Source organism: Cellulomonas sp. P22 (assembly GCF_044392165.1).
In genome coordinates, this window is the sequence record NZ_JBISBW010000007.1 from 345,285 (window position 1) to 399,216 (window position 53,932).

Consider the following 53,932-nt stretch of genomic DNA (forward strand, 5'->3'; position numbering starts at 1 on the left):
CACACCGCACCGCGGTCCGTGTGCCACCGGTCCAGCTCGTAGCCGTGCGCTGTGACCCACCACAGCAGCATGTCGCGGGTCTCCTGGAGATCGTCGAGCTCGCCCTCGTGCATGACCCACGCGTACATCCCCTCGGGCACCCAACCCGTGCGGACCGCGAACGGCACCTCTTCCACGTGCACGTTCTGGTGCCCGTCGACCGCGTCGAGCAGCATCGGCAGCGCGGCTGCCGCCACCGGGTACCCCACGTCGACCTGCAGCCGCGTCCCTGTGCCGACCACCAGGTAGCGGCGCAGCGGCGGCCCGCCCGGCAGGAACTCGTGCAGCCCGAACCACAGCCCGACCGCCTCGAGCAGCCGCGCGCCCTCCTGCTCGAGCGTGCTCGTCGTCACGTCCGCGCGGATCGCCGCGTAGGGCTGCTGCGCGCGGCGGACGCACTTCGGGTCCAGCACCATGCCGACCTCCCGTCAGCCGGGGGCTCCACCCTCCAGTCTCCGGCCGGGTGGGCGCCAGCACAACAGGCCTCCCGGCACCGGTCAGGGCCGGCTCACGTGCTCGCTGGTCAGGCCGTCGCGCCGCGTCAGCGCGGAGAGAGGCGCACGAACAGGGTGCGCTCGCCCACCGCACGCCACCGGGCGTCGGGCGTCGCCGAGGTGTCCTCGATCGCGGTGCCGAGGCCGACCGACCGGGAGATGCGCCGGGCCGTCACCGGGTGCTGCGGCGCGAACACGGCCATGACGTCGGCGGCCTCGTCGGGGGTGAGCACCGCGGCCCGGGCCGGGCGGACGTCGCGACCCACCTGGGTCGTCACGTCGGGGTGCACCTGCACGTTGCGGTACCAGTCGGTGCGCGGCCCGAAGCCCGCGACGACGATCAGGGCGCCCGTCGCAGGATCCCGGTCGACGACCTCGAGGAGCGCCTGCCGGGGCTGACCCGAGACCCGGCCGGTGTGCGTGAGCAGGACGTAGCGCTCACCGAGCATCCCGCCCAACCCGTGACGGTAGAGCCAGAGGGGCATCCGGTAGAACGACCGGCGCCACCCGGTCGGAGGGCTGGGCTGGGTAGAGGTCACAGGAACGAAGCGTACGCACGCCGCGGTCCAGATCAGTCGCGATACAGGTCAGGCGCGGTAACGATCAGGCGCGGTCCAGGTCCGTGCCGTCGGGCAGGGGGTCCTCGTCGCGCAGCCGGGGCTCGGTGCGCAGCTCGGGGTTGAAGCCCGCCTTGTCGGCGTAGAACTCGCGGACCTTGTCCATGTCGGCGCGCACGTCGCCCGTCATGCGCAGCGTCGGCCCCAGGCCCGAGGTCATCGTGGTGCGGTCCAGGTATCCGAGGGTGACGGGCAGCCCGGTGTCGAGCGCGATCCGGTGGAAGCCCGACTTCCAGTACGTGCCCTTGGAGCGCGTGCCCTCGGGCGTGACGACCAGGTAGAACAGCTCGCCCTTGCGCACCCGCTCGACGAGGTCGTCCACGAGACCGGCAGGGTTGCGGCGGTCCACGGGGATGCCGCCGAGCGCACGCATGACCCAGCCGAACGGTCCCGTGAACAGGGTGTGCTTGCCCAGGTAGCGCACGTTGAGCCCGTGGTGCCAGCACACCGCGAGCATGAAGACGAAGTCCCAGTTGGACGTGTGCGGGGCACCGATGAGGATGCCGGCACCCTCGTCGGGCAGCGACTGGGTCCGTAGCCGCCATCGGCTCAGGGTCCAGAACACGCGGGCCAGGGCACGGCGAAGTCTCATCGGCGCATCACACAGGGGATGGTAAGCACGGAACCTCGAAACGCCGGGGACGTGCGTCAGTCCGAGACTTCGGGACACCCCTCCATCGGGTCCATCGGGCCTGGTTCGTCACGCGGTTCGGGAGAACGTCACGCCGGCGACCTCGGGGCGCGGCCCTGTGCTCGAGCCCTCGACGCGCTCGACCGACGCCGTGGTCGACGAGTACACGTAGCGGCTCGCGCCGGGGCGCAGGTCCTGGGCCTCGACCCGGAAGTCGCTCCCGTCGACCCAGATGGTCACCGCCAGGTGCTCGCCCGGTGTCCATCCCCAGTCCGCGAGGTCGTCCGCGCTCGTGATCTCCCCGTCGTCGTCGAACATCAGCGCCGACTGCAGCGCCGTCGCGAGGTTGCGCACGCTCGACGCGGTCGACGCGTCGTACGCCGGGGCGAAGACCCCCGTCGGTGCCGCGAGCACCGAGTCGGGGGCCACCGCGAACACGCCGACGAGCGCGGCCAGACCGAACAACAGCGAACGTGCCCGCATCGTGCTCCCCGGTCGGCGCAAGGGTGGCGCGGACGCCCGCACCGACCGGTCGCCCTCGCGCCGGATCGGATGAATCTCGCATACCCGACATCGATGGGCGGAGTTATCTGGTGATTGACACCCAGATGGGCGTTTCTCTCACCCGATCGCCGTGGTCGAGTCCGGCGGTCGGAATCGTGGTCGTGGATCGGGTGCGCGGTGGGAAGGTGGGATCTCACGTCCTCCCCACCTCAGGCGTCTTCCTGGTGATGAACACCCACGAGCCTTTCGAACGCGTCGTCGCCGAGCACGGCGCACGCGTCCTGCGCGTGTGCCGAGCCGTGCTCGGTCCGGTCGACGCGGACGACGCGTGGTCCGAGACGTTCCTCGCCGCCCTGCAGGCCTACCCGGACCTGCCCGCCGGCGCGAACGTCGAGGCGTGGCTCGTGACGATCGCGCACCGCAAGGCCATCGACGTCACGCGCCGCCGGGCGCACCTCCCGGTCGCCGTCTCGCGGGTGCCCGAGCGGGCGTCTGGCGACCTGATGCCCGACGGCGACGGCGACGTGTGGCAGGCCGTGCGGGCGCTGCCCGACCGGCAGCGACGGTCCATCGCGTACCACTACCTCGGCGGGCTGCCCTTCGCGGACGTCGCCACGCTGCTCGGTGGCAGCACCGACGCGGCGAGACGGGCCGCGCACGACGGCATCAGGAAGCTCAGGGCGACCTACCCGGGCACGACCCAGGACGGAGCGGACCGATGAACGACACCACCCCCGGCACCGACACGACGCTGCCCCCGCAGCTCTTGCGGGACGACGACCCCGCTGCGCTCGAGGCGCTGCACCGCCGGCTGGCGGACGACGCGCACGACGCTGGCGTCCTCGACGTCGCCTACCGCACGCTCGACACCGCGGTGGGTCCGCTGCTGCTCGCCGCGACCGACGTCGGCCTGGTGCGCGTCGCGTTCGGCGTCCAGGACCACGACCAGGTGCTCGACGACCTGGCCCGGCGCATCAGCCCGCGCGTGCTGCGCGCCCCGCAGCGGCTCGACCGCGTCGCCCGGGAGATCGACGAGTACCTGGCCGGCGACCGCCGCGACTTCGACCTGCCGCTCGACCTGCGCCTGACGTCCGGGTTCCGCCGCGTCGTCGTCGAGCACCTGCCGCTCATCGGCTACGGCCGCACCGAGTCGTACACGCAGGTCGCGACCGCGGCGGGCAACCCCAAGGCCGTCCGGGCAGCCGGCACGGCGTGCGCGCTCAACCCGCTGCCGATCGTGGTGCCGTGCCACCGCGTGGTGCGCTCCGACGGGACGTTCGGCAACTACGCCGGCGGCACCGAGGCCAAGCGGACGCTGCTGCACCTGGAGGCGGGGGCGCTGCGCATTTGAGTCGCCTCCCTACGCTCTACGAGCCCCACATCAGGTCGGACGGCGTGTTCGGTGGGCAGTCCCGCAGCAGGTTGCTCGGTGTCGCCGGGAGCTGGTTGTAGGGGTTCCACCGGGCGGTGTCCCACGTACCGAGGAATGTCGCCTCGGCGGGGATCCCGGTGATGTCGTACCCGTGGTCGGCGAGGCAGGCGACGAGGGTGTCGGTGAGGTAGGTGTAGGCGATCTTCTTCTGCGCCTCGGTGATCCTGCTGTCGTCCTGCGCGGGGTCGGTGGGGTACTCGGCTGCGCACGTGTAGGCCGCGAGCCCGTAGGCCTCCTTCTGCCCGGCGGGAGTCTCCACCCGCCATCCCTGACCGTCCTCGGTCAGGGTCGCGGGGAACCCGGCGGCGGTCAGGCAGTCGATCTGGGTCTGCGCGGTGTCGGCCTGGCTCACGAGCCGGATGCGGTCGACCTGCGGTGGGTCTGTGACCGAGAAGGTGGCAGCGCGCTCTGCGAGCCAGACGTCGAGGTCAGCCTGATCTTGGGCCGACAGTGTCCGGTCGGTGGACGTCGTCGCCGCAGGGGTCGTGAGTCCCTCGGGGTCCGATCCCGCCGAGCACCCCGTCAGTGCACAGGCCCCGACCAGGACCACGCACGCCATTGCCGTTCCCAGCTTCATCGCTGCCCCTGCCCGATGGTCGCCGTCGCCACGGGAGCGACACGGGGCACAAGTTAGCAGCACCTCCCGCTCGCCACGCCGCCTCTGCGCTCCCGGACATGCACTGCAGGTCAGGGCGCGCCAGTCGCTGCCGCGGGCTTGCGGTAGACGCGGGCGCTGGTGAGCCGGCCGGTGCCGTCCTCCTCGCCCAGGGCGTCGAGCAGCGCGCGGATCTCGTCCTCGACCGTGAGGTAGCGCATGCCGGTGCGCAGGTCGCGGTCGTTGCGCAGGCGCACGATCAGCGGGAACACCGACAGCGCGTTCGTGTCGAACAGGCCCGTCGTGTAGACGAGCTGGACGCCGAGCGCCGACGCGACCCCGAGCTGCAGGTCGAGCAGGTAGCCGGCCGACGCGCGCCCGATGGGGTTGTCGAGGAACAGCACCCCGGCGTGGCGGCGCCCCGACATGCCCCGTTCGTTGGCCCGCAGCGCGGCCATGGTGCAGTACAGGACGATCGCGGCGGTGAGCAGCTGGCCGCCCGAGAACACGTGCGCGACGTCGGAGATCCGCACCCGCTCGGTGCGCAGCGACGCGTCGGGCTTGAGCATCTCGACGCGGACGCCCTGCGGCAGCGCCGCGTGCACACCCTGCAGCAGCAGGCTCATGCCGTCGCGCTTCCCGGGTCCCTTGCCGCGCTCCCGGGCCCCCGCGGCGGCGTCGATCACGCCGCCCAGCAGCTCGTCGAGCAGGGCAGGGTCGGGGTCAGAGAAGCGGATCCGCAGGAACCTCTGCCCGCCCCAGTCGCCCAGCGTCTCGGGCAGCGCGGAGACCTTCTCGGCGCTGCGCAGCGTCGCGAGGGCCACCTCGACGAGCCCGCGCAGGCGCGCGGTGAGCTGGGTGCGGTGCCGGTCGATCTGGGCCAGGTCGTCGCCGAGGGTGCGCAGGCGGGGGCGCAGGGCCTCCTCCCACTCGGCGGCGTGACCGGGCAGGTCGTCGAGGTCGACATCGCGCACCTGGCGCTGCACCAGCGAGTCGACCGCGTCGAAGCGCGGGCTCGCGGCGTACCGGCTGAGCGCCTTGGACGCGTCGCGCAGCTCGGCCGAGGCCTCGGTCAGGCGGGTGCGGGCGGTTGCGGCGTCGCGGAGCACCTGGTCGCAGCGTTCGCGTGCGAGGTGGTGGTCGCCCGCGAACGGCTCGGCGGCCTCCTCGTCGATGGCGTCGGGCCGGTGCTCGCGCACCCGCTCGGCGACCACGCCGTACACGTCGACGTCGCGCTGCAGCTCGGCGACCTGCTCGGCCGCGTCACGCAGGTGCCGCTGCGCCTCCTCGTGACGCTCGCCCGCGGCGGCCTCGTCGACCGCGGCGCGTGCGACCAGCCCGTCGCCGTGCTCGACGTCCTCGGGGGCGCCGTACGGCTCGAGCGGCCGGTCGTGGCGCGGGTAGCGCTGGTGGTCGGCGCGCAGCCGGCCGATCTCCTCGGCCTCCTCGCGCACGCGGGCCTCGAGCTCGCGGACCCGGGCCGTGGCCCGGCGACCTGCGGCGGCGCGCGCGGACGTGTCGCCGCCGTCCGGGGTCGCGAGCAGCGTCACCGCGAGCGCGCGGGTCGCGGGGGCCAGCCCCTCGACCGCGGCGCGAGCGTCGGACTCGAGCACCTCGGCGCGTTCCAGGTCGACCCGCAGGTCGGTGCCGACCTCGACCTTGGCGTAGGCGTCGACAGCGGCCCGGTAGGCGGCGCGCAGCGTCGGGACGTCCTCCGCGGGGGCGGTCCCGTCCGCGTGCACGGCCGAGCCGCCACCGGCGACCCCGGAGATCTCGGCGCGCGCGTCGTCCGCGTTGCGGGCCTGGGCGTGCCGGTCGCCGTGCGTCGCCTCGAGCTGCTCGCGCAGCACGGCGACCCGGCGGCGGGCGTCGGCGGCCGCGGCCTCGGCACGGTCGGCGTCCTCGCGCGCGGCCGCGAGCGCACGCGTCGAGGCGGCGAGGTGCTCGACGTCGCGTGCCAGGACCGTGATGCGGCTGGTCAGGCGGCGTGCGGCCTCCTGCTCGGCGCGCAGGGCGTCGAGGGTCTGTGCGATCTCGTGCGCGGCCTGCTCGGCCGCGTCGAGCTGCGCCTGTGCGGCGTGCGCGCGGGTGTCCGCCTCGGCCAGGGCGCGGGCCGTGGCGTCGGCGGCGTCGGCCAGGTCGTCCAGGGTGTCGGCGGGGTACGCCTCGCACCAGCGCTCGAGGCGCCCCGCGAGCGTGCGGTCGGCGTCGATCTGCGCGGCCAGCTCGTCGAGCCGGGCCATGCGCTGCTCGTGCACCTGCTCGAGGTGCTGGCGCTCGGCCTCGGCCAGGTCGTCGTCGTACATCGCCGGGTTGGGCGGCACGATCAGACCCAGGCCCGCGGGCTGCGGCACGTCGAGCTGCGCGAGCGTGGCCGTGCTGCCGACCACCACGACGCTGCGCGGCAGCAGCCGGGCGTCGGTGAGCACCTCGCGCGCGCGGTCGAGGTGCTGCGGTGCCAGCACGACCCCGTCGATGAGGTGCGGGTACGCCGCGAGCGCGCGCTGCTGGTCGGCCGCGGGCATCTGGGACAGGTGCTCCCAGCCGGCAGCGGACGGGATGCCCGCGCGCTCGAGCTCGTCCTTGACGGCCGCGACGTCGGCCGAGGGTGGCAGCAGGCCACCCGTGCCGAGGGCGTCGAGCACCCGGCGGTCGGCCGCGTCGGCCATCCGCAGGTGCATGCGCTCCTGGTCGGCAGCGGCGACCGCGGCCACCAGCCGCTCCTGGAGCGCCGCGACGTCGGCCGGCAGCCGCACGTCGGGCGACCCGAGCAGCGCCGCGAGCCGCTCCTCGCCCGCGAGCGCGGCGGTCTGCTCGGTCGCTGCGCGGTGCGCCGACACGGCGGCGGCGGCCGCGTACCGGGCCTCGCTGAGGGCCTGGTCGGCGGTGCGAGCGGCCTGCGCGGCCGCGACCCGCTCGTCGGAGGCCTGGCGCTGGCCGGACTCGGCCTCACGCACCCGGTCGGTCACGGCCCGCTCGGCCTGCTCGGCCTGGCGCACGGCCGCAGCCGGCTCCTGACCTGCCGCCAGGGCGCCGTCCTCGACGGCCGCGACGACAGCCGCCCGGGCGGCCTGGATGCGCTCGTCGAGCTCGTCGGCGCGGGCGCCGTGCGTACCCGCGGCCCGGCCGTGCGCGTCGGCCTCGGTGCTCACCGCGGCGATCTGCGCACGCAGGTCCTCGGCGCGTGCGTCGGCCGCCGTGACCAGCGCGTCGGCCGCCGCCGCCCGGGCCAGCAGGCCCTGCACGAGCCGGGTCGCCGCGGATTCGCGTGCCGCGAGCGCCGGGGCGGCCTTGCTCTCCTGGTCCCCCACGACCGCGCGCAGCGCCGCGGCCCGCTGCTGGGCCTCGCCGAGCGCGAGCAGCGCGTCGGTGACCCGCCACGCCTCGACGGTCGTGCGTGCCTCGTCGAGCTCGGCGTCGAGCTCGGCCGCACCCCGCTCGGCCTGCGCGAGCCGCAGCCCCGCGACCCGGCGACGCAGCTCGGCGACGACCTCCCGCAGGCGCCGGTGCTCGTGCTCGGCGGCCCGCTCGCGCTCCTGCGCCGTCTCGAAGCCGTCCCGCAGCAGCCCGACGCGCGCCTCCTCCTGGGCCAGCCGCGCGCGGATGCCCGCCGCGAACCGTCCCGCGGCCCGCGCGGCGTGCGCGTCGGCCGTCGCGGCCGTGCGGGCGGCCTCGGCGGCCCCGGCCAGCGGGGTCAGACGCTCGAGGGCACCCGCGACGAAGTCGTGCTCGGCGCCCAGCGCGTCGCGCTGCGAGAGCGTCGAGGCGTACCCGTCGAGCACGTCCGCGAGGCTGCGCGGGTCCTCCTCGTCGGTCACCGACGTGAGCAGCCAGTCGACGAACGCCTCGTCGCTCTTGAACGTGAACGCGTCGGCGGCCTCGCCCTCGCCCGCGTTCATGGTGCGCTGGTACGCGAACAGCTCGGAGTCCAGGCCCAGGGTGTTCAGGTGCTCGGTCCACACGCCGTGCGTCTGCTCCCACACGAGCCGCAGCGCCGGGTCGTCCTTGTGCGCGTCGGCCAGCCGGTCGCGGAAGCCCGCGAGCTCGACCAGGCGGCCGTCCTCGGTGAGCGGCAGCGTGTCGAGCGACAGCGCGGCGGTGGGACGGAACGAGTACCAGTTCTCGACCAGCCGGGTCGGGTCCGAGGACACCGCGTGCCCGCGCCACGCCGAGACCTTGCCCGTCACGACGACCTCACCGGTCACCGTGTGCTGCCACTCGAGGGCCACGTGCGCGACGTCGCCCGCGAGCACGAAGTTCTCGAGCGCACGCGAGTTCGTGGTCCCCACGACCTGCCGCTTGCCGGGCAGCATCACCGAGAAGATCAGCTTGATCAGCACCGACTTGCCGTTGCCGTTCTCGGCGAACAGCACCGACGCGGGCGACGGGCGACGCGGCGTGCGCCCGGAAGGGTCGTCGAAGAACGACGGCTGCGCGGGACCGGTCACGGGGGCGCCGACCCCCCGCAGGTCGATCGTGACGTCCTGGTAGCGCGCAGCCTTGGGACCGACGGAGTGCAGGCGCACCCGGGAGAGCTCGTACATGGGGTGCTGACCTCAGAGGGTGTCGGAGTGGACGGCGTGCAGCGTGCCGCCGGGGCTGGAGACCGTCACGACGCCCAGGTCGATCAGCTCGCGGAACGCGGCGTTGGCCGCGAGCTCACGGACCTGGACCTGGAACCGGGGCGTGGTCCGGTACGCGCCACCGTTCTCGTCGCTGCGCGTCACCAGGAACCCCTGCTCGGCGAGGAACCGGACCGCCTTGGCGACCATGCCGCGCGTGGTGTCCGATGCCGCCCGGCCGTCCTTGGTGCCGGCCGTCGCGGGGCGCCGCGCGTACGCACGCCAGGCCCGTTCGAGCTCGGGAGCCGTCTCGAGCGGGTCGTGGTTCTCCTCGGCCTGCGCCGCGCGCTCGTCGAGCACCCGGCACGCGTCGCGCACCACGCCGTCGACCTGGTCGACAGTCACGTACCCGACATAGGCGTCGTTCGCGAGGTCGTCGGGCCGCGGGAACGCGAGCGCCGCGACCGCGAGGTGCGCGAGGCCGTGCACCACCTTGTCGGTGCCGCGGCTCGAGAGCGCTGTCCGCTTGGCGTACTCCTCGATGCGCACCGCGAACACCGAGTCCTCCCGCGGCGCGAGCACGATGCCCGATCGCGGGTCCACGGCCAGGACCAGCAGGTTCAGGCCCGCTGCGACGGCCTTGACCAGGTCAGCGAACGTGTCGTCCTCGCCGTGCCGGCGCACCAGGTCGGCGTACTCCAGGTCGCGCGCGGGCACCTGGCGGGGGCGCATGCCCCACTCGACCAGGCGGGCTGCGGCGGCGACGTCGTCCGTCAGGGTGCTCATGCGACTGCCTCTTCGTCCTGGTCGTGCGTGATGGTGTCGTCGGGCGCGGCCGCGTCGACCACCCGGGCCGACGGCTCGATCGTCGCGAGCCCCACGATGAGGTCCGCGCCCCCGTACTCCGGGTCGTCGAGCTCGGTGCCGTCGTCGACCGCGACGAGCACCTGGTCGTCGCCCTGCCGCTGCGCTGTGCTGACCTCGGGGTCCATCGCGTGCAGCACGCGCAGCGCGACCAGGTGCGGCAGCGCCGGGTCGAACGTGCGGGCCTCGGCGAGCAGCGCCGACAGCCGCCGCGGGACGCCGTCGACCGTGAGCAGCCGGTCCGCCTCGTCCCACAGGGCCGCGCTGAACACGTCGGGGTCCTCGGCCGGGGCCAGGTCCGGATCGGGCAGCACGTCACCCAGGTCGTCGTGCTCGACGGGCGGGGCGAGCAGCATGTAGACCACGTCGATGAGGCGCGGGAGGCCGTGCACCGCGACGCCGGTGCCCGATCGGAAGAACGCTCCGGTCACCTTCGTCGCGTCCGCGACGGGCAGCTCGAGGGTCGGCATCAGCAGCTGGCCGAACAGGTCGACGGTCTCCCGGCGTGGGGGCCCCGAGAACTGCTGGCGGTCCTGCTCGGCACGGAACGTGGCGCCCGCCCGCTGCAGGTGCGCCTGGAGCTGGGAGTGGCGGCGCACGCACTCCTTGACGATGTCGACCAGCTCGGCGGCCTTGCGCTTGTGCACCGGGTCGTCGGCCTCGTCGCGCGCCGACGTGATGTTCGTGAGGATCGACGTCTCGGCGCGGAACCTGGCGGCGACGTGGGTCAGGGCCTCGTCGATGAGGTCCGGCACCTCGCGCGCCCAGTCCACCGACCGCACGTCGCGCCGGGTGGCCTCGAGCTGGCGCCGCAGCCGGTCCGCGTACTGGATGGTCCGCAAGCGGGCCTCGATCGCGACGGCCTGGGCGTCCGAGAGCCGGCCCCCCGCGATCAGCGCCTCGAGCTTCGTCTCCGCGGCCTCCTGCGCCGACTCCACGTCGGTGTCCAGCGCGCCCACCAGCACGTTGATCGCCTCGTCGGTCGAGCGCAGGTACACGTCACCCTCGGCCGAGACGAGCTCGACGAGCAGCTTGAACGTCCACGTCCGCCGCTCGTACTCCCCGCCCGCACCGATCGACCCGTACACGACCTCGAAGCCGCGGTCCTGCGACCCCACGTTGATCAGGTTGTCGAGCACCCACCGCGCCACCCGGTCGTGCTCCGCACCGTCCCGGTCCGGCGCCTGCGACGCGACGAACGGCCGGGTCCGGGCGACCACCAGCTCATGGTCCGCGCCACGGTCGAAGTCCATCGCGATCGTCACCTGGTCGATCAGGTGCAGCGCGATCTCGGCCATCTGGTACCGGTCCGCCTCGGCCCACTCGAGCAGCCCCTTGCGGGTGTCCAGGTCGTGCAGCGGCGCCGTGCACGCCAGGGCCTTCATCCTGCGGGTCATCGGGTCGTCCGACGTGTGTCCCAGGCCCGCACCGATCATGCACGGACGGTATCCCGTGGGGCCCCGAACCTCCGCACCGGCGCCGATGGCCCAGCCCGGAGCCGGACGGTCCGCGAGCGGGCGTCCGGCGTCATTCGCCCCAGATCAGCGCCGGAGGCGTGTTCATGGGGCAGGCCTTCCACAGCGCCTCCCACGCTTCGAGGGGGGCCTCGTCCTGCGGCGAGAGACTCCTCGCTCCCGTGGGGGTGGGCGTCGGTGCGTCTCCCGACGCCGTGCAGCCGCCCAGCACCAGCACGCCCGCCATCGCCATCGCCGCCGCCTCGCTCCGGATCCGCATCCGCCATCTCCCGCGACGTGCCGGCACCCCCGTCCGGCGAATCTCCCACAGGTGCGCGACCGACAGGGGGCGTTTCGCGAGGGCGGCACCAAACCACCTCCGCGTCGATGGACGCCGTGCGATGCTGGCGCGGCTCGCTGGATGTCAGGACGAAGGGGCCCCTGTGCAGACTGGGCGGCAAGGCAGCAGACCCGTGCGTTGGCTCGCACTGACGGTCGTGGTCGCACTGGCGGTCGCGGGCGGCTGGTGGGCGGGGCGCCAGACCGCCACGGCACCGCCCGACGCCGCCCAGGAGCAGGCGACGGTCCTCGCCACGGTCACCCAGGTCAGCGTCGGGCGGACCACGACGTACAACGCGACGGTGACCCAGCCGTTCGACCTGGTCGCGTCGAACGTGCTCAGCGGCGTGGTGACGTCGGTCGGTGCGCTCGACGACGTCCAGGTCGGCGACGAGCTGTACGCCGTGGGCGCGGACGTCGTGCGGGCGGTCGTGGGCGACGTCCCGTTCTGGCGCGACCTGGCCGAAGGCACGACGGGCGCGGACGTGCTGCAGCTCGAGCAGGCGCTGTCCGTGCTCGGGCACCTGGGCGCGACGCCCGACGAGAAGTTCGGGCCGGGCACGACGCGGGCCGTGCGGGCCTGGCAGAAGGCCACCGGGCAGGAGCAGACGGGCACCGTGCGGCTCGGCCTGCTCGTCGCGCTACCGTCGCTGCCCGCCACCGTGGTCCTCGACGAGGCGATCCGGCGCGGGCTCCAGCTGACCGGCGGCGAGCCGGCCGTCACGGCACGCGTCCGCGACCCCGAGTTCACGCTCGTCCTGACCTCAGACCAGGCGAACCTCATCCCGCCGGCGGCGCAGCTCGACGTGCTGCTCGACGGCATGACGTGGCCCGCGGTCATCACCGGCGTCGCGCCCGGCACCTCGAACGACGGCCAGGTGGTGCTGCTGCTCGCCGCGCCCGACGGCTCGCTCGTCTGCGGCGCGCAGTGCGGGCTGCTGCCCCGTCAGGAGACCACCTACCTCACGGCCCAGGTGCACGTCGTGCCCCAGGTCGACGGCCCGGGGGTCCCGGCGGCCGCCGTGCACACCGATGCGAGCGGAGGCGCGTACGTCCTCGGGCCCGACGGGCAGCAGCGTCCCGTGACCGTCCGCGGCTCGGGCGACGGGATGGCGGTCGTCGACGGGCTCGCGCTCGGGGACCAGGTCGTCGTCGTGGGGACCGACCCGGTGGGAGCGGCAGCGGCGGCGACGGGGACCGTCGGTGACAGCTGACGACGTGGCCGCGCAGCTGGCGGTCCGTGACCTGACCTTCGCCTACCGCCGACGCGGCGCCGAGGAGCTGTTCGGCGGACTCACGCACACCTTCACCCCGGGGGCTGTGACCGCCGTGACCGGACCGTCGGGGCGCGGCAAGTCGACCCTCCTGTACGTGCTGGGGCTCATGCTGCGGCCCGTCCGGGGTGAGGTGCACGTCGCTGGCCGGCGCGCCGACACCCTGTCCGACGCGCGGCGCTCCGCGGTGCGCTCCGAGCGCATCGGCTTCGTGTTCCAGGACGCGGTGCTCGACCCCACCCGGACCGTGCTGGAGGGCGTGCTCGAACCGACGCTGTACGCGGGCCGTCCCACGCCCGAGGGTCGAGGTCGCGCACTGGCGCTGCTCGACCGGCTCGGGGTCGAGGCGCGCGCGGACCACCGGCCCGGCGAGATCTCGGGCGGCCAGGCCCAGCGCGTCGCGGTCGCACGGGCTCTGGTCAACGACCCGGCGATCGTGCTGGCCGACGAGCCCACCGGCAACCTCGACCACGACAACGCCACGATCGTGCTCGACGCCCTGCGGGAGGCCGCGTCGACCGGCCGAACCGTGGTGGTCGCCACCCACGATCCCTTCGTGCTCGCCCGCGCCGACGAGGTGCTCGCCCTGTGACCCTGACCTCGCTCCTGCGCGAGGCCGTGCGATCGGCCCGGGCGTCGCTCGTCCCCTCGACGCTCGTCGCGGTCCTCGTCGCGGTCATGTGCGCGTCCACGCTCCTCACCGTCGGACGCGCCGCCGCCGCGGAGGGCGAGGTCCAGGCGCGGATCGAGCAGGCGGGATCGCGCAGGCTTCAGGTCACGGACGTGAAGGATCTGGGGTTCCTTACAGGCTCGGTCGTCGCTCTGGTCGCGGGCCTGGACACCGCCGAGCGGGTCGTCGGACGCTCGGTGCCGGTCGACGTCACCAACGCGCGCATCGGCTCGGGCGGCTCAGTGGCGCCGGCGTGGACGCTCACGGGGGACCTCACCGACGCGGTCGAGCTCGTCGAGGGGCGCTGGCCCGGGCCGGGCGAGGCCGTGGTCGCCGCGGACGCGCTCCCGACCCTGGGCATGGACTCCCCCGCGGGTGCCGTCGCGAGCGCCGACGGGAAATTGAGCGCCTCCGTCGTCGGCACGTTCCGGGCCCGCGAGCCCTACACCGACCTCGACGCGGGCGTGGTCCTCGCGGCAGCCTCGGGCCAGACGGCCCGCACCCTCGACGTCGTGGCGACCACGGCGTCGAGCGCAGCCGCGACCCAGCGCGCGGTGCTCCTGCTGCTGGGCCGCACGGACACCACCGACCTGACCATCACCTCCCCGAAGTCGCTCGCCGAGATCCAGGGCGCCGTGCTGGGCGACCTCTCGCGCTTCAACCGTGCCGCGATGCTGGCGGTGATGTCGGCGGGGGCGCTGCTCGTGGCCGTCGTCGCGCTCGCCGACGTTCTGCTGCATCGGCGCGACATCGGCCGCCGCCGGGCTCTCGGCGCCCCTCGCTGGGTCGTGACCGGGCTGGTCGTCGCCCGCACCACCCTCGCCGCGACCGTCGGCGCCGCCCTGGGCGTGGGTGCGGCGCTGGTCGTGCTGTCCCGCGCGCAGCAGGTGCCCGACACCCCCTTCGTTCTCGCGGTCGCGATCCTCGGGGTCCTGGCCGCCGCCACCGCCACGCTGCCGCCCGCTCTCGTCGCGGCTCACCAGGACCCGGTCGGGGTGCTCCGCACCCCCTGACGACCGTTCTCGACCCAACCGCCGGCCACCGTGGACCGGGCAAGCCATCGAGGAGGAACCCGTGGAGCCCATGCAGAAGTGGCTCGGCATCGCGGCGAGCGTCGCGTTCCTCGCCCTTGCCGGTCTGGCTCTGCGCTCGTCGTGGCGTTCGGCTGCTTCCGGTGGCCGGGTGCGGTGGCTGGTGGGCGTCGCCTCCGTGCTGCTCGTGCTCGTCTGCTGGATGCTGACGCTGGTCCCGCAGCAGGTCGATACGGCGAACGGCACGGTGACGTGCATCGAGGAGCCGCTGTTCGGGATGTCGGCACGCTCCCAGCTGTCCAGCCCGGGCTGCGTCAGGGTGAACCGGTGGGTGACGGGACTCAGCCTCGCGGGTGCATCGGCGGTCGTGGTCACGGGCGTCTTGGTGCTGCGGGCAGCCGAACGTCGGAGCAGCGCCCGGCTCGCGTAAGCAGGGGCGAGTTTGGTACAGCCGCGGCTGTATGGTCAGCGGGTGCTGACCATCGCCTCACGCCTCGACGTGATGAACCGGTTGGGCCGCGCCATGGCCGACCCCACCCGCTCGCGGATCCTGATGAGCCTGCTGGAGGGCCCGAACTACCCGGCCACCCTGGCGCGCGACCTCGACTTGACCCGGTCGAACGTCTCGAACCACCTGACCTGCCTGCGTGACTGCGGGATCGTCGTCGGCGTGCCCGAGGGCCGCCAGACCCGGTACGAGATCAGCGATCACCGGCTGGCCACCGCGCTGACGCTGCTGCTCGACGTGACCCTCGCCGTCGACGAGGGAGCACCCTGCCTCGACGACGGCTGCACGGCGCCCGGCTGCGACGCGGAGTGCGCCCGATGAGCGAGCTCACCACCGCCCGGCGGGCCACGCTGCACCGTCGCGTGCGGGGCATCGTCGCGTTCACGATCACCTACAACGTCATCGAAGCCGTCGTGGCGATCACGGCGGGCTCGCTCGCGTCCTCGGCGGCGCTCCTCGGGTTCGGGCTGGACTCCGTCATCGAGGTCGCCTCCGCTGCCGCGGTGGCGTGGCAGTTCACCCGCGCGGACCCCGAGCGGTGGGAGAAGGTCACGGTCAAGGCGATCGCGGTCGCGTTCTTCGCCCTGGCCGCCTACGTGAGCGTCGACGCCGTGCTCAACCTGGCCGGGGTGGGCGACGTCGACCACAGCCCGCTCGGCATCGGCATCGCGACCGCGAGCCTGCTGGTCATGCCGGCGCTGGCCTGGTTCGAGATCCGCACCGGACGCCAGCTCGGCTCGCGGTCCGTGCAGGCCGACGCGAAGCAGCTCCTGCTGTGCTGCTACCTGTCCGGCGCCGTGCTGGTGGGACTGCTGGCGAACACCCTGTTCGGCTGGGCCTGGGCCGACTCCGTGGCCGCGCTCGTGGTCGCCGTCCTCGCGGTGCGCGAGGGCCTGGAGGCGTGGGGCGGCGAGCTCGAGTCGCCGTTCGAGGTGCTCGAGGCCCTCGACGAGGACGCGGCGCAGCGCGCGGACTGACGATGCCGCAGCCCCGTCAGCGCATCGATCCGTTCCGCGACTGAGGTTGGCCCGCTTCCGGCTCATAGCCCATGGGGGCCTCCATCACGGCGAACACCCGAGGTGCGAACCAGTGCTCGCGCCCTCCTCGCCCGTAGTTGCCCAGGCTCTGCAGCCACCCCCGCGCCTCCGCTGCCTTGATGAGGTTCCTCGCGCCCTGGTGCGTCAGGTCGAGTTCTCGCTGCACGGACCGAACGGTGACGTACGGGTTCTGCACGATCATCTCCACGAGGCGCGGAAGGCTCGATCGGCCCTTGATCGCGTCCGAGTGGTACTCCTCACGGATCTCGATGAGCTGGCGCGAACGGGCTACCGCATCGTCGGCCTGGTGCTTCACGGCCCCCAGGAAGAACATGAGCCACCCCTCGGCGTCTCCTTCTTCGCGCACCGCCTGCAGCCGGGCGTAGTACGCCTCCCTGTGCGTCTCGAAGTAGTTGGACAGATAGAGCAGCGGCAGGGGCAGCCGTCCGCGCGACATCAGGACGAGATTGATCAGGAGTCTCCCGATGCGGCCGTTGCCGTCGAGGAAGGGGTGGATCGTCTCGAACTGATAGTGCATCAATGCTGCCTGAACGAGCGCCGGCAACGCCTCGCCGTCGTCGTTGACGAAGACCTCCCAGTCGCGCAGCAGGTCCGGAAGGTGCACCGGGAGCGGGGGGACGAAGGTCGCCGAGTCGGGTGTCGCTCCCGGCGTTCCCACCCAGACCGGCGACGTCCTGAACTCACCTGGGCTCTTCTCCTCTCCACGAACTCCCTGCATCAAGGTGGCGTGCACCTCGAGAACGAGGCGCTGCGTGATCGGCAGACTCTTCGCCAGCTCGTATGCCACCCGAGTGGCGTCGAGGTATCGCTGCACCTCGTTGGTGTCGTCGTCCCGAGACTCCTCGTCGATCTCCGCCTGGAGAACGTCGGAGAGCGACGCCTGGGTGCCCTCGATGCGCGAGCTGGCCAGAGCCTCCCTGCGCAGGTAGGGCCCGATGAGCAGACCTGGGTCGCGAATCAGCATGCCGAGGCCCTGGAGGTGTCCCAGCGCTGCGTCCGCGTCGGACAGCGCGACGACGACCCGCTGGTCAAGCTCGAGACGCCGCGGGATCTGCTTCGGCAGGTAGTAGGTGAACGCCCAGGTGTTGCCTGGTTCGCGCGCTGGCGCACCGAAGGCACTGTCCGCAAATCTTGCTGCATCCACCCCGGCAACCTACAACCAAATCAGCGTTCGACTTGTAGGTTCGGGCCGACGATGCCAGTCGAGTTGCAGTGTCGAGGCGAACCTGCAAGCCCGAGGCCGCAACAGTTGCAGCGTCAGGCGGAGCGAGGGCGACGATCGCCATCTTGTTCGTACAGGTGTTCGAGTTACCGTGTGGTCATGTCGGTCGACTGGAGCCGTTGGTCGCGCGTCGGGCGCGTCGGGTGGGAGCGGGTGCCCCCGCCGCGCTGCCCGCTGTGCGGCCTGCGGTGGACGGCGCGCGGACCGGGGCGTCCGGCGGAGCGCAACGTCGGCTGCACGTGCACCGCGCAACGGCGGCACACGGTGTGGCGGTGCCCGTCGTGCGGGGCGTTCGCGGCCGAGGGCTGCACCGACGTGACGCTCTGGGTCAGGTCGACCGCGCCCGTCGACCTGCCCGATGCGCTGCGGGCGACGGTGTGAGGCAAGTCAGGCGACTCGGGCCTGCGCGGGCTCGGCGCGGTGCCGGCGGGCGAACGTGACGAACGTGTCGAGGAAGCGGTCGAGGTGCTCGCCGAGCAGCTCCTGCGGCGCGCCCGTCTCGTCGAACGAGTCGATCCCTACCTGCAGGTACATCTCGGGCTGGCCGAGCAGCACGACGTCGAGCACCGGCAGGATCGAGCGCAGGTGCGCCTGGGCCGCCGCGGTGCCAACCGCGCCGGGTGAGGCGCCGAGGATGGCCGCGGGCTTGTGGGCCAGCACGTTGGTGCCGCGCGGGTGGCTCGCGAAGTCGATCGCGTTCTTGAGCGCCGCGGGGATGCTGCGGTTGTGCTCGGGGGTGACGAAGAGCAGCGCGTCGGTCGCGGCGACGTCCGCCTTGAAGCGCACCGCGGACTGCGGGTAGTCGACCTCCATGTCCCTGTTGAACAGGGGCAGCTCACCGATGGTGATCTCGGTGATCTTCACGCCCTCGGGGGCGCGGGCGGCCAGCGCCTCGGCGAGCCGACGGTTGAGGGAGCCCTGCGCGAGGCTCCCGACGAGACACCCGATCTGAAGATCCGTCACCGCTGTCTGCCCACTTCTTGATTCGAAGCAACTCCTGATCCCGTAGTCTCACACAGATGACGGCCGACGCGGAGCGCAACGCCCTCGCCCGCGCCTTCGCCCTCCTCGGCAAACGGTGGAACGGCGTGATCCTCGGCGCGCTCGCCGACGGCACGTCCGCCTACTCCGCGTTGCGTCGCGCGGTCGGCGTGAGCGACTCGGTGCTGGCAGGTCGGCTCGCCGAGCTCGTCGCCGCGGGCGTCGTCATCCGCGACGTCGACCCGGGCCCGCCCGTGGCGGTGCGGTACTCGCTCACCGCATCGGGCCAGGCGCTCGTCCCCGCGCTCCGTGCGGTCGCCGCGTGGGCCGCGACGCACCTGCCGGGCGACGATCCCGGATCCCCGGCCGATCTTCCGCGCGGCTGAACCCGCCCGCGAACCGGCCCGGACGGACGTGGTGGCGGCCATGATGAGCCGATGACGACCGGGCCGACGCTGCGGGACCGCCTCACCGCGCACCCCTGGCGGACGGCAGGGGCCGTCGTGCTCGCGGCCGCCGTGGTGCTGGTCGGCATTCCGGTGGCCTGGGTGCAGCTCTCCCCCGGCTCACGCGTCCACTCGCTCGAGGACGTGCCCGACGCGCCGGTCGCCCTCGTGCTCGGCGCCGGGCTGCGCCCCGACGGCACCCCGTCGCTGTTCCTCAGCCGACGCCTCGACATCGCCCGCGAGCTCTACGAGCGGGGCAGCGTGCGCGCGATCCTGGTCTCGGGAGACAACTCACGCGTCGAATACGACGAACCGACCGCGATGAGCACCTGGCTGATCGAGCACGGCGTCCCCGCGGAGGCCGTGGTGCTCGACTACGCGGGCCTCGACACGCACGACACGTGCGTGCGGGCGCACGAGATCTTCGGCGTCGAGAGCGCGGTCGTCGTCACGCAGGACTACCACCTGCGCCGCGCGCTGTTCTCGTGCACCCACGCAGGGATCGACGCGTCGGGCATCGGGGCGCCCTCCGCGAGCGAGTCGCTGACCCGGTCGGTGAAGTACCGGCTGCGCGAGGTGCCCGCCGCGATGAAGGCAGCCCTCGACGCGGCGACGGGCCGCCGGCCCGTGCACCTCGGACCGTTCGAGCCAGGGGTCGACGAGGCGCTCGCCCGATCAGCCGACTGACCGCCCGGGTCCCGGACCGGCGGGGACGGCGCGGAGGCTCACCGGAGCTCGGCGACCTGAGCGGCCCACGGCCCGACGAACTTCCCGGGCTGACCGACCTCGATCGGCGCCGCCGCGAGCGACTGCTGGACCGTCCGGGCCACCCGCGCGGTCAGCTCGGCCAGGGTGTCACCCCACTCGGTGGGCGTCGGAGTGGTGCCCGCGACGTCGAGCTCCTCGAGCACCAGCACCGGCACCGCGATCCCCGGCACCTCGAACTCCGTCAGCCGATGCCACACCGAACCGGGGCGCACCACGATCTCGGCGTCGGCGGGACGCTCCGCGAACACCGAGACGTCGCGGCCCGTGCGGTTCAGCAGCGCCAGGAGCCGCCCCGCCGTGAAGTTCTCGCTCGCGACCCGCGCGTCACGCGACGCCGCGAGCACCCCCGTCACCACGCCCAGCGGCGGCGGCTCCACCTCACCGGCGGCCAGACCGCGGAACGCGATCCCGTTGAACGCAGGCAGCTTGTCGATCGCATCCAGGAACCTGCCCAGTGCCGACTCACTCATCGCCGATCCTCTCCTTCGGGCCGCTCCGCGGCTCGCTCGCGTTCACGTGCGCGGATGACGCTCGGACGCTCGTCCTCCGGCAGCAGGTTCCCATGGCCGTCGTAGTCGTAGATCAGCTCCGAATCCCACGTCGGCGGCTCGATCGGCGGATCGAACACCACGTGCGTGCCGTCCGACAGGGTCATGCCGACCGTCCGCGTGATGACCGGCATCTGTCCCTTCCTGCGGCTGATCTTGCTCGGGTCGAAAGGGCCGTGAGCACGCTCGTACCGCGCGGTCTTCCACTCGGTTTCAGCCCGTTCACGTGCTGCCCGATCAGCCGGGTCGAGCGCCATCACCTCCGCCCACGTCATACCGGACAATCCCCCGGGGTCAATCTCCTCATCAGGCGTGGGCGTCGGCTCCTCGCGGATCCTCCGAAATCTCATGACGTGCCCCCCTCAGCAACTAACTGCCAGACCCCACCCGGGTCCATCACTCGGTCGAGCACCCGGAGTCTCGTTCCGGGGAGCAACAGGATCTCACTCTCCCCATCAAAATGGGAGAGTTGCTGAACATCAACCCCGCGCACCCCTCTCTGAAGTGTGATGAATACGTTCCCGCCGTTTCGGACTCTAAATTCCTCTGCGACCGCTCGACTGGTGCTGGTGCTCCAGAATGCTGAATCTGAGACAATCTCCCCCGGTTGCCATTCATCGAGGACCTGAGGTGGGAACTTCGCACCTCGAAAAACCCGCTCGCTGCTCTGAGGGAGCTTTCCGAGCCCTGCCACGGCATCGTCGATGTCCCGTTGAATTCGCGCTGCGCCCTGCGGTGAGAACGTCGACGTGCCTCGCAAGAAGCCGTTCATCTCCTCATACCCGGGCTCGGTGGTGTAACGATAGATCGCCTTCACCTCGTCGGGCGTGAGGTCGGGATGGCGACCGGCGACGGCGTCGGCCCACGCGTCGAGGTCTCCCCCGTCCCGTGGGTGGTGGAGGTCGGAGATGTCGGGCAGGGCCGTCCGGGCCGGCGGCGCCGAGGGCAGACGGGTCGGCGGGGGGACGTCACCCACGTCGGGGCGCTTGGTGCGGACGTTGCCGGCGAGCTGCCGCAGGGCGTCCTTCATGGCCTCGAGCAGGTTCTTCAGCGACTTCGCCGAGGTGATCACGTCGGTGACGGACCTGCCGACCTTGGTGGCCAGCGAGCTGACACGGGTCGAGACCTGCCCGACGATCACCGGGGTGGCCAGCCCGAGGGTGAACACCGCCTCGGTCGCCCAGGAGATGATCGAGCCGACCAGCTGGGCCAGGGTGTCGCGCACCAGGTCGTGCACCACCTGCACCACCATCGCGCAGGTCGTCAGCGCCGATCCCATCGCCGACGCCGAGTCGCCGGTGACCCGGATGCGCTCGGCGAGCGCGTCGGCGTAGGCCGCGTAGGCGGTGATCGACTCCCCCGACATGTGTTCCAGGTCGGCCCGCACCACCCGGACGAGCTCGTCCCCGGCCGAACCCATCGCCCCGGCGACGTTGTCCCACGTCCCCGCGAAGCTCAGCACCGCTCCGGCATCACCGGTCAGATCGTTGAGCCACCCCTTGAGCGGCTGCAGGTGCTCCATCAACCAGCCCAGGCCCGCCGCGATCAACGACCCCAACGGGTCGATCACCGTCGCCGCGACGTCCAGCACGGCCCCGACCCCGGCCATGCCCGTCGACAGCCACGAGCCGGACTCGAGGGCCGAGCACAGATCCGCCACCGACTCCACGACGCCCAGGCCACCGAACGCCGACGAGGTGTTGACCGGCCCCACGACCAGCGGGTTGGCGCTCACCGGTCGAGCGCCTCGAGCAGGCCTCGGAGGGCGTCCTGCACCCGCTCGTCGACCGCATCGATGGATCGCGCCATCGACCCCAGCTCGCCGACCATGGCGTCGGACGCGTCGTGGACCGCCGAGATCGCCTGCCGCGCGGCGTCGTCCACGCCCTGCACGATCAGCGGCAGGAACGAGCACAGCAGCCCGAACGCCCCGCCGTGGAGGTCTGTCGTGGCCGCGGCGGCCTGCGCGGTCGCCAGGTCGGAGGTGACCTGCTGGACCCGGACCCCGTGGCGGCGCAGCACCTCGGTGTCCACGACCATCGCGTCGGCGCTCATCGGGACGCCTCGCGCGCGTCGAGCTCGGCGCGCAGCTGGCTGCTGATGGCCGATCCCTCGCCGTAGGCGTCGTCGGTCACCGCCACGGCGCGCCGTCCCGCGTCCCGAGCGGCGGCGTCGACCGTGTCGCGGATCAGCGCCGCGAGGTCGTCCGACCGCAGCGCCGTCGCCGCATCGGCGAGCACCAGGCCCGTCAGCCGACCCGTCGCGTCGACCTCGGCCTCTACCTCGCCGCGTGGGCTGCGCGCCCGCCCGCGGACCCGGTCGATCGACGCCTTGACCTCTCCAGCCCGCCGGGCCCGCTCCTGCGCCTCGGCGATGTCACGCTGCACCTTGGCGATCGCCGCATCCGGGTCGTCGTAGAAGGCCGTCACGCGCGGCAGGCTATCGACCGATGCGGCCTTTCAGGCGGTCTGTCCCCCGATCGGTCCAGCCACGAAGGTGCCGGCGCAGATCGCCACCTCCCTGCGAGGCGCCCGACGGCGGCCCGGTCTAGGGTCCGAAGGACGGGCCTCGCCCGGGGCCCACCCCAGGGGGCGAACATGAGCGCACAAGGTGACGGCACCTCGAGCCTGTCGTCGATCACCGGCATCCGCACCGTCGTGGTGCCCGTCACGGACATGGACCAGGCGGTGGCGTTCTGGACGGACGCCCTCGGCTTCGAGGTCCAGATGGACAGCACGTTCGGCGAGGACCAGCGCTGGGTCGAGATCGCCGCGCGCGACGCCGGCACCGGTGCCACGACCATCGGCCTGACGAGCGGCGGCGGGCTGTCCACCGGGGTGAACACCGGCATCCGGCTGACCACCGACGACGCCGCCGCGGCGTGGACCGTGCTCGCGGACCTCGGGGTCGACGTGGACGACCTGCTCGCCCTGCCCGGCACGCCGCCGATGTTCACGTTCCGCGACGGGGACGGCAACGAGCTGGTCGTGGTCGAGGTCCCCTCGGCGCTCTAGCCTCGGACGATGACCTCGCGGACGACCTCCTGGACCCTGCGGAGCACGCCCGTCCCCGACTCGCTCGACGCCGAGGACGCCTGGCTGCTGCGCGGCAGCGGTGAGGTGGCGACCGAGAGCCTGCTCGACAGCTGGGGCAACACCGACCAGGCGCTGACCACGGACGAGTACCGGGTGTGGCTCGCCGACCAGCGCTACGCCCGCAAGACCTTCCTCGTCGCGGTGCGGAACGACCCGCACGACGCGCCCGACCCGGCCCGCGTGCTCGGGGTCGCCCGGGTCCAGATGCCGCTCGCGGACAACACCTTCACGGCGTTCGTCGACGTGGCCGTTCGACCAGCGGCGCGGCGCGGCGGGATCGGCAGGGCGCTGCACGCCGCCGCGCTCGACCTCGTCCGGGATGCCGGACGCACGTACGTCACGGCCTCGACCGACCAGCGGGCCGAACCGGCACCCGGGCCGTCGACGCTAGTGCCCGCGACCGGGCACGGCCTCGTGGACCGGGACCAGCCCGGTGTCCGGCTCGCGCTGTCGCAGCAGTACGCGCTCGAGCAGGTCGCGCGGTACTCGGTGCTCGACGTCCCGCTCGACCCCGTACGGCTCGCCGAGCTCGGCACCCGGGCAGCGGCAGCCGCCGGCCCCGACTACCGCACGGTCTCGTGGGAGGGCCGCTGCCCCGAGCACCTGGTCGCGGGGTTCGCGGCGCTGCTGGCCCGGATGAGCACGGACGACCCGCACGGTGACCTCAAGATCGAGGAGGAGGTCTGGGACGCCGCCCGGGTCGAGGCGATGCAGGACCAGCTCGAGCGGCGCGGACGGCAGTACCGGGTGACCGCCGCGGAGCACGTGCCCTCCCGTCGGCTCGTGGCGTTCACGTCGTTCGTGTGCCCGACGCACTCCCGGGAGTACGTCGAGCAGGACGAGACGCTCGTGCTGCGCGAGCACCGGGGCCACCGGCTCGGCATGCTCGTCAAGGTGGTCAACCTGCAGCGCCTCGCGACCTCCCGGCCCGAGGTCCGCCGCGTCGGCACGTGGAACGCCCAGGAGAACGCGCACATGCTCGCCATCAACACCGCGCTCGGCTTCCGCGCCGCGGGCGGGTCGGGCGAGTGGCAGCGGCGCCTCGGCTGACCGTCACCGACGAAGCGGCGAGTGGGCCGAGCTCGCTGACCTCGACGTCACACGCGTGCAGACGGTGCGGACGAGCAGATCGAACAGCTCGCCCGCGTCGGGCGTGCCACGACCCTCCCCTAGCCCGTCGTCCTCGGGGCGTGACATCGTTGCTGGGTGAAGCGTGCCCCCCTCGTCGACATCTCTGCCCTGCTCACGGCCGCGGAGGACGTCTCCCCGGCCGAGGCGATGTCCGCCGCCACGGACGCGCTGCGCCGCACCCTCGGCGTCGAGTCCGCCTCGTTCCTGATCGCCGACGCCGCCGGCAACACACTCGTCGACCACGCCGACCTCGACGCCCGCTACCCGCTCGACAGCACCGACCCGGGACGCGCCTGGCGCGAGCAGCGGGTGGTGCACGACGCGCAGGGGCGCACCTACGCACCCGTCACCGTGCGTGGCGACGCCCTGGGAGTCCTTGCGGTGCAGATGCCCCCGCACGGCCCTGACGCAGACACCGCGGACGTCGTCGACGGCGAGCTCGACCCGGCGTCGGCCGAGCAGCTCGCGGCGGTGGCGCACGCTCTTGGCTACGTCCTGGTCGCCAACCAGCGCCACACCGACAGCTACGAGACGGCCATGCGCTCGGCCGACTTCACCCTGGCCCGTGAGATCCAGCGTCGGCTGCTGCCGCTCGGTTTCGTGTGCGAGGGAGGTTCCTTCACGATCGCCGGCTGGCTCGAACCCTCTGCCAGCGCCGCCGGCGACACCTTCGACTACGTGGCGTCCGCCGACCGGCTCGTCGCCACCCTCACCGACGCCGTCGGGCACGACCTCAACGCCGCCCTGCTCGCGACGCTCGCGGTGAACGCACTGCGCAACGCCCGCCGACAGGGCGCCGACCTGGCCGAGCAGGCCCACGCCGCCAACACGGCACTCATCGACCACGGCATCCGCGGTGCCGGCGACTACGTCACCGGGATCCTCCTGGAGATCGACCTCCGGTCCGGCCACGACGAGGACGACGACGACCGCACCGTGGTCCGGATCATCAACGCCGGGCACCCCGGCGCCCTCCTGCTCCACGACGGCCACGTCACCCGCGTCGCGCCGGCCAACAACCCGATGCTCGGGTTGCGGACGCACGAGTACCAGGCCCAGGAGATCGAGATGCACCCAGGCGACCGGCTCCTCCTGATGACCGACGGCATGCTCGAGCGCAGCGCCGCCGCCTTCGACCTGCCCGGGGCGCTCCGCGACACCGCCGACCGGCACCCCCGCAACGTCGCGCAGGACATCTCACGCACGTTCCTCGAGACCGTCGGCGCCGACGTCCAGGACGACGCCGCCCTGCTGCTGCTCGAGTGGCACGGCGGCACCACGAACCGCCGAACCAGCCACGGGTCAGACAGCACGCGATAGCCACTCATCGGTGGTGTCCTTCCGAGGGAGCTGGGGCCACAGGACGTGGGTCCCCAGCTCCGACGGCAGGGGGACCGAGGTCAGTCGGCCGTGACGGTGAAGCCCGCGCGCAGCAGCACCTCGGTGCGCGAGGACGGCCCGACCAGCAGCTCGAAGGCGCCCCGCTCGACCACCCGGCGACCCTCGGCGTCCACGAGCGTGCAGTCCGCCACCGGCAGCTCGATGTCGACCGTGCGCGACTCGCCCGGTGCGAGCTCGACCCTGCGGTACGTCTTGAGCTCCTTGTCCGCCCACGTGACCGACGTGACCGTGTCGCTCACGTACACCTGGACCGTCTCGATCGCCGGACGCTCGCCCGTGTTGTGCAGCGTGACCTGCGCCTTCACCACGTCGTCCGGCGTGACCGACGGGGTCAGGACGCGCAGGTCCGCGTACTCGACAGTCGTGTACGTGAGCCCCTCGCCGAACGCGAACGCCGGGCTCTGCGTGAGGTCGGCGTACCGGGTGCCGTGCTGGCCGCGGATCTGGTTGTAGTAGGTGGGCTGCTGGCCCACGTGCCGGGCGAACGAGATGGGCAGCCGACCGGACGGCTCGATCAGCCCGAGAGCGAGCTCGGCGACCGCCCGGCCGCCGCGCATGCCCGGGTTGGACGCGTAGACGATCGCGGACGCGCCCAGGGCCGAGGGCGGCAGCACGAGCGGCTTCGAGGCGATGACCACGACGACCATCGGCGTCCCGGTCTCGGCCAGCGCGTCCAGCAGCGCGACCTGCCCGCCGATGAGCTCGAGGGTCGCGGTCGACCGGCACTCGCCGATCAGCTCGATGCGGTCGCCCACCACGGCCACCACGTAGTCGGCGGCCTGCGCCGCGGCGACGGCCTCGGCGATCATCGCCGCGTCCGGGTCGGCGGGGATGACGACGTCGGGTCGGGGCTGGCCGTCGGGGAAGAAGGCGCCCTCGGGGTCGGGGCCCACGGTGAGGATGTCGGCGCCCCGCGCGTGCGTGACGGTCCAGCCGGCGGGCACGTGGTCACGGAAGCCGTCGAGCACGGTCTGGGTCATGTGACGCGGCATCCCCCCGACCATCCAGTCGACCTGGCCGGACGCGCCGGCCCAGTCGCCGAGCTGCGTCTGGGGGTCGTCGGCGTTGGGGCCGACGACCGCGACCGTGCGGGCGGTGCCGTCACCGACCGCGCGCCCCGTGCCGTCGGCGGTGAAGCCGCCGGCCAGCGGCAGCACGCCGTCGTTGGTGAGCAGCACGAGCGAACGGCGGGCCACGTCCAGGTTGAGGGCGGCGTGCTCGCCGGTGCCGATCACCTCGGCCTGGCGGGCGACATCGGGCAGGCGCGGGTCCTCGAAGAGGCCGAGCTCGAACTTCAGCGTGAGGATGCGGCTCACGGCGGCGTCGACGTGCGCCTCGCTCACCAGGCCGCGCGCGACGGCCTCCTGCGCCCCCTCGAAGAACTGCGGAGTCGTCATGACCATGTCGTTGCCGGCACGCAGCGCGGCCGCGGAGGCCTGGACGTAGTCGGGGAACAGGTTCTGCTCCCAGACCATGCGACCCACGTTGTCCCAGTCGGTCACGAGGGTGCCGGTGTAGCCCCACTCGCCGCGCAGCACGTCGTTGAGCAGCCACTGGTTGACCGTGATCGGCACGCCGTCGGTCGACTGGTAGCCGAGCATGAACGTGCGGCAGCCCTCACGGGCCACCCGCTCGAACGGCGGCAGGAACCACGAGCGCAGCTTGCGGCGCGAGATGTCGGACTCGCTCGCGTCGCGGCCGCCCTGCGTCTCGGAGTAGCCCGCGAAGTGCTTGGCGCACGCCAGGATCGCGGTCGGGTCGTCGAGCCCGTCGCCCTGGTAGCCGCGCACCATCGCCGAGGCCATCTCACCGATCAGGAACGGGTCCTCGCCGAACGTCTCGCTGACCCGGCCCCAGCGCAGGTCGCGCGCGATGCAGAGCACGGGCGAGAACGTCCAGTGGATGCCCGTCGCGGCGACCTCGACGGCGGTGGCGCGGGCCACCTGCTCGACGAGGTCGGGGTCCCAGGTCGCGGCCATGCCGAGCTGGGTGGGGAAGATCGTGGCGCCCTCCCAGAACGAGTGGCCGTGGATGCAGTCGTCGGCGACGAGCAGCGGGATCCGCAGCCGGGTCTGCTCGGTGAGCGCCGCGGCCTCGAGCACGCGCTCGGGGGACGTGTGCAGCAGGGAGCCGACGTGCAGGTCCTGCACCAGGTGCGGCACGCCCTCCTGCGCGTTGAGCTGCAGCATCTGACCCACCTTCTCGGGCAGGGTCATCCGGCCGACCAGGTCGGCGACCCGCTCCGAGACGGGGAGCGTGCTGTCGAGATAGGGCAGCAGGTCGGTCACAACGGGTCCTCTCGAGGGCGGCACGGGCTGGCGAGCACGCTAGCCGTCGGCGGTGGCGCGTGTCGAATCGATTCGACCCGCGGACCGCGAGCGGTTCCGGGCGGGGCGCCGACACCCCGGCCACACCCCCGTCAGATCACGCGCGCCTCGACACCGTGACCGTGAACTTGGGGCCGCGCCCGGCCTGACGCGTCGGCCCGACCGCACGCTCGAGCACGGGCCGGTACTGCAGGTGCGAGTTCCACACGACCCACAGCTCCCCGCTGCGGCGCAGCACACGGGCCGCGTCGGCGAACAGCGCGCGGGACGCCCCGGGGTGCACCGCGGCGCCGACGTGGAACGGAGGGTTGAGCACCACGAGGTCGACCGAGGCGTCCGGCACCGACCCGGCAGCATCGGTGCGGACGACCTGCACGCGGTCAGCGACACCGTTCGCCTCGGCGGTGGCCCGAGCCGAGGCCACGGCCGCGAAGGACTCGTCGGTCGCGATGACCTGCAGATCGGGCCGGGCCTGCGCGAGCGCGACCGCGAGAACCCCCGTGCCGCACCCGAGGTCCACGGCCGACGTCGCCGTCGGGGCCATCTGGCCCAGGTGCTCGAGCAGGAAGCGCGTCCCGATGTCGATACCCGTGCCCGCGAACACGCCGCCGTGCGCGCACACCGTCAGCCCCAGGTCCGCGTGGTGCTCGCGAGCGGGCCACGAGGCGGCGGGGCGATCAGCGGCCGGTCGCGGGTCGGAGGCCACCAGCACGCGGGACTTCTGCCGCGCGAGCCGCGCCTCGACCGTGCCGAGGTGCCGCGCGAGCACGTCGTTCATCGCGCGGCTCATGTGCTTGAGCCGCCCGCCGGCGACCACCACGACCCGCGGGTCGGCGTGGGCCGCGATCAGCGCCGCCACCTCGTCGAGGGCGTCGAGCGAGCGAGGCAGCTGGAGCAGCACCACGCGGGCACCCACGACCAGGGACGCGTCGAGCCCGTGCGACGTGAACGTGCCCGACGCGCCGACCGCCTCGGCGTTCGCCGCGAGCGCGAGCTCACCCGTGAGCCGGTCCTGGTGGGTGCGGATCCCGGTCGTGCCGTGCTGCGCCCACGCGCCGAGGGTCAGGGCGCCGTAGCGGTCGCCGATCACCACGACCGTGCCGTCCGGGGCGTCGGCGAGCGCCGGCGCCGCCTCGTCGAGGATCAGGCGGTCGCTCGCGTCGACCGCGTACAGATTCGGCGCCTCGAGGTCCGGGTAGCGGCGCAGCGCGTCGAGCACGTCCTCGCTCATGACACATCTCCATCCAGGTAGGTCCACGCCCCGGCCGTCCCGCCGTCACGGGCGAAGCGGCTGAGCTCGTGCAGCTCGCCGGGTCCGTCGGGCGAGCGGTGGTACGCCCGGAACTCGACGGTGCCCACGGTGTCGAGCAGGCCCCCGCGCGCGGCCGCGAGCACGTCGAGGCGGTACCAGCGCACGTCGGGGTCGAGCTCGAGGTCGGTGGGGCGGGTGCTCGGGTGCCACGTGCGCAGCAGGTACGCGGCGTCCCCGACGGCGAACGCGCTGAACCGCGAGCGCATCAGCGCCTCGGCGGTCGGGGCGGTCGCGTCACCGCGGTGCAGGGGCCCGCAGCACTCGTCGTACGGGAGCCCGCTCAGGCAGGGGCATCGGTTCACACCCCCATTGTCCCCGGCACGGCGCAGCGCTCCGTCCAGCGCTCCGTCCAGCGACAGCAGGGTCAGGCGTGGCTGGGGGCCTCGTGGTCCCGGTGGGTCACGGGCTCGATCTGGAACGTCGAGTGCTCGACGGGCACGTCGAAGTGGGTCGCGACGCACTCCTGCAGGTCGTCGAGGATCCGGGCGGCGTGGCCGTCGCGGAAGCACCCCTCGTCGACCACGACGTGCGCGCTGATGATGGGCAGGCCGGTCGCGATCAGGGACGCGTGCAGGTCGTGCACCGAGTTCACGTGGTCCACGTCGAGCAGGTGGGACCGCACCTGCTCGAGGTCGAGCCCCGGGGGCGTCGTCTCGAGCAGCACCGAGGCCGTCTCGCGCAGCAGCCGGACCGCGCGCGGCACGATCAGCGCCCCGATGAGCAGGCCCGCGACGGCGTCGGCCTGCTGCCAGCCGGTGGTCGCGATGACGATCGCGGCGACGATCACGCCCACCGACCCCAGCGCGTCGTTGAGGACCTCGAGGAACGCGGCACGCATGTTGAGGTTCGCCTTGCGTCCGCTCGCGAGCACCAGGAGCGACGCGATGTTGCCGACCAGTCCGATGACGCCGAAGACGACGAGCTCGCCCGACGGGATCTCGGGTGGGCTGAACAGCCGCTGCACGCCCTCGACCAGCACGTACACGCCGACGGCGAGCAGGACCGCGGACTGCGCGAGCGCGGCCAGCACCTCGGCCCGGCGGAACCCCCACGTGCGCGTGGGCGACTCGGGTCGCAGCGTGAGCGACGCCGCGAACAGGGCCAGAAGGAGCCCCGCGGCGTCGGTGAGCATGTGCGCGGTGTCGACCAGCAGCGCGAGGCTGCCGGTGAGCAGCGCACCGACGGCCTGCGCGACGAGGATCGAGGCTGTGATCCCGAAGGCGACAGCGAGGCGTCCACGGTGATCTTCGGCGCCCGCCGCGAGCCCGTGCGCGTGGCCGTGGTCGTGGCTCATCGGGCGGGACGCAGGTGGCGGCACAACGTCACGCGCGATCCGGTGGCCTCGAGCAGACCCTCGGTCGCGGCCAGCAGGGTCGTCAGGCGATCGGGCTCGACGATCGAGTACATCGACGCGCGGCCGACCGGGCGCGACTCGACCAGGCCGCACTCGCGCAGGCAGGCCAGGTGCGCGCTGACCGTGCTCTGCGCGAGCCCCAGGTGCTCGGTCAGCTCGCGCACGCGGTGCGGCCCCGAGAACAGGTGCTGCACGATGAGCAGCCGGGTGCTGTCACCGAGCGCCCGGAACAGGGCCCCCGCGGGGGCGATCGCCGCCGCCTCGTCGAGCGCGCCACCCGCCTCGAGAACGCCGATCTCGCCTCCACTTTGCATCGTCACTCGACGATGATAGCGCCTCAGGACTATCGCCGTGGCCGGTCCTGCTCCCGCGTCAGACCGCCCTGCGCGTCACGCACCCGCCGTCGCCGCACCTGGTGCAGACTGGCGCGCTCCCCACCCGCCGACGAGAGGGTGCATGCCGTGACCGACCAGCGCAGCCCCGCGGGCACGGAGAACGGCGCCTACGTCCGGTTCCAGAGCCCGGCACCGAACCGCCGCGGGCACCACTCCGGGCTGTTCGCGCTCGCGAACGGGCTCGCGCGCGACGGCCGCCTGAGCGACGACGACCACACCTGGTGGCGTGCGGCCAACGCCCGCTGCGAGGCCACCTACGCGGACCCCTCGAGCGTCGACCCGAGCTGCTACGACCCCCGCACCAACCCCGGGGCGCGCGCCTGGTTCCGCACCGACGCCACACACCTGGTCGCCCTCGCCCGGGGCTATCTCGACCTGCTCGACCGGTACGGCGTCGCGTGGGAAGAGCTGCGCACCGACGACCCCGGGCTCGTCGTCTACGCCGACGACGTGCAGGTCGTCGCGGTCCCTCGACCCCCGAACCGCACCCGCCAGGGAGCCGTCCGCGCGACGTGAGGCGAGCCCGGCGAGGTGCCGGTGATCATCACCCCGCACGTCGAGGACGAACGTCCCGGCCACCGTTCGACCCCCCAGTCGTACGTTCGGGGTGTCAGCGGGGCGGCAACGACGCCAGCACCGCACGAGCAGGAGGTATGGCCATGACGGCGAAGCCTGTTGTCCTGGTGGGCGTGGACGGCTCAGCCGCCAGCCTGCACGCGCTCGACTGGGCCGCCGCCGAGGCGCGGCTCCGGGGGCATGCCCTGCGCATCGTCAGCGCGTACACGCTCCCCGCGGGATCGGCCGCGTCGCTCGACGGCGGCTACGCGATCACGGGAGCGCACGCGGTGGTCGACGAAGCGACCACGCGGGCCGTCGAGGTCGGCGGCATCGAGGTCTCGGGGACGGTCGCCACGGGCGACGCCGCGGGGGTGCTCGTCGAGATGTCCCACGAGGCCGGGCTCGCTGTGGTCGGCACCCGGGGCAGGGGTGGGTTCGCCAACCGCCTGCTCGGCACCGTCTCGTCCGGCCTGCCCGCGCACGCCTCGTGCCCGACGGTCGTGGTTCCGCTGCGCGGGACGCAGCGCGGCCAGCAGGTGCCGGCCGACGCCGCCGTGCCGCCCGTGCGCCCGGTGCGCCGGATCATGGTGGGCGTCGACGGCTCTCCGCAGTCCCAGAACGCGCTGCGCCGGGCCATCAGCGAGGCCGAGGAGTGGGGTGCCGAGCTGACCGCGGTCGCCGGTGTCCCGATGCCCGGCAGCAGCTCCACGATGGCGTGGATGAGCGCCGCCGTCGACACCGCGAAGCTGCTCGAGGACGTCGCCGTGGCGCTGGACGTCGAGGTGGACCGCGCCCTCGTGGGTCACCCCGGTGTCGAGGTGAAGCGGCGCGTGGTCGACGGCAACGGCGCGGAGCTGCTCATCGAGCTCTCGTCCACGGTCGACCTGGTCGTGGTCGGGTCCCGCGGGCGGGGCGGGTTCACCGGGCTGCTGCTCGGCTCGACCAGCCAGGCCGTGCTGCACCACGCGATGTGCCCGGTGATGGTCGTGACCAACCGCTGCCGCGACGAGGAGCAGTGACGGGGGTCAGCCGCCTCAGATCGGACGGGCCGTGGCGAGCAGCACGGGCTCGGCCTGCTCCGGCCACGTGCCGACCAGCGCGGGGAGGGCGCTGCCGTGCACGTCGAGGTCGAGCACCCGCAGCACCGTGAGCTCGGCCCCGCCGATCAGGATCGTGGTGGCTCTCCCGGTGGTCGAGCACGGCACGGGACCGTCGACCGGCGGCGCCGGCGCGTCGGTCGCCGACCCGGCCGGCTCGGCGCGGACCACTGTCGAGGGGGTGCGCGGCTGGTGCTCGCCGTCGGGCGTCACCACGACCTCCTCGGCCTGCACGGCGTCGCCGAGCACCACGGAGGCGAGCGTCGCCGCGTAGACGGGGTCGGTGCAGGCGTCGTACACCCAGCGGGTGCCGAGCACCGAGTGCTCCATGGTGCCGACCAGCCACGGGTCAGCACCCGGCAGGGGTGCGTCGCGGTAGGTCAGCGGCACCTGCAGCACCGTGTCGTCGGCCCGGACCAGGATCGTCTCGACCCCGACCTCGCCGGCCGGGTCGTCGAACCGGTACGCACCGACCCGGTCGAGCGGCACGTCGGCGTCATGGGCGAACCAGGGCTGCGTCGGCAGCCACCCCGCCAGGAGCTCGAGCTTGGTCGGGTGCAGCTGCGCTGAGTACAGGATGGCCACGGCCCGATCCTAGGACGACCCTGGTCCGGTCCGGCGGTTCTGCGCGATCCCGGCACGTCGTCACGTGCCAGGCGGTCACATGCGCAGGAACGAGGCGCCGTTGAGGTCCAGGACGGTGCCGCTCGCGAGCTCGGCCTCGGGCGACGCGAGGTAGAGGACCGCAGCGGCGACCTCCTCCGGGGTGGCGACCCGACCGAGCGGGCTCTCCGCGCGACGCTGGTCGCCCTCAGGCCCGGCCAACCTGGTGGCGGCCATGTCCGTGGCCACCCAGCCGGGCGCGACCGTCGTCACCGCGATCCCCCGGTGCCCGAGAGCGCGGGCGAGCGACTGCGCGAACGCGACCAGCCCGGCCTTGCTCGCGCCGTACGCGGGCTGCCCGGGCTCACCGCGGAACGCGCCACGCGAGGACACGTTGACGATGCGGCCGCCGTCGGGCATGTGCCGCACCGCGCACCAGGCGACGTTCGCGGCGCCGACGAGGTTGACCCCGAGCGTCTCGGCCCACGCCCGTTGCCACTCCTCGTAGGTGGTGTCCTCGATCGGGTGCGACACGAAGACGCCCGCGTTGTTCACCAGCACGTCGATCCGGCCGAGCTCGGCCGCCACCTCCTCGACCATGCTCCGGACGGCCGTCGGGTCCGCGAGGTCGGCCTGGGCCATCAGGTGCCCGGCGCCGTCGAGCGAGGCCAGCGTCTGCTCCGCGGCGGCGGTGGACCGCCCGTAGTGCACGGCCACCCGGTCGCCGGCTGCGGCGAACGCGCGCGCCGTCGCCGCACCGATCCCTCGTGACGCCCCGGTCACCAGCACTGCACGTCCGGCCATCGGCACAGCGTGGCAACGACAGCCCTGCCGCGCCAGTCGTGGACGGGACCGGCGATCGAGCACCCGGGAGGTGCGCAGGGGTGAGAGGGTCGCGCCATGACGTCGCCGGCACCCGACATCCCCCCGCGGTTCCGCGGGGTCCTGCTCGACTGGCGCGGGACGCTGGTCGTGGGCCCGTCCCCGCGGTCGCTCGTGGTGCGGGCGCTGCACGTGACGGGCCGCGACGCCTCGCCCGACGCGGTGGCGGGCGTCCTGGAGCAGCTCGCCCAGGCCGACGACACCGCTGTCGCCTCGTCCGCCATCGACACCGACGCCGCCCTGCACCGATCGGCGTACCTGGCCTGGTTCCGCGAGGCGGGCCTCGACGACGAGCTCGCCGCGGCACTGTACGCCGCCGAGTCCGACGTGCTCGACAACCCCTTCGCGCACGACGTCGGGCCGCTGCTCGAGGCGTTGGCCGACGCCGGGGTGCGGGTCGCAGTCGTGAGCGACATCCATGTCGACATCCGCCCGGCCTTCGCAGCGCACGCCAGGCCCGACGGTGGCACGTGGGCCGACCTCGTCGACTGCTGGGTGCTGTCGTCCGAGCTCGGCGTCGCCAAGCCCGATCCCGAGATCTTCCGCGCGGCACTGGCAGGGCTGGCCCTGGCGGCGGCAGAGGTGCTCATGGTCGGCGACCGGGGAGCGTGGGACGGCGCGGCGGCCGACCTGGGCATCACCACCCTGCTCGTGCCGCCGCTCCGCTCAGCCGAGGACACCCGCCTGCAGCGCGTGATCGACCTCGTCCTGCCCGGTGCCTCACTCAGCCGGTCACCGCGTGGTCGGACGACCGGACCGATCGAGCGGACGGATCCCTCAGGCGTCCGATGACGCGCGCGACCCTCCACGAGACGCGGCGTCGACGGGCGTGATCGTGGCGTCGAGGGCGTCATCTGCGCCCACCGGCACGGGGATCATCGCCTCGACGACCGCCGACCCCTCGATCGGCCCCTCGATCGCCATCACGTCGGGAGCCAGGTCGCCCACGACGACCGGGTCGACGGCGAGCCGGCGGTGCGCGCGGAGGTAGGCCGGCACGAGCAGCACGACGGCGCCGATCCACGCGAGCGGGTTGCCCCAGACGACCCCGTTGAAGCCGAACGCGGCACCGAGCACGATCGCGGCGCCGACGCGCATGACGAGCTCCACGACGCCGGTGAGCGTCGGCACGAATGTCTGCCCGAGGCCCTGCAACGCACCGCGCAGCACGAACAGGACTCCCAGCAGTGTGTACATCGCGCCGTTGACGACCAGGAGGTGCGACGCCATCGTGACGACATGCTCCTCGCCGGCACCGACGAACAGGCTGACGATGGGGCCGCCCGCCGTGATGAGAACGGCGCCGATGACGATCGCACCGGCGACGGACATCCCCGCGGCCTGCACGACGCCGGTCCGGATGCGGTCCGGTCGCTGGGCGCCGTAGTTCTGGGCGGTGAACATCGACACAGCGAGACCGAGCGACGCGAGGAGGGCGACAGCGAGCCCGTCGAGTCGGGTCCCCGTCGTGTAGGCGGCCACCGCGGACGAGCCCAGCTGGTTGAGCCGCACCTGCACGGCGATCGTGCCGATCGCGATGATCGAGGCCTGGAACCCCATGGGCAGACCGAGCCGCAGGTGCCGGACGAGGTCGTGACGCGTGACGCGCCAGTCGTCGCGGTGCACGTGCAGCACGGGAACTCGGTGCCGGACGTACACCAGGCACAGCGCGACGGACACCGCCTGCGAGATGACGGTCGCGAGCGCCGCGCCACCCACCCCCAGCCCGAGCCCGCCGACCAGGGTGATCACGAGCACGATGTTGAGCGCGCAGCTGAGCGAGAGGAACAGGAGCGGGGTGCGGGAGTCGCCGATGGCCCGGATGATCGCGGAGAGGTAGTTGAAGAACATCACGGTGGCCGAGCCGAGGAAGCTGACCACCGCGAAGGTCGTCGCCTGCGGCACGAGCTCCTCGGGGGTGCGCAGCAGGTGCAGCGCGGGTCCGGCGACGAGGGTCGCGCCGACCGTCAGGACGACGCTGGTCGCAGCGGTGAGCACAGTCCCGGCCGCCACCGACCTGCGGACCGCGGGCATGTCCCCCGCGCCGAACGCCTGCGCGGTGGGGATCGCGAAGCCGGACGTCAGTCCCCACGCGAAGCCGAGGAGCAGGAAGAGGAAGCTGCCTGTCGCCCCGACGGCGGCGAGCGCGTCGACCCCGAGCACCCGGCCCACGACGATCGCGTCGACCACCTGGTAGAGCTGTTGGACGACGTTGCCCACGAGCAGCGGCACCGCGAAGGCGAGGATGACGCGCCACGGACTTCCTGTGGTCAGGACCTTGGGCATAGCTGACGAACCTCGCGAACAACGGGTCAGAAGCGGATGGGACGCCCCCGGCAGACCGTTCGGCGCCCCTGGATCGTATCGTTACGATCGACGATTCCCCCGCATGAATATCGGGAACCGCACGGCTGAACGAGTGACCCGTTCGTGGGCGGCTCAAGATGCACCCGAACCAGGTCGACACACCGCACATGACGACACCCGCCACGATTCCGCCCGGCTGGTACCCCGACGGCGTCACCGCCGGCCACCTCCGCTGGTTCGACGGTGTCGAGTGGACGGCGCACACCACCCCGACGCCGCCCACGGTGGACCCGGCGCCATCGGCACCCGCTGGATCGGGCGACGGACATCCCGCGTTCGCCCAGCCGTACGCGGGGCAGCGGTTCGAGGCGCAGCCATCCGCGGGGCAGCCGTCCGCAGCTCAGTCGTCCGCCGGGCAGCCGTACGCAGCACAGCCGTCGGCGGGGCAGCCGTACGCAGCGCAGTCGTATGCGGGGCAGTACGCGGGTCAGCCGTTCCCGACGCAGACCTACGGGGCGCCGGTGCCGGACCACGGGCCGTCCTCGGCGATGCACTGGATGCTGCCCGTCGGGCGCTCGTGGCAATCGGTGACCGCCGGGTACCTGGGCCTGTTCTCGCTCGCGATCTGGGTGCTCGGCCCCGTCTCGATCGGCATCGGCGTCTGGGCGCTCGCCCGCGCGAAGCAGGGCGGCCACGGCCGCGGGCGGGCGATCACCGGCATCGTCTGCGGGTTGCTCGGCACGACTCTGATGGTCTGGTTCGTCACGACCGGTTCCGCCTGAACCCTGCTGCCCGAACGAGCCTCACGGCGACCTCTAATGTGATATCACTTTGCTATGCCGTCGCACGGGCGACGTCCGCAGAGAGGATCACGCGATGAACGAGAGCACCACGCCGCCGCAGGAGTCGGTCGGTGGCGAACCGGCCGGGCTCCCGGTGGGGCATGACGGCACCCGCGTCGACGTGACGGAGCGCCTGGCCTGGTCATCGGGCGCCGGTGGCGCCGTGGTGGCGCTGCTCGTGACCCTCGCGCTCGGCGCCGGGGCGATCTGGCTGTTCGTGGCGTCCGAGTCGGGGTCGACGACCAACGACGCACTGGTCGTCCTCGGCGTGGTGCTGATGGCCGCGGCCTGCCTGCCGCTCACCGGCCTGTCCGTGCTCAGCCCCGGGCAGACCCTCGTCGTCCAGCTGTTCGGCCGCTACCTCGGCACGATCCGCCGCACCGGCCTCGTCTTCACCGTTCCCGTGACCACCCGCAAGCGGGTCTCGGTGCGGGTGCGCAACTTCGAGACCAACGAGCTCAAGGTCAACGACGCGGACGGCAACCCCATCAACATCGCCGCGATCGTCGTCTGGCAGGTCGCCGACACCGCCAAGGCCAGCTTCGCGGTCCAGGACTACGGCGACTTCGTCCGGGTGCAGTCCGAGTCGGCGCTGCGCCACGTCGCCATGTCCCACCCCTACGACCAGGCCGACGAGGGCGAGGAGACGCTGCGCGGCGCGACCGACCTCGTCTCGGACGAGATCGCGGCCGAGGTCGCGGCCCGCGTCGCCATCGCCGGGGTCGAGGTCATCGAGGCCCGCATCTCAAGTCTTGCCTACGCCCCAGAGATCGCCCAGGCCATGCTCCAGCGCCAGCAGGCCGGCGCGATCATCGCCGCCCGCTCGCGCATCGTCGAGGGCGCGGTGTCGATGGTCAAGGACGCGCTCGGTCGACTCGAGAAGGACGGCATCGTCGTCCTGGACGACGACCGTCGGGCCGCGATGGTCTCCAACCTGCTCGTCGTGCTGTGCGGCGAGAGCCGTGCGACACCCGTCGTCAACGCGGGCTCGTTGTACTCATGACGTCGGAGGGTCCCGCTGGGGGGGCGGACCCGGAGGACACGTCGCCGCCCGCCACCCCCGCGCGGGCGGCGACACGCAAGTCCGTGCTGCTGAGGCTCGACCCGGCGGTGCACGACGCGGTCGCCCGGTGGGCAGCGGACGACCTGCGCAGCGTCAACGCCCAGATCGAGATGCTGCTGCGCCGCGCGCTCGACGACGCGGGACGGCACCCGCGCGGCGCGCAGCCGCAGCGACGGCCCGGGCGTCCGCGGTCGTCCGACCCGGACGCGTAGCGGTTCGGGTGCAGACCCGCCCAGGGCTGCCACGATGGCTGCCATGCAGCTGCGTCCGGCCACCTCGGCCGACCTGGACCTTCTCGAGCGGCTCCTGGTCGAGGCGTTCAACTGGACCGGCGAGGCGCGGGTCACGCTCGCGCAGGTGCGCGGAGACGCCGCTTTCACCCACCACCTGGCCGGCTGGCAGCAGCCGACGGACCTGGGGGTCGTCGCGCAGACCCCCAGGGGGATCGCCGTCGGTGCCGCGTGGGCCCGTCTGGTCCCGGCGTCGAAGGCCGGGTACGGGTTCGTCGGCGAGGACGTGCCCGAGCTCGGCATGGCGGTGCTCGCGCCGTACCGCGGGCAGGGCGTCGGGTCGCTGCTGCTCGACGCGTGCCTCGCGCGGCTGCGGGACGCGGGCCACGCCTCGGTCAGCCTGAGCGTGGAGGACGGCAACAGCGCCGCTCGTCGGCTCTACGAGGCACGCGGCTTCCGCCCGGTCGGCCGCTCCGGATCCTCCGACACGCTCCTGCTCACCCTCTGACGCCCGGTCGAGCGGTCGCGGCTCAGCGGGGTGCGCCGGGCTCGGTCCCGTGCGGCTCGAGCGCCCGTCGGCACGAGGTCAGCGCGGCGAGCAGCTGCTGCTTCTCGATCGAGCCGAGCGCCGCGACCATCTGCTCCTCGACCTGCCGGACCGCGCTGCTGGCGACGTCGAGGCGCTCCCGTCCGAGGTCGGTCAACCGGGCCGGGAGGGCCCTGCCACGCTCGGCCCGGTCCGGACGGACCACCAGCCCGCGTTCTTCGAGGCCCTGCAGCACGCCGTTCATGGACTGCCGGCTGACGAACACCCCGCGCGCGAGCTCGGCGTTGGTCAGCGACGGGTGCTGCTTGAGCAGCTCGAGGCACGCGTACTGCGGGACGGTCAGGTCGAGGGGGCGCAGGACGCCGTCCATCGAGGAGCGCAGCACGGCGGCGGCCTGCTTCAGGGCGTAGCCCACCGACTCGTCGAGGGGGCCGAGAACTACTTGCGCCATGTCAACATCCTGACACACTGGGGATGTCAGGACCATGACATCGAGCAGCACCTGGAGAACCCATGACCGTGACCGGACCCGACTTCATCGCCCTGCAGGTGCGCGACCTGCCCCGATCGGCGGACTTCTACGAGACCCGGCTCGGGCTGCGGCGCACGCCGGCGAGCCCGCCCGGAGCTGTCGTCTTCGCGACCGAGCCCATCGCGTTCGCCGTCCGCGAGCCGCTCCCCGGCGTGGACCTCGACTCCGCGCACCCGCGGCCCGGAGTCGGCGTGGCGCTGTGGCTGCACGCCACGGACGCGCAGGCCCTGCACGACGACCTCGCCGCGGCCGGCGTGCCGATCCTCTCCGCCCCGTCCGACAGCCCCTTCGGCCGGGCGTTCACGTTCGCCGACCCGGACGGGTACGCGGTGACCGTCCACGACAAGCCGTGACCCACGCCGCCGCCGCCACCCCGACGTCACTCGGACAGGCGGGCGGTCGCCTGGTCGTACTTCACGAGCAGGCGGGCGAAGGTCAGACGGTCCTCGTCTGACCAGTCAGCGGTGATGTGGACGAACGCAGCTCGCTGCTGACGACGGAAGCGCCGACGCAGCGCGTCGCCCTCGGGAGTGATCGCCAGGAGCGTGCGACGCCCGTCGTGCTGCGACGCACGGCGTTCGAGCAGGCCGGCCGTGATGCAGTCGGAGACGGCCCGGCTGGCGGCCGAGGGGTCGATGCCGAGCCGCTCCGCCACACCGCCGACCGTCATCTCGCCAGGCTCCTCGTCGACGATGTTGAGCACGATGTTGCGGCTGAGGTCCTTGCGGCTGGGCGCCGGATCGTCCGAGATCTGGGTCGTGCGCCGGCGCAGCCGGGAGAAGGCGGCTCCGACCTCGTCCAGCAGGCGGTCCTCGTCCCACTCGTCGTGGTCGCCAGGCTCGGTGGCTCCTCGCTGATGCGGTCTCTCCATGTCCACGACCCTACCCGATAGTTGCGCTGACGCACATATGTGCATAACGTCATGCATTCAACGCCAGGGAGGCCACCATGATCACCACCATCACCGACGCCCGACTCTTCGACGGTGTGCGCGTCCTCGACGCCACCACCGTCACCCTCGAGGGCGACCGCATCGTCGACGTCGGCGGGCCCGTCTCCTCGGCGGCCGAGGTCGTGGACGCCCGCGGCGCCACGCTGCTGCCCGGGCTCATCGACGCCCACGTCCACACGTCCGAGCGCGCCCTCGCCCAGGCCCTCCGGTTCGGCGTCACCACAGAGCTCGAGATGCAGGGCGCGATGACGGGCGACACCCAGCGTCGGGTCGGCGCCGACCCTCGGCTCGCCGACGTCCGCTCGTCCGGCTTCGCGCTGACCCCGCCGGGAGGGCACCCCTCCGAGCTCTTCCCCGCGGGCGAGCGACCCGGCGGCCCGCCCCGGAGCGAGGGGCCGGCACCCGTCATGCCGTTCGTCACGACCCCGGACGAAGCTGTCGCCTGGATCCCCCGACTCGTCGATGCCGGGTCGGACTACATCAAGCTGATGATCGACGACGGAACCGTCGAAGGGCACCCCGGCCTGCCGTGCCTCGACCAGGCGACGGTGGACGCAGCTGTCCGCGAGGCTCACCGGCTCGGGCGGATCACCGTCGCGCACGCGCTCACCATCGACGCGACGATGTCCGCGGTGCGCGCGGGCGTCGACGGTCTCACCCACCTGTTCATGGACCGGCCGCACACCCCCGAGGTCGTCGCGGCGTTGGCCTCCTCCGGCGCCTTCGTCGTGCCCTGCCTCGTGCTCGACGCCTCGATGATGGGGCTCACCGGCGAGGCCTTCGCCGCCGACCCACGGGTGTCGTCCCGTCTGGACCCGGCGTGGCTCGCCACGCTCAGATCGAGCATCGCCCGCTACCCCGTGGGGAACCTCGACGACGTCCTCGCGTCGGCGGCCGCGCTGCACAGCGCCGGGGTCGACCTGCTGGTCGGCACGGACGCATCCGTCCCCGTGCCGTACCTGGGCGGGGTCGCCCACGGCGCGAGCGTGCACCACGAGCTCCAGCTCCTCGTCCGCGCCGGCCTGACACCCGTGGAAGCGCTGAGCGCCGCCACCTCGGTGCCGGCACGTCGCTTCGGCCTCGACGACCGGGGACGGATCGCCCCCGGTCTGCGGGCGGACCTCCTGCTCGTCGACGGCGATCCGACCACCCGCATCGCTGACACGCTGGCGCTGCGCACCGTCTGGCGGGCGGGGGTCGCCAGCTCGCTCTGATCGCACGCACGCTCCCCTCCTGGGGTGCGGTTGGCGGTGCTGAGGCGCCGTCCGCCCCCAGGGGGGACGCTCGTCGGGCGAGCATGCGTGGACCAGACCGCCTGGACCATCGTGGACGACCGGCTCCGACCGCACCGGACACCCTCAGAGATATCCGCCCACCGCATCGCCTGGCGCGTCCACCAGGCGCTCGAGCGTGCCCCTGAACAGCAGCGCCTCACGGCCGGGTAGCCGCACCAAGAGCCACGGCGTGTGCGACACGGGGCACTGGAGAGCCTGGACGGTGGCAGTCGGGATGACGGGGACCATCGCGACGACCTCGGGCTCAGCGGCGTGCAGATGGCGTGAGGTGTAGGCGTCGGTCTCGATCCCGCGCATGCCGATCGTGCTGAGGCACACGCAGCCGCGGACGCACTCCACCTGCGTGGACCGCAGCTGGTCCACGTACTGGCGGGTCGCTTTCGCCTGCAAGCCCCGCAGCAGGTGCGGGCCTGCCGCACCACCGATCACTGTGGCCAGCCACACCAGCGGCCACGCGACCGCGTCGAACGTGGCCATGTTCGCCTGGTAGGCGTCCGCGAGCAGCACCTCCATGACGACGGACACCACCGCGACGGCCCCGAAGAAGGCGAGGGTGCCGCCGGTGATGGCCCCGCCGAGCCAGCGGACCCGATCGGGGATGTTCGCCGCGACGTCGGGCATCAACGCACGAGCGCCGGACAGCACGCGGGCGTCGACCGCCGACAACCCCCTCCCCTGCGGCAGCCGCCACAGGTGCCACACCACGAACGCCCCCAGCGCACCACCGAACGTGATCCAGTGGGACAGGCCCGTCAGGGTGCAGAGGACGGCCACTGCGGTCGCGCACATCGCAGCAACCAGCCCCGGGGTGTGCTCATGCCACCACCCGCCACCCGCCTCGCGCTCCTTGAGGAGTGCGCGAAGCTCCCGCGCGCGAGGCCGGAACGCCGCCATCACCTCGAGCACGAGAAGGGCTGGCGTGGTCACCGCGGGCCTCGAGACGGTCGACGACATCACGCGTCGGACACAGGTCGTCTTCGGGGAACGGCATCATGTCGATCACCGCACGCGCCGACCGACCCAGGGTGGTCGCCGCAGACTCCACGTCCGAGGTGGACCGGTGGAACACGTCGGCGACGACGTTCCGCCGGAGCACGACCATGGTCGGCTCCGTCACTGCGGCCACATCCCTCCACACGCTGTCGGCGAGCTCGGACTGACCTGCCTGCTCCGCGGCGGCGGCGAGCAGATAGCGATGGACGACCATCGCAGGGCCGTCGACCTTCTGCCCGGCGCGATGGAGCGCGGAGAGCGCATCGGCATCCCCCAAAGCAGCCCACGCCGCCAACGCGATGATGTCCCGCCACGAGTGGCTCGTGGCGTCCAGCACGGAACGCTCGACCCGCAGGTGCATCATCAGCGCAGACAGTGATCTGCATCACATGTCAGGGCGTCACGTGAGCCAGACGGCCGGGCCTGATGTCGATCTGGTGGTTCCCCGTTCGACCCATGGGTGAGAGGGTCCGAGAGGGACCCTGCACACACCGGGAGACGACCATGAAGTACATGCTGATCATGCGCACCACGGACGAGGGCCTCGCGTCGTTCGCTGACGTCGACTTCGACACCATGCTCGAGACGATGGGCCGGTTCAACGACGAGCTGATCTCCGCCGGGGTCCTCGTCGCCGCGGAAGGCTTCGACGACGCCTCGCAGGGGGTCGTCGTCGACTACTCCTCGCTGCCGCCCGTCGTCACCGACGGCCCCTACGGCGAGACGAAGGAGCTGTTCGGCGGGTTCTGGATCCTCGACGTCGCCTCGCAGGAGGAAGCGGTCGAGTGGGCGACGCGGGTACCGACGGTCGGGCCGGGCCTGAAGACCGAGATCCGCCGCATCGCCAGCATCGACGAGTTCCCGCAGGACAACCCCTGGGTCCAGAGGGAGCGGGTGTGGCGCGAGGCGACCGGGCAGCTCTGAGCCGCCCGGGCGGCGGCCGCGACGCCGTCGAGGCGGTGTGGCGGATCGAGTCCGCGCGCATCGTCGCCACGCTCTCGCGGTTCACCGGCGACTTCGCACTCGCGGAGGACGTCGCGCAGGAGTCGCTGGCCGAGGCGCTCGTGACCTGGCCGCGCGACGGGGTTCCGCAGAACCCCGCCGGTTGGCTGCTCACCGTGGGCCGACGCCGCGCGATCGACACATTCCGTCGCCGCTCGGCCCTCGACGAGCGGTACGCCACGCTCGCCCGCGACCTGGGCGAGGGTGGCGGCACGCCCAACGGCACCGGCGCGTCGGCGGACGTCGACCTGCTGTGGGACCCGGACCAGATCGACGACGACGTGCTGTCGCTCATGTTCATCGCGTGCCACCCGGTGCTGTCCCGGGAGGCCCAGGTCGCCCTCACCCTCCGTGTCGTGGGCGGGCTCACGAGCACCGAGATCGCGCGGGCCTTCCTGGTACCGACGGCCACGATGCAGGCCCGGATCACCCGCGCCAAGAAGACGCTCGCCGCCGCACGCGTGCCGTTCGCAGCCCCGTCGCCCGACGAGCGCCGCGCGCGGCTGAGCTCGGTGCTCAGCGTGCTGTACCTGATCTTCACCGAGGGCTCGACCGCGACGTCGGGCAACGACTGGATCCGCCCCGACCTGGCCCGTGAGGCGGTCCGGCTGACCCGCGAACTGGCGCAGCTCGTGCCCGACGAGGCCGAGGTGCACGGCCTGCTCGCGCTCCTCGAGCTCACCGCCGCAAGGTTTCCCGCCCGGGTGCGCGGAGACGGCGCGCCGGTGCTGCTCGAGGACCAGGACCGCAGGCGGTGGGACCGCGCGGCGATCCGCCGCGGACGGGCCGCGCTGGCCACGGCAGGGCGCGTCGGCCAGGGGCTCGGCCCGTACGGCGTCCAGGCCGCGATCGCCGAGTGCCACGCGGTCGCGCCGTCCGTCGAGCGCACCGACTGGGAGCGGATCGTGCTGCTGTACGAGGCGCTGGGCCAGCTGGCACCCTCCCCCGTCGTCGAGCTCAACCGGGCGGTCGCGCTGTCCATGGCACGCGGCCCGGCGGTCGCACTGCCCGCCGTCGACCGCCTGGTCGCCGACGGCAGCCTCGACGGCTCGCACCTGCTGCCGAGCGTCCGCGGCGAGCTGCTCCGACGCATGGGGCGGCTCGACGAGGCGCGACGCGAGCTCGAGCTCGCCGTGCGGCTGTGCACGAACGAAAGCGAGCGCGGCCTGCTCCACGACAAGCTCGTCACCTTGGTCAGCGGGGCTGATCGAAGCCGCTGGTCCGGCTGACGTCAGCCCTGCTCCGACACCCTCTCGCCGACGACCAGCCGAGTCACCGCCGCAGCTGTCGACGCCTCCGCACGACGAGTCCGATGATGACGGCGAGCGTGGCGACGACGACGAGTCCGATGAGCACGACCTGGCCGGTCGAGACGTCCTGGCCCGTGTGCTCCTTGTCGGTGTCCTGGTGCGGACCGTCGACGTTCCCGCCGTAGCCCGCCGACGGCGTCGTGGTCTCCCCCTCGGACGGGGTCCCGGACGTGGCCGCGTCGACGGTCCCCGCCCGAACGGCACCAGCGGCCGAGGCCGACGCGGACTCCGGCACGGAAACCGCTGGCGCAGCGACGACCAGCGAGACCAGGAGTGACAGCGGGACGAGGAGGGCGACCGTCGCTCGTCGACGTCGTCTCGCCCAGGACCGTGTCTGGACCGGCGCGGGGTCTGACGGGCGTGAGGGCATCGAGGTCATGCGCGACATCGTGCGCGCACTCACCGCGACCCGCACGTGGAGCTCGGACCCGACCGCCGAAGGGTCGGGTCCGCCGGGGCGGCGCCGGGACCCGGCGCCGCCCCTCGCGTCATGCCTGTGCGCGCGCCATGTGCCGGCCGGCCCGCATGCCGAACACTGCCGCCGGGCCGATGGTCGAGCCAGGACCGGGGTACGTGCGCCCCATGACCGATGCCGAGCAGTTGCCCGCGGCGTACAGGCCGTCGATGACCGAGCCGTCCTCCCGCAGGGCCCGGCCGTCGACGTCGGTCAGCACGCCGCCCTTGGTCCCCAGGTCCCCGACGACGACGCGGACCGCGGTGAACGGTCCCTTCTCGAGCGCCCCGAGGTTGGGGTTGGGGTGGACGGTCGGGTCGCCGTAGTAGCGGTCGTAGGCGGAGTTGCCGCGACCGAAGTCGCCGTCGACCCCGGTGCGGGCGAACCCGTTGAACCGCTCGACCGTCGCGCCGAGCGTCTGCGGGTCGACGCCGATCGTGGTGGCCAGCTCGGTGAGGGTGCCGGCCTTGGCCATCAACCCGTCCGCGATCATCTTCTTGTTGAGCCGCGGGTCCATGGCGTAGCTGCGCAGGTAGCGCCGTGCGTGCCGGACGTCGGTGACCATCCAGTACGCGCCGTCCCCGTCGTGCTCGAGCATGTGGTGCCCGAGGTCGACGTAGGACTCGGACTCGTTGGCGAACCGCTCGCCCTTCGCGTCGACGATGATCCCGTACGGCAGCGAGCGCTCCCCCACGAGGAAGCTCGGGTCGTGCCCCTCGGGGGCCGCCGTCGACGCGCCCCACCAGGCGTCGTCCATGAGGGACAGCGCCGCGCCGACGTCCTGCGCGAGCGCGATGGGGACGCCGAGGTTGCCCGGGTTGCCCGACGAGGCGCCGTCGATGCCGTGGTTCTTCTGCCGCCACTCGACGTTGTGGTCGAACCCGCCGGAGGCGAGGACGACGCCGCGCCGCGCCCGGATCGTCGTCGACCGACCGTCACGCGAGACCCGCACGCCCGCGACCCGACCACCCTCGACCAGCAGCTCCTCGAGCGGGCTGCTCAGCCACAGGTTCACACCCTGGCGCTGGACCACGGCGTCGAGGAACGAGACCGCGAGGCCCGCGCCGATGCCGACGAGCAGCTTGCCGCGCACGAGGCCGCCGACGGTGCGGCCGACGAAGCGCGCACCGCGCACGAACCCGCTCGGCGTGACCCACGACCGCTCGAGCTCCCACATGTCGTCCGTGGCGAGCGGCAGCGGCATGAGCGCACGGCAGCTCCCCCACCAGTCGCCGATCCGCTTGCGGTCGACGGCCCGGACCTCGATGGCGCGGCCGATCTTCCCGCCGGGCAGCTCGGGGTAGTAGTCCGGGTAGTCCGTGGCCCGCATGAACCGCATGCCGTGCTTCTCGGCCGTGCGGACGAAGTCGTCCACGCCGTCGACGAAGGCTTCCTTGCGGGCGCGCGACGTCGCCGGACCGGCGTCGCCGACGGTCTCCTCGAGGTAGGCGAGCGCCTCCTCGCGGGAGTCCCCCGCGCGGTCGCGGCGCATCAGCGGGTTGTTCGGCAGCCACATGCCACCGCCCGACATCGCGGTGCTGCCACCCCACTTGTCGGTGGACTCGACCATGAGGACCGTGAGGCCGGAGTCAGCGGCGCCCAGAGCCGCGGCAAAGCCGGCTGAGCCGGTCCCCACCACGACCACGTCGTAGGTCTCGTCGTGCGTGCTCGTCGTCGGGCCGGGCATCGTGCCTCCTTGGCTTCGCCGGACGATTCCGCCCGGGACAACCGGACATCATTGTCCGGTTCTACGATGAATCATGCCGAGTCCCGAGCCCCGTGGCAACCGTGGCCCCGCAGCCGCGGCCGACAACCGCCGGGCGCTGCTGGACGCGGCGCGGCGCGTCTTCGCCGACCGGGGCTACCGCGCGCCGCTCAGTGCGATCGCCCGGGAGGCCGGCGTCGGCCAGGGCGTGCTGTACCGGCACTTCCCCACGCGTCTCGACCTCGCGCTCGCCGCGTTCGAGGAGAACTTCGCCGAGCTCGACGCCATCGCGGCCCACCCGGGGCCGGGTGCTTTCGCCGACCTGTGGTCGAGGCTCGTCGAGATCACCGTCGCCGAGTCCGCGTTCGTCGAGATGGCCGTCGACGCGCGCCGTGCGCTCGCCGACCGGCACGACGAAGGCCGGTTGCGCAGCATGCTCGCCGACACCCTCGCGCGGGCGCAGGCCGCCGGTGTCGTCGACGCCACCCTCAACGCCGACGACGTCGTGCTCATGCACCGGATGATCTTCGGCGTCGTCACCACGTCGATCGACGACGACGCAGGGGTGCGCGCCGCGGTCGACCGCGCGACCGCGCTGCTGCGGCACGACCCGCTGGGCGGGCGTCAGAGGTAGCTGACCCCGGTCAGCTCCTCGGCCACCGACCAGAGCTGCCTGCCGACCGCTGGATCGGCCGCCTCCCGACCGAGCCGAGCCTCGCCGACCTGACCCCGTGTCTCCCAGGGCCCGGATGGTCCGAAGAACTGGCCGCCCTCCACACCCGGCTCTGTCGCGGCGAACAGCTGCGGCAGCGCCCCCTGCCCCACCGGCTGGGTGGCCAGCAGGCCCGCCCGCGCGACCGGGTCCCGGAGGTCGGCGAGATCGTCCTGCACTGGGACACCTACCCGCTGCCGGGCAGCCCTGGTCCGGTCATGCTGGTGTTCACCGCCGAGCCAGGCGGGGTCGACGCAGACCGGCTCGATCTCCTCGCGTCGTTGCACGCCACGCGCTCGGTGGCCACCCGCACGCATCCCTCGTCCGCCCCGCAGGTCTGAGCAGCCGCGCCGCCTCCGAGGTCGCCGCGGTACGAGTTCGGGTCAACCGAGGCTCGTCCCGTCGAGCGATGACCTGGGCTTCTGATCGGGCAGGCGCAGCATGCGGAACGAGTTGGCGAGCCCGAGCAGTCCTGCGAGCAGTGGAACGAGCAGTGCGACCTGCAGCGACCGGTTGCGGGCCTGGTCGTTGATGGCCAGCACCTCGGCCTCGACCGCAGGGGGCTGACCCGTGATCTGCTGCTCGGCCGACGGGATGATCTGCCTGTCGGTCAGCTGCTGGAAGTTCAGCGAGAGCGAGGCGAGCATGAGGCCCCCGGCCATCGCCAGACCGAACGACAAACCGAAGGACCCGGCGGCCGAGTTGACTCCCCCAGCCTCGCTGACGCGCTCCTCCTCGACGGGCGCGAGCGTGTCGTTGTTGAGCTGGCACACCAGCAGACCCAGGCCGCAGCCCGTCACGGCAAGGGGCAGCACGAAGTACCAGCCTGGCTCGGCCCCGGTGACGACGGCGGGCCCGCTGCTAGCCTCCGAGAGGTGACAGGAGCAGCCGGGTCCGGCGCAGCCGACGCACCCACCGATCCCGCGACCGCCCACGCCTGGCACGCGCTCGGTGGAGCGCCAGAGCTGGTCGGGCGTGTCACGTACGCGGGGAGCCCCGGGCTCCGCGGCGTGCTGCCGACGCGCGAGCTCGCCCGTGCGAGCGTCGGTGCCTGCTCGCTCGCCGCCGCCGAGCTGCTCGCCCAGCGCAACGGTCGCGGGCTGCCTGCCGTCCACGTCGACGAAGGAGCCGTCACCGCCGCTTTCACCAGCGAGCGCCACCTGCGGGTCGAGGGCAGGCCGATCCCGCTCTTCGCCCCGCTCTCCGGCTTCTGGCGGGCGGCCGACGGATGGGTGCGCACACACGCCAACTACCCGCACCATCGGGCGCGGCTGCTCGCCGCACTGGAGCTGCCGGACTCCGGTGACGACACGGACATGGTGGATCGGCTCTCCGCGGCGGTCGGCGAGCGGGACGCGGTCGATGTGCAAGAGACCGTCTACGCCGCAGGCGGGCTCGCGGTCGCGGTCTCCCCACCCGGCGCGTTCGAGCAGCCGCTCGTCACCACGGTCGCTGTCGAGGCGGACGCGCCCGTCCCCTTGCGCCCGGCCGCGCTTCCCGTCGAGGGTGTCCGCGTCCTCGACCTCACGCGCGTCCTGGCCGGCCCGGTCGCCACCCGGACGCTCGCTCTGCTCGGCGCGGACGTGCTGCGGGTCGACGCGCCGTGGCTGCGAGAGGACGACGGCACCCACATCGACACCGGCTTCGGCAAGCGGACCGCGCTGCTCGCTCTCGGAGACGTCGCCGATCGCGCGACGTTCGAGCAGATGCTCGACGCGGCGGACGTCGTCCTCGTCGGCTACCGCCCCGGCGCGCTCGACCGCTACGACCTGAGCGCGGATGCGCTGCTCGCGCGACGACCCGGACTCGTCGTCGCCGAGCTCTGCGCCTGGGGTTGGGATGGGCCCTGGGTCGGTCGCCGTGGGTTCGACAGCCTCGTCCAGGCCGGTACGGGGATCTCGGTCATCGAGCAGGCCGACGACGGGCGGCCTGGCGCTCTGCCCGCCCAGGCGCTCGACCACAGCACCGGCTACCTCGTCGCAGCGGCGGTCATGCGCGCGCTCACCTCTCGCGCGCTCACCGGTGCCGGCCAGCACGTTCGGTTGTCGTTGGCCGGCACCGCGACCTGGCTGCTCGGGATCGTGCCGCTCGCCGCGCCCGCACCCGGCACCGAGCCGCCGGACCGGTGGCTGGTCGAGACCGGCTCTCCGTATGGACGGCTCCGGCACGCGCTGTCCCCGATCGGCGTCGAGGGCGTCCCGTCAGACTGGTCCCGGCCGCCGAGCCGGTGGGGCACGGACGAGGCCCGGTGGGGGTCACCAGGTCCGGTCACGCCCGGCGGCTGAGACCGGGGAAGGTCGGCGCGAGGCACCGGACCCGGACGGAACCGCCTGCCTACCTGGCGTGAAGCATCGTGGGCGCGACCGCTCCGTCAATCATGAACGTGCCGAATCCGACGTGCGCTGCCGTCGCCCGAGCGCGCAGAGTCGTCGACCTGCTCAACGGGTCATGGAGCCAATGGACCGCGACCCTCGTCGGGCATGGACGACGAGCCCGACCACCCCGAGTGCGAGAGCCATGGTTTCTCTGCGGCGTCGCAACCGGCGACTGGACGTTAGGCCTGCATGTCGACGAACCGCGAGTAGTGCCCCTGGAACGCCACGGTGATGATGTCGGTGGGGCCGTTACGGTGCTTAGCGACAATCAGGTCGGCCTCACCCGCACGAGGTGATTCCTTCTCATACGCGTCTTCGCGGTGGAGCAGGATGACAATGTCGGCATCCTGCTCGATCGAGCCAGATTCGCGAAGGTCGCTCATCTGCGGGCGCTTGTCGGTGCGCTGCTCGGCGCCACGGTTCAGCTGCGAGATGGCGATGACGGGAACCTCGAGCTCCTTGGCGAGGAGCTTGAGCGCACGGGAGAACTCCGAGACCTCTTGCTGGCGGGACTCGACGCGCTTCCCGGAGGACATGAGCTGCAGGTAGTCGATGACCACGAGCTGGAGGTTGTGGCGCTGCTTGAGCCGGCGGCACTTGGCCCGGATCTCCATGAGCGACATGTTCGGCGAGTCGTCGATGAACAGCGGCGCCTCGGAGATCTTGCCCATGGTCGCGGCGAGCTTGGTCCAGTCCTCCTCGCCCATCTGACCCGAGCGCATCTTCTGCAGGTGGATCCGCGCCTCGGCCGAGAGCAGACGCATGGTGATCTCGTTGCGGCTCATCTCGAGCGAGAAGACAACAGCCGCTTTATTGTGTCGAATTGCCGCCGACCTGGCGATATCAATTCCCAGGGTACTTTTTCCAATTGCAGGCCTCGCGGCAAGAACAATCATCTGCCCGGGGTGCAGACCGTTCGTCAGGCGGTCGAGGTCGGCGAACCCGGTGGGCACGCCGATCATGCCCTCGCCGCGGTGGCCGGCGGCCTCGATCTCGTCGACGGTGCCGCCGATGACCTCGCCGAGGCGGTGGTAGTCCTCGGTGGTGCGCCGCTCGGTCACGGCGTAGACCTCGGCCTGGGCGTTGTTGACGATCTCGTCGACGTCACCGCCGTCGGTCGCGTAGCCGAGCTGGACGATGCGGGTGCCGGCCTCGACGAGACGGCGCAGCACGGCGCGCTCGCGCACGATGCGGGCGTAGTACCCGGCGTTCGCGGCGGTGGGCACCATCGAGATGAGGGTGTGCAGGTAGGGGGCGCCGCCGATGCGCGTCATCTCGCCGCGCTTGGTCAGCTCGTCGGCGACTGTGATCGCGTCGGCCGGCTCGCCGCGGCCGTACAGGTCGATGATCGCGTCGTAGACGGCCTCGTGCGCCGGCTTGTAGAAGTCGGTGCCGCGGATCTGCTCGACGACGTCGGCGATCGCGTCCTTCGAGATCATCATGCCGCCGAGCACGCTCTGCTCTGCCACCACGTCCTGCGGGGGCATGCGGTCGTAGCCGCCGCGTGCGTGCCCCGAGTCGGGCGGGCCGCCGTACTCGAGCTCCTCGATCGTCACAGACTCATCCCCAGATTCGCGTTCGTCGGTCGAACAGGTGTTCTATCAGAAGGGTCCGACACCATGCCCGTCACCATGTTCGTCACGCCAACCCTGTCGGTCGGGACGTCGACGCCCCGGCCTGCTCGCGAGGTTAGGTCCCGACGGTCGGCGTTCACAAACTCGTCGTCCACAGGGCCTGGGGACAGCCTGTGGAAAGCTGTGGACCGCACGCTCAGGGTTGTGCACAGGTAGTGGACAGAGCTGTGGACAGCGTGGTGGACAGAAGTCCGACACGGGGCTGCGACCGGCCAGAACACGATCCACCGATGTGGACGGGAGGAAGTTGACCGACATCCCAGACGGTGGACGCCGTGCGTCCACCGTCGACCGTCAGATCCTCACGCTCGCTGTCCCCGCACTCGGCGCCCTCGTCGCAGAACCCCTGTTCATCCTGGTCGACTCGGCCGTCGTGGGGCACCTGGGCACCGACCCCCTCGCAGGCCTCTCGCTCGCCTCGACGCTGCTGCTGACCGTCGTCGGGCTGTGCGTCTTCCTCGCCTACGCGACCACCGCGGCCGTCGCCCGACGCCTCGGCGCGGGCGACCGTGCGGGGGCCCTGCAGGTGGGTGTGGACGGCCTGTGGCTCGCCGCCGGCCTGGGCGTGCTGCTCGCGGCGGCGACGTGGCTGCTGGCCCCCTGGGCGGTCGGCGCGCTCGGCGCCGAGGGTGAGGTCGCGGTGCAGGCCACCGTGTACCTGCGCTGGTCGGCCCCGGGCCTGCCCGGCATGCTGCTGGTGCTGGCCGCCACGGGCGCGCTGCGCGGCCTGCAGGACACGCGCACCCCGCTCGGCGTGGCGGTCTCGGGCGCGGTCGTCAACGCTGTGCTCAACGTGACGCTCGTGTACGGCGCCGGCATGGGCATCGCCGGCTCGGGGTTCGGCACCGCCCTGACCCAGCTCGCGATGGGCGCCGCGCTCGTCGCGGTCGTGGTGCGGGGGGCGCGAGCCTCGGGCGCTCCGCTCGCCCCCGCGGCGGGCGGCATCCTGCGCAACGCCCGCACGGGGTTCCCGCTGCTGGTCCGGACGCTCTCGCTGCGCCTGGCAATCCTGCTGACGGTCGTCGTCGCGACCGGGCTGGGGACTGTCGCCCTCGCGGGTCACCAGGTCGTCAACGCCGTGTGGGGTCTGGCCGCCTTCGCTCTCGACGCCCTGGCGATCGCCGCGCAGGCGCTCGTCGGGCACGCGCTGGGGGCGGGCGACGTGCCCCACGCGCGGGCGCTGCTGCGCCGGACGCTGCAGTGGGGCGTCGCGGCGGGCGCCGCGCTCGGGCTGGTCGTGGGCGCGGGGAGCGGCCTCATCGCCCTGGGCTTCTCCGAGTCCGGCGAGGTGCGGCACGCGATCACCCTCGGGCTCGTCGTCGCCGCTGTCACCATGCCGCTGGCGGGCTGGGTCTTCGTGCTCGACGGCGTGCTGATCGGGGCGGGCGACGGCCGCTTCCTCGCCTGGGCCGGGCTCGTGACCCTCGCGGTGTACGTCCCGTTCGCGTTCGCCGTGCAGGCCTGGGCGCCGCCCGGGGCCGCCGGGCTCGCGTGGCTGTGGCTCGCGTTCGGCGGCGTGTTCATGACGGCGCGTGCGGTCACGACAGGCCTGCGTGCCCGCGGCGACCGGTGGACTGCCGTCGGCGCGTGACCCCGTCGCACCGTGCCACCGCAGAACGAAGGCCCGACCCCTCCGAAGAGGGACCGGGCCTTGCGTTCTGCGGTGAGGCAGGGATCAGGCAGCGACGACCTTGACGGTGATCTTCGCCGAGACGTCCGAGTGAAGACGGATCTTCACCTCGTACTCCCCGACGGCCTTGATCGGCTGACCGACCTCGATCTTGCGC

The 53,932-nt window shown here is 72.8% G+C and carries 62 protein-coding genes (2 of these 62 only partly in view); 29 read left to right on the forward strand and 33 right to left on the reverse strand.

What is annotated here, in order from left to right:
* The 4 genes from ACGIF2_RS10550 to ACGIF2_RS10565 form a co-directional block, all read right to left on the reverse strand.
* Positions 1 to 455, reverse strand: the 5' portion of a protein-coding gene (locus ACGIF2_RS10550) for a hypothetical protein (RefSeq protein ID WP_396046306.1). Its footprint begins 94 nt before the window's first position; 455 of the gene's 549 nt are visible here — the first part of the coding sequence; it begins with the start codon at positions 453 to 455; the stop codon falls past the left edge of the window.
* Between the two features lie 125 nt (positions 456 to 580).
* Complete coding sequence (locus ACGIF2_RS10555; protein ID WP_396046308.1) at positions 581 to 1,072, reverse strand: nitroreductase family deazaflavin-dependent oxidoreductase; 492 nt, start codon at positions 1,070 to 1,072, stop codon at positions 581 to 583.
* A gap of 64 nt (positions 1,073 to 1,136) precedes the next feature.
* Positions 1,137 to 1,742: a 1-acyl-sn-glycerol-3-phosphate acyltransferase gene (locus ACGIF2_RS10560; RefSeq protein WP_396046310.1), complete on the reverse strand. Its 606-nt coding sequence runs from the start codon at positions 1,740 to 1,742 to the stop codon at positions 1,137 to 1,139.
* A 108-nt stretch (positions 1,743 to 1,850) separates the two neighbouring features.
* On the reverse strand, positions 1,851 to 2,264 hold the full coding sequence (locus ACGIF2_RS10565) for a hypothetical protein (protein WP_396046312.1): 414 nt from the start codon (positions 2,262 to 2,264) through the stop codon (positions 1,851 to 1,853).
* A 248-nt stretch (positions 2,265 to 2,512) separates the two neighbouring features.
* Here ACGIF2_RS10565 and ACGIF2_RS10570 point away from each other — a divergent pair, with 248 nt between their 5' ends.
* Together ACGIF2_RS10570 and ACGIF2_RS10575 are read left to right on the forward strand one after the other, a co-directional pair.
* Positions 2,513 to 3,007 carry an RNA polymerase sigma factor gene (locus tag ACGIF2_RS10570; RefSeq protein ID WP_396046464.1) on the forward strand — a complete coding sequence of 165 codons (495 nt, stop codon included), beginning with the start codon at positions 2,513 to 2,515 and terminating at the stop codon, positions 3,005 to 3,007.
* Complete coding sequence (locus ACGIF2_RS10575) at positions 3,004 to 3,636, forward strand: methylated-DNA--[protein]-cysteine S-methyltransferase (RefSeq protein ID WP_396046314.1); 633 nt, start codon at positions 3,004 to 3,006, stop codon at positions 3,634 to 3,636. The genes ACGIF2_RS10570 and ACGIF2_RS10575 overlap by 4 nt, the downstream gene beginning before the upstream one ends.
* Positions 3,637 to 3,652: 16 nt before the next feature.
* Here ACGIF2_RS10575 and ACGIF2_RS10580 read toward each other — a convergent pair whose 3' ends face one another.
* The 5 genes from ACGIF2_RS10580 to ACGIF2_RS10600 form a co-directional block, all read right to left on the reverse strand.
* The gene (locus ACGIF2_RS10580) at positions 3,653 to 4,069 is read right to left on the reverse strand and encodes a hypothetical protein (RefSeq protein WP_396046316.1); all 417 of its coding nucleotides are present in this window, start codon (positions 4,067 to 4,069) and stop codon (positions 3,653 to 3,655) included.
* A 335-nt stretch (positions 4,070 to 4,404) separates the two neighbouring features.
* Positions 4,405 to 8,856, reverse strand: coding sequence for a hypothetical protein (locus ACGIF2_RS10585; protein WP_396046318.1), 4,452 nt, complete (start codon positions 8,854 to 8,856; stop codon positions 4,405 to 4,407).
* A 12-nt stretch (positions 8,857 to 8,868) separates the two neighbouring features.
* A complete protein-coding gene (locus ACGIF2_RS10590; protein ID WP_396046320.1) occupies positions 8,869 to 9,660 on the reverse strand; it encodes a hypothetical protein in 792 nt (263 codons plus the stop codon).
* Positions 9,657 to 11,174: a hypothetical protein gene (locus ACGIF2_RS10595; protein ID WP_396046322.1), complete on the reverse strand. Its 1,518-nt coding sequence runs from the start codon at positions 11,172 to 11,174 to the stop codon at positions 9,657 to 9,659. The genes ACGIF2_RS10590 and ACGIF2_RS10595 overlap by 4 nt, the downstream gene beginning before the upstream one ends.
* Positions 11,175 to 11,265: 91 nt before the next feature.
* Positions 11,266 to 11,472 (reverse strand): hypothetical protein, encoded by a 207-nt coding sequence (locus ACGIF2_RS10600; RefSeq protein WP_396046324.1) that lies wholly within the window; start codon positions 11,470 to 11,472, stop codon positions 11,266 to 11,268.
* Between the two features lie 193 nt (positions 11,473 to 11,665).
* Here ACGIF2_RS10600 and ACGIF2_RS10605 point away from each other — a divergent pair, with 193 nt between their 5' ends.
* The 6 genes from ACGIF2_RS10605 to ACGIF2_RS10630 all read left to right on the forward strand — a co-directional run bounded on the left by ACGIF2_RS10605 (position 11,666) and on the right by ACGIF2_RS10630 (position 15,991).
* On the forward strand, positions 11,666 to 12,745 hold the full coding sequence (locus tag ACGIF2_RS10605; protein ID WP_396046326.1) for a peptidoglycan-binding protein: 1,080 nt from the start codon (positions 11,666 to 11,668) through the stop codon (positions 12,743 to 12,745).
* Entirely contained in the window at positions 12,735 to 13,397 is a 663-nt protein-coding gene (locus ACGIF2_RS10610) for an ABC transporter ATP-binding protein (RefSeq protein ID WP_396046328.1), read from the forward strand. The genes ACGIF2_RS10605 and ACGIF2_RS10610 overlap by 11 nt, the downstream gene beginning before the upstream one ends.
* Complete coding sequence (locus tag ACGIF2_RS10615) at positions 13,394 to 14,488, forward strand: FtsX-like permease family protein (protein ID WP_396046330.1); 1,095 nt, start codon at positions 13,394 to 13,396, stop codon at positions 14,486 to 14,488. The genes ACGIF2_RS10610 and ACGIF2_RS10615 overlap by 4 nt, the downstream gene beginning before the upstream one ends.
* A gap of 61 nt (positions 14,489 to 14,549) precedes the next feature.
* Complete coding sequence (locus tag ACGIF2_RS10620) at positions 14,550 to 14,936, forward strand: hypothetical protein (protein ID WP_396046332.1); 387 nt, start codon at positions 14,550 to 14,552, stop codon at positions 14,934 to 14,936.
* A 42-nt stretch (positions 14,937 to 14,978) separates the two neighbouring features.
* Complete coding sequence (locus tag ACGIF2_RS10625) at positions 14,979 to 15,335, forward strand: ArsR/SmtB family transcription factor (RefSeq protein ID WP_396046334.1); 357 nt, start codon at positions 14,979 to 14,981, stop codon at positions 15,333 to 15,335.
* Positions 15,332 to 15,991 (forward strand): cation transporter, encoded by a 660-nt coding sequence (locus tag ACGIF2_RS10630; protein WP_396046336.1) that lies wholly within the window; start codon positions 15,332 to 15,334, stop codon positions 15,989 to 15,991. Before ACGIF2_RS10625 ends, ACGIF2_RS10630 begins: the two co-directional genes overlap by 4 nt.
* A gap of 16 nt (positions 15,992 to 16,007) precedes the next feature.
* On the opposite strand, the gene ACGIF2_RS10635 is transcribed toward ACGIF2_RS10630, so the two are convergent.
* Positions 16,008 to 17,216 (reverse strand): Fic family protein, encoded by a 1,209-nt coding sequence (locus ACGIF2_RS10635; RefSeq protein WP_396046338.1) that lies wholly within the window; start codon positions 17,214 to 17,216, stop codon positions 16,008 to 16,010.
* Between the two features lie 177 nt (positions 17,217 to 17,393).
* Here ACGIF2_RS10635 and ACGIF2_RS10640 point away from each other — a divergent pair, with 177 nt between their 5' ends.
* A complete protein-coding gene (locus ACGIF2_RS10640; RefSeq protein WP_396046340.1) occupies positions 17,394 to 17,675 on the forward strand; it encodes a hypothetical protein in 282 nt (93 codons plus the stop codon).
* A gap of 6 nt (positions 17,676 to 17,681) precedes the next feature.
* On the opposite strand, the gene ACGIF2_RS10645 is transcribed toward ACGIF2_RS10640, so the two are convergent.
* A complete protein-coding gene (locus tag ACGIF2_RS10645; protein ID WP_396046342.1) occupies positions 17,682 to 18,257 on the reverse strand; it encodes an NADPH-dependent FMN reductase in 576 nt (191 codons plus the stop codon).
* A gap of 56 nt (positions 18,258 to 18,313) precedes the next feature.
* On the opposite strand from ACGIF2_RS10645, the gene ACGIF2_RS10650 reads away from it, so the two are divergent.
* Positions 18,314 to 18,661 carry a winged helix-turn-helix transcriptional regulator gene (locus ACGIF2_RS10650; protein WP_396046344.1) on the forward strand — a complete coding sequence of 116 codons (348 nt, stop codon included), beginning with the start codon at positions 18,314 to 18,316 and terminating at the stop codon, positions 18,659 to 18,661.
* 51 nt (positions 18,662 to 18,712) lie between these two features.
* Positions 18,713 to 19,408: a vancomycin high temperature exclusion protein gene (locus ACGIF2_RS10655; RefSeq protein WP_396046346.1), complete on the forward strand. Its 696-nt coding sequence runs from the start codon at positions 18,713 to 18,715 to the stop codon at positions 19,406 to 19,408.
* Between the two features lie 38 nt (positions 19,409 to 19,446).
* On the opposite strand, the gene ACGIF2_RS10660 is transcribed toward ACGIF2_RS10655, so the two are convergent.
* The 5 genes from ACGIF2_RS10660 to ACGIF2_RS10680 form a co-directional block, all read right to left on the reverse strand.
* Positions 19,447 to 19,959, reverse strand: a complete 513-nt coding sequence (locus ACGIF2_RS10660) for a hypothetical protein (protein ID WP_396046348.1) — start codon at positions 19,957 to 19,959, stop codon at positions 19,447 to 19,449.
* The gene (locus ACGIF2_RS10665; RefSeq protein ID WP_396046350.1) at positions 19,956 to 20,297 is read right to left on the reverse strand and encodes a hypothetical protein; all 342 of its coding nucleotides are present in this window, start codon (positions 20,295 to 20,297) and stop codon (positions 19,956 to 19,958) included. The genes ACGIF2_RS10660 and ACGIF2_RS10665 overlap by 4 nt, the downstream gene beginning before the upstream one ends.
* Before the next feature lie 86 nt (positions 20,298 to 20,383).
* Positions 20,384 to 21,628, reverse strand: coding sequence for an ADP-ribosyltransferase (locus ACGIF2_RS10670; protein ID WP_396046352.1), 1,245 nt, complete (start codon positions 21,626 to 21,628; stop codon positions 20,384 to 20,386).
* A 140-nt stretch (positions 21,629 to 21,768) separates the two neighbouring features.
* A complete protein-coding gene (locus tag ACGIF2_RS10675; RefSeq protein ID WP_396046354.1) occupies positions 21,769 to 22,092 on the reverse strand; it encodes a type VII secretion target in 324 nt (107 codons plus the stop codon).
* Positions 22,089 to 22,466: a YbaB/EbfC family nucleoid-associated protein gene (locus tag ACGIF2_RS10680; RefSeq protein ID WP_396046356.1), complete on the reverse strand. Its 378-nt coding sequence runs from the start codon at positions 22,464 to 22,466 to the stop codon at positions 22,089 to 22,091. The genes ACGIF2_RS10675 and ACGIF2_RS10680 overlap by 4 nt, the downstream gene beginning before the upstream one ends.
* 168 nt (positions 22,467 to 22,634) lie before the next feature.
* Here ACGIF2_RS10680 and ACGIF2_RS10685 point away from each other — a divergent pair, with 168 nt between their 5' ends.
* The 3 genes from ACGIF2_RS10685 (at position 22,635) to ACGIF2_RS10695 (ending at position 25,583) form a co-directional block, all read left to right on the forward strand.
* On the forward strand, positions 22,635 to 23,051 hold the full coding sequence (locus ACGIF2_RS10685; protein ID WP_396046358.1) for a VOC family protein: 417 nt from the start codon (positions 22,635 to 22,637) through the stop codon (positions 23,049 to 23,051).
* A gap of 9 nt (positions 23,052 to 23,060) precedes the next feature.
* A complete protein-coding gene (locus tag ACGIF2_RS10690) occupies positions 23,061 to 24,182 on the forward strand; it encodes a GNAT family N-acetyltransferase (RefSeq protein WP_396046360.1) in 1,122 nt (373 codons plus the stop codon).
* A 156-nt stretch (positions 24,183 to 24,338) separates the two neighbouring features.
* On the forward strand, positions 24,339 to 25,583 hold the full coding sequence (locus ACGIF2_RS10695; RefSeq protein WP_396046362.1) for a PP2C family protein-serine/threonine phosphatase: 1,245 nt from the start codon (positions 24,339 to 24,341) through the stop codon (positions 25,581 to 25,583).
* 80 nt (positions 25,584 to 25,663) lie between these two features.
* Here the strand turns inward: ACGIF2_RS10695 and ACGIF2_RS10700 are convergent, their stop codons facing one another.
* From ACGIF2_RS10700 to ACGIF2_RS10720, 5 genes are all read right to left on the reverse strand, one after another.
* Complete coding sequence (locus ACGIF2_RS10700; protein WP_396046364.1) at positions 25,664 to 27,952, reverse strand: glycoside hydrolase family 3 N-terminal domain-containing protein; 2,289 nt, start codon at positions 27,950 to 27,952, stop codon at positions 25,664 to 25,666.
* A 136-nt stretch (positions 27,953 to 28,088) separates the two neighbouring features.
* A complete protein-coding gene (locus ACGIF2_RS10705; protein WP_396046366.1) occupies positions 28,089 to 29,222 on the reverse strand; it encodes a class I SAM-dependent methyltransferase in 1,134 nt (377 codons plus the stop codon).
* Positions 29,219 to 29,605, reverse strand: coding sequence for a YchJ family protein (locus ACGIF2_RS10710; protein WP_396046368.1), 387 nt, complete (start codon positions 29,603 to 29,605; stop codon positions 29,219 to 29,221). Before ACGIF2_RS10710 ends, ACGIF2_RS10705 begins: the two co-directional genes overlap by 4 nt.
* Positions 29,606 to 29,667: 62 nt before the next feature.
* Complete coding sequence (locus ACGIF2_RS10715; RefSeq protein WP_396046370.1) at positions 29,668 to 30,597, reverse strand: cation diffusion facilitator family transporter; 930 nt, start codon at positions 30,595 to 30,597, stop codon at positions 29,668 to 29,670.
* Complete coding sequence (locus tag ACGIF2_RS10720) at positions 30,594 to 30,971, reverse strand: ArsR/SmtB family transcription factor (protein ID WP_396046466.1); 378 nt, start codon at positions 30,969 to 30,971, stop codon at positions 30,594 to 30,596. The genes ACGIF2_RS10715 and ACGIF2_RS10720 overlap by 4 nt, the downstream gene beginning before the upstream one ends.
* A gap of 147 nt (positions 30,972 to 31,118) precedes the next feature.
* Between ACGIF2_RS10720 and ACGIF2_RS10725 the strand changes: the two genes are divergently transcribed.
* Both ACGIF2_RS10725 and ACGIF2_RS10730 read left to right on the forward strand, forming a co-directional pair.
* A complete protein-coding gene (locus ACGIF2_RS10725) occupies positions 31,119 to 31,568 on the forward strand; it encodes a hypothetical protein (protein ID WP_396046372.1) in 450 nt (149 codons plus the stop codon).
* Positions 31,569 to 31,711: 143 nt separating this feature from the next.
* Positions 31,712 to 32,629: a universal stress protein gene (locus ACGIF2_RS10730; protein ID WP_396046374.1), complete on the forward strand. Its 918-nt coding sequence runs from the start codon at positions 31,712 to 31,714 to the stop codon at positions 32,627 to 32,629.
* Positions 32,630 to 32,644: 15 nt separating this feature from the next.
* Here ACGIF2_RS10730 and ACGIF2_RS10735 read toward each other — a convergent pair whose 3' ends face one another.
* Together ACGIF2_RS10735 and ACGIF2_RS10740 are read right to left on the reverse strand one after the other, a co-directional pair.
* Entirely contained in the window at positions 32,645 to 33,292 is a 648-nt protein-coding gene (locus tag ACGIF2_RS10735; protein WP_396046376.1) for a hypothetical protein, read from the reverse strand.
* A gap of 75 nt (positions 33,293 to 33,367) precedes the next feature.
* Positions 33,368 to 34,114 (reverse strand): SDR family NAD(P)-dependent oxidoreductase, encoded by a 747-nt coding sequence (locus ACGIF2_RS10740; protein WP_396046378.1) that lies wholly within the window; start codon positions 34,112 to 34,114, stop codon positions 33,368 to 33,370.
* 96 nt (positions 34,115 to 34,210) lie between these two features.
* Here ACGIF2_RS10740 and ACGIF2_RS10745 point away from each other — a divergent pair, with 96 nt between their 5' ends.
* Positions 34,211 to 34,984, forward strand: coding sequence for an HAD family hydrolase (locus ACGIF2_RS10745; protein ID WP_396046380.1), 774 nt, complete (start codon positions 34,211 to 34,213; stop codon positions 34,982 to 34,984).
* Here ACGIF2_RS10745 and ACGIF2_RS10750 read toward each other — a convergent pair.
* On the reverse strand, positions 34,970 to 36,478 hold the full coding sequence (locus ACGIF2_RS10750; protein ID WP_396046382.1) for an MATE family efflux transporter: 1,509 nt from the start codon (positions 36,476 to 36,478) through the stop codon (positions 34,970 to 34,972). The genes ACGIF2_RS10745 and ACGIF2_RS10750 overlap by 15 nt on opposite strands.
* A 188-nt stretch (positions 36,479 to 36,666) precedes the next feature.
* Here ACGIF2_RS10750 and ACGIF2_RS10755 point away from each other — a divergent pair, with 188 nt between their 5' ends.
* From ACGIF2_RS10755 to ACGIF2_RS10770, 4 genes are all read left to right on the forward strand, one after another.
* A complete protein-coding gene (locus tag ACGIF2_RS10755; RefSeq protein WP_396046384.1) occupies positions 36,667 to 37,281 on the forward strand; it encodes a DUF2510 domain-containing protein in 615 nt (204 codons plus the stop codon).
* Positions 37,282 to 37,375: 94 nt separating this feature from the next.
* Positions 37,376 to 38,344 carry an SPFH domain-containing protein gene (locus tag ACGIF2_RS10760; RefSeq protein WP_396046386.1) on the forward strand — a complete coding sequence of 323 codons (969 nt, stop codon included), beginning with the start codon at positions 37,376 to 37,378 and terminating at the stop codon, positions 38,342 to 38,344.
* An 83-nt stretch (positions 38,345 to 38,427) separates the two neighbouring features.
* Positions 38,428 to 38,616: a hypothetical protein gene (locus ACGIF2_RS10765; protein WP_396046388.1), complete on the forward strand. Its 189-nt coding sequence runs from the start codon at positions 38,428 to 38,430 to the stop codon at positions 38,614 to 38,616.
* Between the two features lie 34 nt (positions 38,617 to 38,650).
* Positions 38,651 to 39,142 carry a GNAT family N-acetyltransferase gene (locus ACGIF2_RS10770; protein WP_396046390.1) on the forward strand — a complete coding sequence of 164 codons (492 nt, stop codon included), beginning with the start codon at positions 38,651 to 38,653 and terminating at the stop codon, positions 39,140 to 39,142.
* A gap of 22 nt (positions 39,143 to 39,164) precedes the next feature.
* Here ACGIF2_RS10770 and ACGIF2_RS10775 read toward each other — a convergent pair whose 3' ends face one another.
* A complete protein-coding gene (locus ACGIF2_RS10775) occupies positions 39,165 to 39,632 on the reverse strand; it encodes a MarR family winged helix-turn-helix transcriptional regulator (protein WP_396046392.1) in 468 nt (155 codons plus the stop codon).
* Between the two features lie 62 nt (positions 39,633 to 39,694).
* Between ACGIF2_RS10775 and ACGIF2_RS10780 the strand changes: the two genes are divergently transcribed.
* Entirely contained in the window at positions 39,695 to 40,066 is a 372-nt protein-coding gene (locus tag ACGIF2_RS10780; protein WP_396046394.1) for a VOC family protein, read from the forward strand.
* Between the two features lie 26 nt (positions 40,067 to 40,092).
* On the opposite strand, the gene ACGIF2_RS10785 is transcribed toward ACGIF2_RS10780, so the two are convergent.
* A complete protein-coding gene (locus ACGIF2_RS10785; RefSeq protein WP_396046396.1) occupies positions 40,093 to 40,584 on the reverse strand; it encodes a MarR family winged helix-turn-helix transcriptional regulator in 492 nt (163 codons plus the stop codon).
* Between the two features lie 77 nt (positions 40,585 to 40,661).
* Here ACGIF2_RS10785 and ACGIF2_RS10790 point away from each other — a divergent pair, with 77 nt between their 5' ends.
* Positions 40,662 to 41,879 (forward strand): amidohydrolase family protein, encoded by a 1,218-nt coding sequence (locus ACGIF2_RS10790; RefSeq protein ID WP_396046398.1) that lies wholly within the window; start codon positions 40,662 to 40,664, stop codon positions 41,877 to 41,879.
* A 144-nt stretch (positions 41,880 to 42,023) separates the two neighbouring features.
* Here the strand turns inward: ACGIF2_RS10790 and ACGIF2_RS10795 are convergent, their stop codons facing one another.
* Both ACGIF2_RS10795 and ACGIF2_RS10800 read right to left on the reverse strand, forming a co-directional pair.
* Positions 42,024 to 42,749: a hypothetical protein gene (locus tag ACGIF2_RS10795; protein WP_396046400.1), complete on the reverse strand. Its 726-nt coding sequence runs from the start codon at positions 42,747 to 42,749 to the stop codon at positions 42,024 to 42,026.
* Positions 42,750 to 42,774: 25 nt separating this feature from the next.
* Positions 42,775 to 43,317, reverse strand: coding sequence for a hypothetical protein (locus ACGIF2_RS10800; RefSeq protein WP_396046402.1), 543 nt, complete (start codon positions 43,315 to 43,317; stop codon positions 42,775 to 42,777).
* A gap of 140 nt (positions 43,318 to 43,457) precedes the next feature.
* Between ACGIF2_RS10800 and ACGIF2_RS10805 the strand changes: the two genes are divergently transcribed.
* Positions 43,458 to 43,877 carry a YciI family protein gene (locus tag ACGIF2_RS10805; RefSeq protein ID WP_396046404.1) on the forward strand — a complete coding sequence of 140 codons (420 nt, stop codon included), beginning with the start codon at positions 43,458 to 43,460 and terminating at the stop codon, positions 43,875 to 43,877.
* Positions 43,850 to 45,184 carry an RNA polymerase sigma factor gene (locus ACGIF2_RS10810; RefSeq protein WP_396046406.1) on the forward strand — a complete coding sequence of 445 codons (1,335 nt, stop codon included), beginning with the start codon at positions 43,850 to 43,852 and terminating at the stop codon, positions 45,182 to 45,184. The genes ACGIF2_RS10805 and ACGIF2_RS10810 overlap by 28 nt, the downstream gene beginning before the upstream one ends.
* A 43-nt stretch (positions 45,185 to 45,227) precedes the next feature.
* On the opposite strand, the gene ACGIF2_RS10815 is transcribed toward ACGIF2_RS10810, so the two are convergent.
* A complete protein-coding gene (locus tag ACGIF2_RS10815) occupies positions 45,228 to 45,500 on the reverse strand; it encodes a hypothetical protein (protein WP_396046408.1) in 273 nt (90 codons plus the stop codon).
* Between the two features lie 253 nt (positions 45,501 to 45,753).
* Positions 45,754 to 47,406, reverse strand: a complete 1,653-nt coding sequence (locus tag ACGIF2_RS10820) for an FAD-binding protein (protein ID WP_396046410.1) — start codon at positions 47,404 to 47,406, stop codon at positions 45,754 to 45,756.
* 73 nt (positions 47,407 to 47,479) lie between these two features.
* Between ACGIF2_RS10820 and ACGIF2_RS10825 the strand changes: the two genes are divergently transcribed.
* Both ACGIF2_RS10825 and ACGIF2_RS10830 read left to right on the forward strand, forming a co-directional pair.
* On the forward strand, positions 47,480 to 48,058 hold the full coding sequence (locus ACGIF2_RS10825; RefSeq protein WP_396046412.1) for a TetR family transcriptional regulator: 579 nt from the start codon (positions 47,480 to 47,482) through the stop codon (positions 48,056 to 48,058).
* A 167-nt stretch (positions 48,059 to 48,225) separates the two neighbouring features.
* Positions 48,226 to 48,477: a hypothetical protein gene (locus ACGIF2_RS10830; protein ID WP_396046468.1), complete on the forward strand. Its 252-nt coding sequence runs from the start codon at positions 48,226 to 48,228 to the stop codon at positions 48,475 to 48,477.
* 42 nt (positions 48,478 to 48,519) lie between these two features.
* On the opposite strand, the gene ACGIF2_RS10835 is transcribed toward ACGIF2_RS10830, so the two are convergent.
* Complete coding sequence (locus ACGIF2_RS10835; protein WP_396046414.1) at positions 48,520 to 48,951, reverse strand: hypothetical protein; 432 nt, start codon at positions 48,949 to 48,951, stop codon at positions 48,520 to 48,522.
* Between the two features lie 60 nt (positions 48,952 to 49,011).
* On the opposite strand from ACGIF2_RS10835, the gene ACGIF2_RS10840 reads away from it, so the two are divergent.
* Positions 49,012 to 50,421 (forward strand): CoA transferase, encoded by a 1,410-nt coding sequence (locus ACGIF2_RS10840; protein ID WP_396046416.1) that lies wholly within the window; start codon positions 49,012 to 49,014, stop codon positions 50,419 to 50,421.
* Between the two features lie 269 nt (positions 50,422 to 50,690).
* On the opposite strand, the gene dnaB is transcribed toward ACGIF2_RS10840, so the two are convergent.
* Complete coding sequence (gene dnaB / locus ACGIF2_RS10845) at positions 50,691 to 52,067, reverse strand: replicative DNA helicase (RefSeq protein WP_396046418.1); 1,377 nt, start codon at positions 52,065 to 52,067, stop codon at positions 50,691 to 50,693.
* Positions 52,068 to 52,401: 334 nt separating this feature from the next.
* On the opposite strand from dnaB, the gene ACGIF2_RS10850 reads away from it, so the two are divergent.
* Positions 52,402 to 53,736 (forward strand): MATE family efflux transporter, encoded by a 1,335-nt coding sequence (locus ACGIF2_RS10850; RefSeq protein ID WP_396046470.1) that lies wholly within the window; start codon positions 52,402 to 52,404, stop codon positions 53,734 to 53,736.
* Between the two features lie 84 nt (positions 53,737 to 53,820).
* Here the strand turns inward: ACGIF2_RS10850 and rplI are convergent, their stop codons facing one another.
* Positions 53,821 to 53,932, reverse strand: the final stretch of a protein-coding gene (gene rplI / locus ACGIF2_RS10855) for a 50S ribosomal protein L9 (protein WP_396046420.1). It continues 338 nt past the right edge of the window; only the last 112 of its 450 coding nucleotides appear in the window; its start codon lies beyond the right edge, outside the window — the gene reads right to left on this strand; it ends in the stop codon at positions 53,821 to 53,823.

Bases quoted from the DNA above. Each gene is read 5' to 3' on its own strand.
- ACGIF2_RS10655 (WP_396046346.1), top strand. From the start codon at position 18,713: ATGACGACCGGGCCGACGCTGCGGGACCGCCTCACCGCGCACCCCTGG.
- ACGIF2_RS10595 (WP_396046322.1), bottom strand. From the start codon at position 11,174: ATGATCGGTGCGGGCCTGGGACACACGTCGGACGACCCGATGACCCGC.
- ACGIF2_RS10795 (WP_396046400.1), bottom strand. From the start codon at position 42,749: ATGTGCGCGACCGCAGTGGCCGTCCTCTGCACCCTGACGGGCCTGTCC.
- ACGIF2_RS10640 (WP_396046340.1), top strand. From the start codon at position 17,394: ATGTCGGTCGACTGGAGCCGTTGGTCGCGCGTCGGGCGCGTCGGGTGG.
- ACGIF2_RS10650 (WP_396046344.1), top strand. From the start codon at position 18,314: ATGACGGCCGACGCGGAGCGCAACGCCCTCGCCCGCGCCTTCGCCCTC.
- ACGIF2_RS10755 (WP_396046384.1), top strand. From the start codon at position 36,667: ATGACGACACCCGCCACGATTCCGCCCGGCTGGTACCCCGACGGCGTC.
- ACGIF2_RS10720 (WP_396046466.1), bottom strand. From the start codon at position 30,971: ATGCAAAGTGGAGGCGAGATCGGCGTTCTCGAGGCGGGTGGCGCGCTC.
- ACGIF2_RS10565 (WP_396046312.1), bottom strand. From the start codon at position 2,264: ATGCGGGCACGTTCGCTGTTGTTCGGTCTGGCCGCGCTCGTCGGCGTG.
- ACGIF2_RS10690 (WP_396046360.1), top strand. From the start codon at position 23,061: ATGACCTCGCGGACGACCTCCTGGACCCTGCGGAGCACGCCCGTCCCC.
- ACGIF2_RS10825 (WP_396046412.1), top strand. From the start codon at position 47,480: ATGCCGAGTCCCGAGCCCCGTGGCAACCGTGGCCCCGCAGCCGCGGCC.
- ACGIF2_RS10705 (WP_396046366.1), bottom strand. From the start codon at position 29,222: ATGAGCGAGGACGTGCTCGACGCGCTGCGCCGCTACCCGGACCTCGAG.
- ACGIF2_RS10570 (WP_396046464.1), top strand. From the start codon at position 2,513: ATGAACACCCACGAGCCTTTCGAACGCGTCGTCGCCGAGCACGGCGCA.
- ACGIF2_RS10715 (WP_396046370.1), bottom strand. From the start codon at position 30,597: ATGAGCCACGACCACGGCCACGCGCACGGGCTCGCGGCGGGCGCCGAA.
- ACGIF2_RS10775 (WP_396046392.1), bottom strand. From the start codon at position 39,632: ATGGCGCAAGTAGTTCTCGGCCCCCTCGACGAGTCGGTGGGCTACGCC.
- ACGIF2_RS10770 (WP_396046390.1), top strand. From the start codon at position 38,651: ATGGCTGCCATGCAGCTGCGTCCGGCCACCTCGGCCGACCTGGACCTT.
- ACGIF2_RS10750 (WP_396046382.1), bottom strand. From the start codon at position 36,478: ATGCCCAAGGTCCTGACCACAGGAAGTCCGTGGCGCGTCATCCTCGCC.
- ACGIF2_RS10660 (WP_396046348.1), bottom strand. From the start codon at position 19,959: ATGAGTGAGTCGGCACTGGGCAGGTTCCTGGATGCGATCGACAAGCTG.
- ACGIF2_RS10675 (WP_396046354.1), bottom strand. From the start codon at position 22,092: ATGAGCGCCGACGCGATGGTCGTGGACACCGAGGTGCTGCGCCGCCAC.
- ACGIF2_RS10575 (WP_396046314.1), top strand. From the start codon at position 3,004: ATGAACGACACCACCCCCGGCACCGACACGACGCTGCCCCCGCAGCTC.
- ACGIF2_RS10740 (WP_396046378.1), bottom strand. From the start codon at position 34,114: ATGGCCGGACGTGCAGTGCTGGTGACCGGGGCGTCACGAGGGATCGGT.
- ACGIF2_RS10805 (WP_396046404.1), top strand. From the start codon at position 43,458: ATGAAGTACATGCTGATCATGCGCACCACGGACGAGGGCCTCGCGTCG.
- ACGIF2_RS10585 (WP_396046318.1), bottom strand. From the start codon at position 8,856: ATGTACGAGCTCTCCCGGGTGCGCCTGCACTCCGTCGGTCCCAAGGCT.
- ACGIF2_RS10760 (WP_396046386.1), top strand. From the start codon at position 37,376: ATGAACGAGAGCACCACGCCGCCGCAGGAGTCGGTCGGTGGCGAACCG.
- ACGIF2_RS10790 (WP_396046398.1), top strand. From the start codon at position 40,662: ATGATCACCACCATCACCGACGCCCGACTCTTCGACGGTGTGCGCGTC.
- ACGIF2_RS10590 (WP_396046320.1), bottom strand. From the start codon at position 9,660: ATGAGCACCCTGACGGACGACGTCGCCGCCGCAGCCCGCCTGGTCGAG.
- ACGIF2_RS10800 (WP_396046402.1), bottom strand. From the start codon at position 43,317: ATGATGCACCTGCGGGTCGAGCGTTCCGTGCTGGACGCCACGAGCCAC.
- ACGIF2_RS10780 (WP_396046394.1), top strand. From the start codon at position 39,695: ATGACCGTGACCGGACCCGACTTCATCGCCCTGCAGGTGCGCGACCTG.
- ACGIF2_RS10785 (WP_396046396.1), bottom strand. From the start codon at position 40,584: ATGGAGAGACCGCATCAGCGAGGAGCCACCGAGCCTGGCGACCACGAC.
- ACGIF2_RS10685 (WP_396046358.1), top strand. From the start codon at position 22,635: ATGAGCGCACAAGGTGACGGCACCTCGAGCCTGTCGTCGATCACCGGC.
- ACGIF2_RS10600 (WP_396046324.1), bottom strand. From the start codon at position 11,472: ATGCGGATCCGGAGCGAGGCGGCGGCGATGGCGATGGCGGGCGTGCTG.
- ACGIF2_RS10730 (WP_396046374.1), top strand. From the start codon at position 31,712: ATGACGGCGAAGCCTGTTGTCCTGGTGGGCGTGGACGGCTCAGCCGCC.
- ACGIF2_RS10820 (WP_396046410.1), bottom strand. From the start codon at position 47,406: ATGCCCGGCCCGACGACGAGCACGCACGACGAGACCTACGACGTGGTC.
- ACGIF2_RS10560 (WP_396046310.1), bottom strand. From the start codon at position 1,742: ATGAGACTTCGCCGTGCCCTGGCCCGCGTGTTCTGGACCCTGAGCCGA.
- ACGIF2_RS10745 (WP_396046380.1), top strand. From the start codon at position 34,211: ATGACGTCGCCGGCACCCGACATCCCCCCGCGGTTCCGCGGGGTCCTG.
- ACGIF2_RS10630 (WP_396046336.1), top strand. From the start codon at position 15,332: ATGAGCGAGCTCACCACCGCCCGGCGGGCCACGCTGCACCGTCGCGTG.